Origin of the sequence: Rufibacter hautae, assembly GCF_008271695.1 — a bacterium.
Taxonomy (GTDB): Bacteria; Bacteroidota; Bacteroidia; order Cytophagales; family Hymenobacteraceae; genus Nibribacter; species Nibribacter hautae.
In genome coordinates, this window is the sequence record NZ_VKKY01000002.1 from 1,036,989 (window position 1) to 1,094,659 (window position 57,671).

At 50.1% G+C, this 57,671-nt stretch carries 55 protein-coding genes (1 of these 55 only partly in view); 33 read left to right on the plus strand and 22 right to left on the minus strand.

Annotation, left to right across the window (positions count from 1 at the left end; translation table 11 throughout):
- Positions 1-217: 217 nt before the first annotated feature.
- From FOA19_RS13145 to FOA19_RS13185, 9 genes are all read right to left on the minus strand, one after another.
- Positions 218-1,375, minus strand: coding sequence for a 3-hydroxyacyl-CoA dehydrogenase NAD-binding domain-containing protein (locus tag FOA19_RS13145; RefSeq protein ID WP_149091262.1), 1,158 nt, complete (start codon positions 1,373-1,375; stop codon positions 218-220).
- Entirely contained in the window at positions 1,372-2,157 is a 786-nt protein-coding gene (locus FOA19_RS13150) for an enoyl-CoA hydratase-related protein (protein ID WP_149091263.1), read from the minus strand. The genes FOA19_RS13145 and FOA19_RS13150 overlap by 4 nt, the downstream gene beginning before the upstream one ends.
- A 4-nt stretch (positions 2,158-2,161) precedes the next feature.
- Entirely contained in the window at positions 2,162-2,674 is a 513-nt protein-coding gene (paaD, locus tag FOA19_RS13155) for a 1,2-phenylacetyl-CoA epoxidase subunit PaaD (RefSeq protein ID WP_149091264.1), read from the minus strand.
- Between the two features lie 88 nt (positions 2,675-2,762).
- On the minus strand, positions 2,763-3,566 hold the full coding sequence (gene paaC / locus FOA19_RS13160) for a 1,2-phenylacetyl-CoA epoxidase subunit PaaC (RefSeq protein ID WP_149091265.1): 804 nt from the start codon (positions 3,564-3,566) through the stop codon (positions 2,763-2,765).
- A 5-nt stretch (positions 3,567-3,571) separates the two neighbouring features.
- Positions 3,572-3,862 carry a 1,2-phenylacetyl-CoA epoxidase subunit PaaB gene (paaB, locus tag FOA19_RS13165; protein ID WP_149091266.1) on the minus strand — a complete coding sequence of 97 codons (291 nt, stop codon included), beginning with the start codon at positions 3,860-3,862 and terminating at the stop codon, positions 3,572-3,574.
- Positions 3,863-3,917: 55 nt separating this feature from the next.
- Positions 3,918-4,877, minus strand: a complete 960-nt coding sequence (gene paaA / locus FOA19_RS13170) for a 1,2-phenylacetyl-CoA epoxidase subunit PaaA (RefSeq protein WP_149091267.1) — start codon at positions 4,875-4,877, stop codon at positions 3,918-3,920.
- A gap of 175 nt (positions 4,878-5,052) precedes the next feature.
- On the minus strand, positions 5,053-6,129 hold the full coding sequence (gene paaE / locus FOA19_RS13175) for a 1,2-phenylacetyl-CoA epoxidase subunit PaaE (RefSeq protein WP_149091268.1): 1,077 nt from the start codon (positions 6,127-6,129) through the stop codon (positions 5,053-5,055).
- Entirely contained in the window at positions 6,126-6,716 is a 591-nt protein-coding gene (locus FOA19_RS13180) for a TetR/AcrR family transcriptional regulator (RefSeq protein ID WP_149091269.1), read from the minus strand. Before FOA19_RS13180 ends, paaE begins: the two co-directional genes overlap by 4 nt.
- A gap of 262 nt (positions 6,717-6,978) precedes the next feature.
- Positions 6,979-7,491, minus strand: coding sequence for a hypothetical protein (locus FOA19_RS13185; RefSeq protein WP_149091270.1), 513 nt, complete (start codon positions 7,489-7,491; stop codon positions 6,979-6,981).
- Between the two features lie 875 nt (positions 7,492-8,366).
- Here FOA19_RS13185 and FOA19_RS13190 point away from each other — a divergent pair.
- The 20 genes from FOA19_RS13190 (at position 8,367) to FOA19_RS13285 (ending at position 27,771) form a co-directional block, all read left to right on the plus strand.
- On the plus strand, positions 8,367-11,096 hold the full coding sequence (locus tag FOA19_RS13190) for a S8 family serine peptidase (protein WP_149091271.1): 2,730 nt from the start codon (positions 8,367-8,369) through the stop codon (positions 11,094-11,096).
- Positions 11,097-11,287: 191 nt separating this feature from the next.
- Complete coding sequence (locus FOA19_RS13195; RefSeq protein ID WP_123125815.1) at positions 11,288-11,479, plus strand: cold-shock protein; 192 nt, start codon at positions 11,288-11,290, stop codon at positions 11,477-11,479.
- Positions 11,480-11,771: 292 nt separating this feature from the next.
- The gene (locus FOA19_RS13200; RefSeq protein WP_149091272.1) at positions 11,772-12,221 is read left to right on the plus strand and encodes a hypothetical protein; all 450 of its coding nucleotides are present in this window, start codon (positions 11,772-11,774) and stop codon (positions 12,219-12,221) included.
- A 313-nt stretch (positions 12,222-12,534) separates the two neighbouring features.
- Positions 12,535-12,759 carry a hypothetical protein gene (locus FOA19_RS23555; protein ID WP_149091273.1) on the plus strand — a complete coding sequence of 75 codons (225 nt, stop codon included), beginning with the start codon at positions 12,535-12,537 and terminating at the stop codon, positions 12,757-12,759.
- A 315-nt stretch (positions 12,760-13,074) separates the two neighbouring features.
- The gene (locus FOA19_RS13210; protein ID WP_149091274.1) at positions 13,075-13,539 is read left to right on the plus strand and encodes a hypothetical protein; all 465 of its coding nucleotides are present in this window, start codon (positions 13,075-13,077) and stop codon (positions 13,537-13,539) included.
- Between the two features lie 132 nt (positions 13,540-13,671).
- Entirely contained in the window at positions 13,672-14,964 is a 1,293-nt protein-coding gene (locus tag FOA19_RS13215; RefSeq protein ID WP_149091275.1) for an LVIVD repeat-containing protein, read from the plus strand.
- Positions 14,965-15,561, plus strand: a complete 597-nt coding sequence (locus FOA19_RS13220) for a hypothetical protein (protein WP_149091276.1) — start codon at positions 14,965-14,967, stop codon at positions 15,559-15,561.
- 361 nt (positions 15,562-15,922) lie between these two features.
- A complete protein-coding gene (locus FOA19_RS13225; protein ID WP_149091277.1) occupies positions 15,923-17,080 on the plus strand; it encodes an XdhC family protein in 1,158 nt (385 codons plus the stop codon).
- 5 nt (positions 17,081-17,085) lie between these two features.
- On the plus strand, positions 17,086-17,679 hold the full coding sequence (locus FOA19_RS13230; RefSeq protein ID WP_149091278.1) for a nucleotidyltransferase family protein: 594 nt from the start codon (positions 17,086-17,088) through the stop codon (positions 17,677-17,679).
- A gap of 311 nt (positions 17,680-17,990) precedes the next feature.
- Positions 17,991-18,518, plus strand: coding sequence for a (2Fe-2S)-binding protein (locus FOA19_RS13235; protein WP_149091279.1), 528 nt, complete (start codon positions 17,991-17,993; stop codon positions 18,516-18,518).
- Positions 18,515-19,507, plus strand: a complete 993-nt coding sequence (locus FOA19_RS13240; protein ID WP_149091280.1) for an FAD binding domain-containing protein — start codon at positions 18,515-18,517, stop codon at positions 19,505-19,507. Before FOA19_RS13235 ends, FOA19_RS13240 begins: the two co-directional genes overlap by 4 nt.
- A complete protein-coding gene (locus FOA19_RS13245) occupies positions 19,504-21,723 on the plus strand; it encodes a xanthine dehydrogenase family protein molybdopterin-binding subunit (protein WP_149091281.1) in 2,220 nt (739 codons plus the stop codon). Before FOA19_RS13240 ends, FOA19_RS13245 begins: the two co-directional genes overlap by 4 nt.
- A 144-nt stretch (positions 21,724-21,867) precedes the next feature.
- A complete protein-coding gene (moaD, locus tag FOA19_RS13250; protein ID WP_149091282.1) occupies positions 21,868-22,107 on the plus strand; it encodes a molybdopterin converting factor subunit 1 in 240 nt (79 codons plus the stop codon).
- A gap of 10 nt (positions 22,108-22,117) precedes the next feature.
- Positions 22,118-22,528: a molybdenum cofactor biosynthesis protein MoaE gene (locus FOA19_RS13255; protein ID WP_149091283.1), complete on the plus strand. Its 411-nt coding sequence runs from the start codon at positions 22,118-22,120 to the stop codon at positions 22,526-22,528.
- A 3-nt stretch (positions 22,529-22,531) separates the two neighbouring features.
- A complete protein-coding gene (gene moaA, locus FOA19_RS13260; RefSeq protein ID WP_149091284.1) occupies positions 22,532-23,524 on the plus strand; it encodes a GTP 3',8-cyclase MoaA in 993 nt (330 codons plus the stop codon).
- A gap of 232 nt (positions 23,525-23,756) precedes the next feature.
- Positions 23,757-24,236: a cyclic pyranopterin monophosphate synthase MoaC gene (gene moaC, locus FOA19_RS13265; RefSeq protein ID WP_149091285.1), complete on the plus strand. Its 480-nt coding sequence runs from the start codon at positions 23,757-23,759 to the stop codon at positions 24,234-24,236.
- 18 nt (positions 24,237-24,254) lie between these two features.
- On the plus strand, positions 24,255-25,340 hold the full coding sequence (locus tag FOA19_RS13270) for a HesA/MoeB/ThiF family protein (protein ID WP_149091286.1): 1,086 nt from the start codon (positions 24,255-24,257) through the stop codon (positions 25,338-25,340).
- Positions 25,337-26,104, plus strand: coding sequence for a sulfite exporter TauE/SafE family protein (locus FOA19_RS13275; RefSeq protein WP_149091287.1), 768 nt, complete (start codon positions 25,337-25,339; stop codon positions 26,102-26,104). Before FOA19_RS13270 ends, FOA19_RS13275 begins: the two co-directional genes overlap by 4 nt.
- 16 nt (positions 26,105-26,120) lie before the next feature.
- On the plus strand, positions 26,121-27,308 hold the full coding sequence (locus tag FOA19_RS13280) for a molybdopterin molybdotransferase MoeA (RefSeq protein WP_149091288.1): 1,188 nt from the start codon (positions 26,121-26,123) through the stop codon (positions 27,306-27,308).
- 142 nt (positions 27,309-27,450) lie between these two features.
- On the plus strand, positions 27,451-27,771 hold the full coding sequence (locus FOA19_RS13285) for a hypothetical protein (protein ID WP_149091289.1): 321 nt from the start codon (positions 27,451-27,453) through the stop codon (positions 27,769-27,771).
- A gap of 74 nt (positions 27,772-27,845) precedes the next feature.
- On the opposite strand, the gene FOA19_RS13290 is transcribed toward FOA19_RS13285, so the two are convergent.
- The 3 genes from FOA19_RS13290 to FOA19_RS13300 all read right to left on the minus strand — a co-directional run bounded on the left by FOA19_RS13290 (position 27,846) and on the right by FOA19_RS13300 (position 30,808).
- Positions 27,846-28,307 (minus strand): DUF4268 domain-containing protein, encoded by a 462-nt coding sequence (locus tag FOA19_RS13290; RefSeq protein ID WP_149091934.1) that lies wholly within the window; start codon positions 28,305-28,307, stop codon positions 27,846-27,848.
- Between the two features lie 432 nt (positions 28,308-28,739).
- The gene (locus FOA19_RS13295; RefSeq protein WP_149091290.1) at positions 28,740-29,726 is read right to left on the minus strand and encodes an aldo/keto reductase; all 987 of its coding nucleotides are present in this window, start codon (positions 29,724-29,726) and stop codon (positions 28,740-28,742) included.
- Between the two features lie 188 nt (positions 29,727-29,914).
- Positions 29,915-30,808: an aldo/keto reductase gene (locus tag FOA19_RS13300; protein ID WP_149091291.1), complete on the minus strand. Its 894-nt coding sequence runs from the start codon at positions 30,806-30,808 to the stop codon at positions 29,915-29,917.
- Positions 30,809-31,104: 296 nt separating this feature from the next.
- Between FOA19_RS13300 and FOA19_RS13305 the strand changes: the two genes are divergently transcribed.
- The 4 genes from FOA19_RS13305 to FOA19_RS13320 all read left to right on the plus strand — a co-directional run bounded on the left by FOA19_RS13305 (position 31,105) and on the right by FOA19_RS13320 (position 33,833).
- A complete protein-coding gene (locus tag FOA19_RS13305; RefSeq protein ID WP_149091292.1) occupies positions 31,105-31,467 on the plus strand; it encodes an immunity protein Imm33 domain-containing protein in 363 nt (120 codons plus the stop codon).
- Positions 31,468-31,552: 85 nt separating this feature from the next.
- Positions 31,553-32,308 (plus strand): hypothetical protein, encoded by a 756-nt coding sequence (locus tag FOA19_RS13310; protein WP_149091293.1) that lies wholly within the window; start codon positions 31,553-31,555, stop codon positions 32,306-32,308.
- A gap of 397 nt (positions 32,309-32,705) precedes the next feature.
- Entirely contained in the window at positions 32,706-33,413 is a 708-nt protein-coding gene (locus FOA19_RS13315) for an outer membrane beta-barrel protein (RefSeq protein WP_149091294.1), read from the plus strand.
- A gap of 90 nt (positions 33,414-33,503) precedes the next feature.
- Positions 33,504-33,833: an antibiotic biosynthesis monooxygenase family protein gene (locus tag FOA19_RS13320; protein ID WP_149091295.1), complete on the plus strand. Its 330-nt coding sequence runs from the start codon at positions 33,504-33,506 to the stop codon at positions 33,831-33,833.
- 88 nt (positions 33,834-33,921) lie between these two features.
- On the opposite strand, the gene FOA19_RS13325 is transcribed toward FOA19_RS13320, so the two are convergent.
- The gene (locus FOA19_RS13325; RefSeq protein WP_149091296.1) at positions 33,922-34,584 is read right to left on the minus strand and encodes a transmembrane-type terpene cyclase; all 663 of its coding nucleotides are present in this window, start codon (positions 34,582-34,584) and stop codon (positions 33,922-33,924) included.
- Between the two features lie 168 nt (positions 34,585-34,752).
- On the opposite strand from FOA19_RS13325, the gene FOA19_RS13330 reads away from it, so the two are divergent.
- Complete coding sequence (locus FOA19_RS13330; protein ID WP_223808887.1) at positions 34,753-35,283, plus strand: 2'-5' RNA ligase family protein; 531 nt, start codon at positions 34,753-34,755, stop codon at positions 35,281-35,283.
- Positions 35,284-35,423: 140 nt separating this feature from the next.
- On the opposite strand, the gene FOA19_RS13335 is transcribed toward FOA19_RS13330, so the two are convergent.
- From FOA19_RS13335 to FOA19_RS13345, 3 genes are all read right to left on the minus strand, one after another.
- Positions 35,424-38,756, minus strand: coding sequence for a UTP--glucose-1-phosphate uridylyltransferase (locus tag FOA19_RS13335; RefSeq protein WP_149091297.1), 3,333 nt, complete (start codon positions 38,754-38,756; stop codon positions 35,424-35,426).
- 38 nt (positions 38,757-38,794) lie between these two features.
- Positions 38,795-39,745: a UTP--glucose-1-phosphate uridylyltransferase gene (locus FOA19_RS13340; RefSeq protein ID WP_149091298.1), complete on the minus strand. Its 951-nt coding sequence runs from the start codon at positions 39,743-39,745 to the stop codon at positions 38,795-38,797.
- A 196-nt stretch (positions 39,746-39,941) separates the two neighbouring features.
- Positions 39,942-40,691, minus strand: coding sequence for a Mut7-C RNAse domain-containing protein (locus FOA19_RS13345; RefSeq protein WP_149091299.1), 750 nt, complete (start codon positions 40,689-40,691; stop codon positions 39,942-39,944).
- A 154-nt stretch (positions 40,692-40,845) separates the two neighbouring features.
- Here FOA19_RS13345 and FOA19_RS13350 point away from each other — a divergent pair, with 154 nt between their 5' ends.
- A complete protein-coding gene (locus FOA19_RS13350) occupies positions 40,846-42,180 on the plus strand; it encodes a cryptochrome/photolyase family protein (RefSeq protein ID WP_149091300.1) in 1,335 nt (444 codons plus the stop codon).
- A 164-nt stretch (positions 42,181-42,344) separates the two neighbouring features.
- Positions 42,345-43,220, plus strand: a complete 876-nt coding sequence (locus FOA19_RS13355) for an aldo/keto reductase (protein ID WP_149091301.1) — start codon at positions 42,345-42,347, stop codon at positions 43,218-43,220.
- A gap of 295 nt (positions 43,221-43,515) precedes the next feature.
- On the opposite strand, the gene msrA is transcribed toward FOA19_RS13355, so the two are convergent.
- A complete protein-coding gene (gene msrA, locus FOA19_RS13360) occupies positions 43,516-44,067 on the minus strand; it encodes a peptide-methionine (S)-S-oxide reductase MsrA (protein WP_149091302.1) in 552 nt (183 codons plus the stop codon).
- Positions 44,068-44,491: 424 nt separating this feature from the next.
- Here msrA and FOA19_RS13365 point away from each other — a divergent pair, with 424 nt between their 5' ends.
- Positions 44,492-44,950: a DUF1622 domain-containing protein gene (locus FOA19_RS13365; RefSeq protein ID WP_223808888.1), complete on the plus strand. Its 459-nt coding sequence runs from the start codon at positions 44,492-44,494 to the stop codon at positions 44,948-44,950.
- 114 nt (positions 44,951-45,064) lie between these two features.
- Here FOA19_RS13365 and FOA19_RS13370 read toward each other — a convergent pair whose 3' ends face one another.
- Positions 45,065-46,915, minus strand: coding sequence for a serine hydrolase domain-containing protein (locus tag FOA19_RS13370; protein ID WP_149091303.1), 1,851 nt, complete (start codon positions 46,913-46,915; stop codon positions 45,065-45,067).
- Positions 46,916-47,221: 306 nt separating this feature from the next.
- On the opposite strand from FOA19_RS13370, the gene FOA19_RS13375 reads away from it, so the two are divergent.
- Complete coding sequence (locus FOA19_RS13375; protein ID WP_149091304.1) at positions 47,222-47,701, plus strand: DUF4126 family protein; 480 nt, start codon at positions 47,222-47,224, stop codon at positions 47,699-47,701.
- A gap of 168 nt (positions 47,702-47,869) precedes the next feature.
- Here FOA19_RS13375 and FOA19_RS13380 read toward each other — a convergent pair whose 3' ends face one another.
- The 3 genes from FOA19_RS13380 to FOA19_RS13390 all read right to left on the minus strand — a co-directional run bounded on the left by FOA19_RS13380 (position 47,870) and on the right by FOA19_RS13390 (position 50,747).
- Positions 47,870-48,733, minus strand: a complete 864-nt coding sequence (locus tag FOA19_RS13380; protein WP_149091305.1) for an MBL fold metallo-hydrolase — start codon at positions 48,731-48,733, stop codon at positions 47,870-47,872.
- Between the two features lie 336 nt (positions 48,734-49,069).
- Positions 49,070-49,768 (minus strand): LuxR C-terminal-related transcriptional regulator, encoded by a 699-nt coding sequence (locus FOA19_RS13385; RefSeq protein ID WP_149091306.1) that lies wholly within the window; start codon positions 49,766-49,768, stop codon positions 49,070-49,072.
- 358 nt (positions 49,769-50,126) lie between these two features.
- Entirely contained in the window at positions 50,127-50,747 is a 621-nt protein-coding gene (locus FOA19_RS13390) for a pseudouridine synthase (RefSeq protein ID WP_149091307.1), read from the minus strand.
- Positions 50,748-51,019: 272 nt separating this feature from the next.
- Here FOA19_RS13390 and FOA19_RS13395 point away from each other — a divergent pair, with 272 nt between their 5' ends.
- Positions 51,020-51,832, plus strand: coding sequence for a DUF3667 domain-containing protein (locus FOA19_RS13395; protein ID WP_149091308.1), 813 nt, complete (start codon positions 51,020-51,022; stop codon positions 51,830-51,832).
- Here the strand turns inward: FOA19_RS13395 and thpR are convergent.
- On the minus strand, positions 51,804-52,370 hold the full coding sequence (thpR, locus tag FOA19_RS13400; RefSeq protein ID WP_149091937.1) for an RNA 2',3'-cyclic phosphodiesterase: 567 nt from the start codon (positions 52,368-52,370) through the stop codon (positions 51,804-51,806). The genes FOA19_RS13395 and thpR overlap by 29 nt on opposite strands.
- Before the next feature lie 543 nt (positions 52,371-52,913).
- Between thpR and FOA19_RS13405 the strand changes: the two genes are divergently transcribed.
- The 3 genes from FOA19_RS13405 to FOA19_RS13415 form a co-directional block, all read left to right on the plus strand.
- Complete coding sequence (locus tag FOA19_RS13405) at positions 52,914-55,010, plus strand: DUF4331 family protein (protein ID WP_149091309.1); 2,097 nt, start codon at positions 52,914-52,916, stop codon at positions 55,008-55,010.
- Positions 55,011-55,084: 74 nt separating this feature from the next.
- On the plus strand, positions 55,085-56,428 hold the full coding sequence (locus tag FOA19_RS13410; protein WP_149091310.1) for a tetratricopeptide repeat protein: 1,344 nt from the start codon (positions 55,085-55,087) through the stop codon (positions 56,426-56,428).
- Between the two features lie 11 nt (positions 56,429-56,439).
- Positions 56,440-57,671, plus strand: the 5' portion of a protein-coding gene (locus FOA19_RS13415; protein ID WP_149091311.1) for a TonB-dependent receptor. Its footprint extends 1,042 nt past the window's final position; the window shows 1,232 of its 2,274 coding nt (coding positions 1-1,232); its start codon is at positions 56,440-56,442; its stop codon lies beyond the right edge, outside the window.

The window sequence follows — 57,671 nt, forward strand, 5'->3', positions numbered from 1 at the left end:
AGAGTGGTCAGGTTCAAAGTTTCTTTTTGTTGGAGCTACTGTAGGGGCAATCCCTTGTGGTTGCCCCTACAGTAGTTACGAATAATAATGGCTTCTTCGACCTACCTGGTCATGCCCAACCTCCTTCAAAGGAGGACGGAATGCGTGTTGATCTTTGCCTCTGATTACTGTTACCCTACTACTCGTTTAAAGCCTTCTTTTATAACAACGTGTCTCCTCAGCCTAAGAACGTGCTGTTCTCGCGGACTACTTTTCTCAGGAGCGGGCTGGCGCGGTAGCGGTCTTCGTGGTATTCTTTGTAGAGGGCGTCCAGGTTGGCTAGAATGTGTTCCGGACCTAGTTCATCGGCCCATGCCAGCAAACCTTTGGGGTAGTTCACTCCTTTGGTCATGGCTAGTTCCAGGTCTTCTTTGGTAGCCACATGCATGGCAAGGGCATCCACGGCCTCGTTGATGAGCATGGCCAGGATACGGGTAAGGATTTGCTCGCCCAACTTTTCGTCTTTTGTTGGTTCCGGGAGTACGGCTCCTTCCTGGTAGTTGTAGAACCCTCTCCCCGATTTCCGGCCGAAATAGCCGGCCTCAAACAGGCGCTTTTGGGTAAAGGAGGGCTTATAGCGCGGATCATAGAAAAACGAGGCAAAAACGGATTCCGTGACGCGGTAATTGACATCGTGCCCAATGAAGTCCATGAGGGTGAACGGTCCCATCTTGAAACCGCCCAGCGCGGTCATGGCCCAGTCAATGGTAGCGATGTCGGCGCTGCCTTCCTCGTAGATGCGAATGGCCTCGCCGTAGAAGGGACGCGCCACCCGGTTCACGATGAAGCCGGGGGTGTCTTTAGCTATGACGGGCACTTTGCCCCAGGACTGTACCAGGTACTTTATCTCCTCTGCCAAGCCGTTGCGGGTCTGCACGGCGGGGATGATCTCCACCAAAGGCATCAACGGGGCTGGGTTGAAAAAGTGAATCCCGATCACGCGTTCTGGTTTTTCGCAGGCGGCGGCAATGGAGGCAATAGACAAAGAGGAAGTATTGGTAGCCAGGACACACTCATCGGTGACCATCAATTCCAACTCCTTGAACAGCTGTTGCTTCACCTGCAGATCCTCTACCACCGCTTCCAGTACCAAGTCGCAGTTCCCGAACTCCTGGTTGTTCTCAGTAAAGTTGAGCCGGTCCATAATCTCGGCCGCCTCATTTTCTGACAACCTGCCTTTTGAGGACATTTTCCGCAACGTGTCTTTGATAGATTGTGCCGCCCGCTGCAGTGCCTGGGCGTTTTTGTCCAGCAGGTGGACCTTGTGGCCTGCCGTGGCGATAACCTGCGCAATGCCAGAGCCCATGGCTCCGCTCCCGATGATGCCTACAATCATTGCCCTTTAAAGTTAGGTTGACGTTTCTGGATAAAGGCTTCTACCCCTTCCTTGAAATCTTCAGTCTGCCCAGCCTTTTGCTGGTAAACGGCTTCCTGCTCCAGCTGTTCTGAGAGGGAATTCTGGAACGTGCCGTTGAGCAATTGTTTGGTATAGGCTAAGCCTTTGGTGGGCATGGAGGCTAGTTTCTGGGCCAGCGCCAAGGCTTCTGCTGCAAATGAATCCTCCGGAAAGGTTTTGTAGATCATGCCCATTTGCATGGCTTCAGTAGCGGATACTTTGTCGCCGGTCATCATCAAAGCCGAGGCGCGCTGCAGCCCGATGAGGCGAGGCAGGAAATAGGTACCGGCGCTGTCTGGGATCAACCCTATTTTGCTGAACGCCTGAATAAAGGAAGCCGATTCTTTGGCCACTACAAGATCGCAGGCCAGGGCCAGGTTCGCGCCCGCTCCGGCGGCTACTCCGTTCACCGCGGCTATGACGGGTTTCTCCAGTTCACGCAGAAGGAGGATGATAGGGTTGTAATGCTGCACCACAATCTCAGAGACCTCCATGCTATTAGGGCCGGTGGCCTCCGCCAAATCCTGGCCGGCGCAGAAGGCTTTCCCTTCACCGGTCAGCAGCACCGCGCGCACTGCTTCGTCCTGAGCGCAGTGCCGCAGGTGATCCTGCAGAGCCAAAGCCATTTCACGGTTAAAGCTGTTGAAGACGTTGGGCCGGTTGAGCGTGAGCGTGGCTACGCCGTTTTCCAGAGAGTATTTGATGTAGTCGCTGTGGGTCATAGTTTTATTTGAGGCACTTGAAATAGTCAAAAGGCTCCAGGCAGTCGTTGCATTGGTAATGGGCCTTGCAGGAAGTGGAACCGAACTGGCTGACAAGTTTGGTGTTTTCTGATTTGCAGAGCGGGCACCGCACCGCCGTATCCCTCCCGAAGAGGGCGTGGATGTCGCCGGCGGGTTCTACCGGGGGTGCAATGCCGTAGGCCTCCAGTTTGTCTTTCCCCTCGGGGGTCAGCCAGTCGGTGGTCCAGGCTGGACTGAGCTGCAGATCCACAGCCACGTCTTTGAACCCTTCGGCCAAAAGCTTTATCCTGATATCGGCGGCGATGGTGTTCATGGCCGGGCACCCCGAATAGGTGGGCGTGATGGTCACCTGTACCTTCCCACCTTCCTGCACCTGCACTTTTTTGAGCACGCCAAGGTCCAGGATGCTCAGCACCGGAATCTCCGGGTCAGAAACTTCCTCTAAAAGCTTCCAGATGTGGTCTTCAGTGGTTAGGTTTTGGGTTACCAGTGCCATTTTAATTTTATAGATTCTGAAGGTAAGGCGCTTGTCTCCTGTTTTTGGCCTACTTAGTCAAAAGCAGCCTCTAAACAGGAATTGTTTTTTACCACTCCAACCCCGGATAAGCCCGCTGCAGGTATTGCAACTCGGTTAAGAGATAGCCCAAGTGCTCTGAGTGCCGGCCAGTTTTGCCGCCTTTCTGCATGAACACGTTTTGGGGCACCTCCAAAGTGGCCTCGGCGAACACCTTACCCACGTGCGCCTCCCATTGGCTCAGTAAACCGCTGTAATCCGGAATGAAGCCAGCCTGGGCCAGTGCTTTCTCAGTATCGGTCATGGTGTAGAGCTCGCCGGAGAACATCCAGAGGTTGTCCAGGGCTTTCTGGATGCGGCGGCGGCTTTCCTCAGTGCCGTCACCCAGCCGAATGATCCATTCTGCGCTCCACTTCACGTGGTAGCTGGCTTCTTTAAACGACTTTGCCGCGATGCCCGCCAGACCTTTGTCGGGGCTGTTTTGGAGCTCTTTCAGCAAAAAGAAGTGAAAACCGTCAAAGAGAAACTGCCGCATGACCGTGTCCCCGAAATCACCGTTAGGTTGTTCCACCAGCAGCGGGTTCTTGTACTCCACGGCATCCCGCAGGGACGCCAGGTCATCCTCGGTGCGCCCCTGGCCTTCCAACTCAGCGGCGTATTGGTAAAGGCTGCGGGACTCTCCAATCAAATCCAGCGCGATGTTAGCCATAGCCAGGTCCTGCTCCAGGATGGGACCGTGCCCGCACCACTCAGAAAGCCGGTGTCCTAGGATAAGGCTGGTATCGGCGAGTTGCAGGGTGTAGTCATACACGAGCGCCCGGATCTCAGGCGAATAACCTTGCAGATCAACCGTAGGTTTATGGTGTAGGTCCATGGCGCTTACATGTTTTTGATTTCGGCGGGAACCTCGTAGAAGGTAGGGTGCCGGTACACTTTGTCGTTGGCGGGGTCGAAGAAGGCTCCAGCCTCGTCTGGGTTGGAGGCGTGCACGTGCTTTGACTCCACTACCCAAATGCTCACCCCTTCCATGCGGCGGGTGTAGACGTCGCGGGCGTTCTGGATGGCCATCTCGGCATCGGCGGCGTGCAGGCTGCCTACGTGTTTATGGTCAAGGCCCTGTTTGCTTCTGATGAAGACTTCCCACAGGGGCCATTCTTTCTGCTGACTCATATCAATTGAGTGAATGTGTGGTTGAGTGAAGGAGTGATTGTAACACCCACTAATTTTATTTTGCCTGATTAGCGGCTTCCCGAGCGGCACGTTTCTGGGCGTGGGCCAAGGCGGCTTCGCGCACCCAGGCGCCTTCTTCGTAGGCTTTCACGCGGGTGTTGATGCGGTCTTTGTTGCAGGGCCCGTTGCCTTTCACCACGTTCCAGAACTCTTCCCAGTCCACGTCCCCGAAATCATAGCCGTTTTTTGCCTCGTTCCACTTCAGGTCTTTGTCGGGCACGGTGAGGCCCAGAAACTCGGCTTGCGGCACCATCATATCCACGAACCGCTGGCGCAGCTCATCGTTGGTGAACCGCTTGATTTTCCACCGCATGGACTGCTCGGTATTGGGCGACTCAGCATCCTTCGGACCGAACATCATGAGCGTTGGCCACCACCACCGGTTGAAGGCCTCCTGGGCCATTTTCTTCTGGGCGGGTGCCCCGTTGCACAAGGACATCATGATCTCAAACCCCTGGCGCTGGTGGAAGCTTTCCTCTTTGCACACCCGCACCATGGCCCGGGCGTAAGGTCCGTAGGAAGTCCTGATCAAAGGCACCTGGTTCATGATGGCCGCGCCATCCACGAGCCAGCCAATTGCCCCGATATCGGCCCAGGAAAGAGTTGGATAGTTGAAGATGCTGGAGTATTTGGCTTTGCCTGAGTGCAGGTCGGCGATCATCTGGTCACGGGAAGTGCCCAGCGTCTCAGCGGCGCTGTAGAGGTACAAGCCGTGGCCGGCCTCATCCTGCACCTTGGAGAGCAGAATGGCCTTCCGCTTGAGCGAGGGGGCGCGGGTGATCCAGTTGCCCTCGGGCAGCATGCCTACAATCTCGGAGTGGGCGTGCTGCGAAATCTGGCGCACCAGCGTTTTACGGTACTGCTCTGGCATCCAGTCTTTTGGCTCAATGCGGATCTCTTTCGCGATCTTCTCCTCAAACGCTTCTTCCAGTGATTTTTCTATGATCGTTTCCATACCCTTTTAACTGTTGTACTGATACTTACGTTTCTTTTGCGCCCTGCGGCGACCCCTTTGTTTTTAGCCTGTTTTCAAGAAAATGCGGCCTAAACATTTTGTAGGGGCCATCCCTTGTGGTTGCCCTAATTGCACCAAACAGCAAAGGGCAACCACAAGGGATGGCCCCTCCATTTTATTGATCAAAATCTACTACCACGCGCTCGGATAAAGGACGGGCCTGGCAGGTGAGGATGTAGCCAGCGGCTACTTCCTCGGGTTCCAGGGAATAGTTCACGTCCATCTCCACCTCTCCTTCCAGCACCTTGGCGCGGCAGGTGCTGCACACGCCGCCTTTGCAGGAGTACGGAACATCGGCACCGGTTTCGGCGGCGGCGTCCAGGATGGTATTGCCGTAGTATGACATCTCCAGGTTGAGGTAGTTCCCATCCAGACGCACCTGCACCCGGCTTTTCTTGTCTTCGTGGGCTTGGGCGTTTTCGGCCCGTTTTTGGGATTTCTGCCCCGATTCAGCGGCGGTAAAAAGTTCGAAGTGGATGCGCTCGCGGGCTACGCCAGCTTCTTCCAACGCTTCCTTCGCCCCGAAGATCATTTCCTCGGGTCCGCAGATAAAGCACTCGTCTATTTCCTCGGCCTTGATGATTTTCTGCAGGAACAACTCGGTTTTCCCCTTGTCAATACGCCCGAACAGAAGATCAGTGTCTCCGTGCTCACGGCTGAGGATGTGGTACACGCTGAGACGTTCCAGAAACTTGTTCTTAAGGCCTTCAATCTCTTCCTTGAACATGATGGAGTTGCGCCCGCGGTTACCGTACAGGAGCAACACCTGGCTTTTAGGCTCGGCGAGCAGGACCGTCTTGATGATGGAAAGGATGGGCGTGATGCCGCTGCCGGCCGCCACCATAAGGTAGCTTTTCTGCTGTTCTGGATGTACTTGGGTGTAGAATTTGCCCATGGGCGGCATCACCTCCAGTTCCTCGCCGGGTTGCAACGCCTCATTGGCAAAGGAAGAAAAACGGCCCTCCGGCACTTTCTTGATGGCTACCTTCCAGATGTTCTCAAGCGGGCTGGAGCAGATGGAATAGGATCTTCTCAGCTCCTCGCCGTTGTGGTGCCTCCTGAACGTGAGGTACTGCCCTTGGGTATAGCGGAAGGTGTCTTTGAGTTCTTCGGGCACATCCAGGGTCACGGTCACGCTGTCGTGCGTTTCACGGTCTACTTTCTTTATTCTGACTTTATGAAATCTGCTCATGCTTCCTTTTTGCCCAAACCGTTAAATAAGATCGTGAGGATGGTGTCTTCCAGTTCTTCCAAGGAGATGCCCCGGTTGGGCCGCCACCAAAGCTCTACCCAACGCACCGCCGATAAAAGCGTGAAAAGCGCCACCGATTGATTCACCTCTTCCAACTCCCCCGCCTGAATGCCCTGCTCAATCACCTTTGACAAGCCTTTCTCATATTGGCTTCTCAGGTCTTTGAACTCTGCCAAAGACTCCGTAGCCAGGTACTTCCAGTCGTTGTTCGCCACGGAGACCTCGGCGCCTTTGGTGGCCATTAGGTGAATGTGCAACCGCACCAAGGCCTTTAGTTTGTCTATAAAAGGGGTGTTGGCTTTTTCAATCTCGGCTAGTTGCGTGATGTAGATGGAGGCGATGTCAAAACAGATGGTCTTCAGGATCTCGTCTTTGGAGCTGATGTAATGGTACATGGTGGCGGCATCCATCCCTACCCGTTCTGCCAGGTCCCGCATGGAAGTCCCCCCGAAGCCTTTCTGCTTAAACAGCCGGGCTGCTTCTTCCATGATGCTCTCCCGCCGGATTTCCTTCTTTTTCTTTGTCATTTGACCTGATTGTCGATCAAAGTTTCATAAGCATCTCCCATCTCACCTACACTAGGCAAGCTATTTCCATTGCTGCTCTGGGAACAAGTATACCAAGATAAACGCAATTATTCAAATGTTCGTTTGAATTTTAAACAAAATAATCTTTCCTATTAAATAGATACGAAAAAGCCCATCAAACTCTGGTCTATCAGAGCCTGACGGGCTTTCAGCATCTTATTGAAGCCTTCCTACTTGCCTAAAGAGTAAGAAGGTTTACTAGTTAGTCATTCTTCACCAGGAACTCGTAGCGCTTGTTTTCTTTCTCGTCCAGTACGCACACGAAATCACCGGTTTTTAAGGGTTGCTCCAGCACCAGTTTGCCAGAGGTTTTATAACCTGAAACTCCTGCCACAATGGTTGGGGAAACTACGCCGTCAATTTTTGTTCTCATCTTTTCTTTACCGGCCGCATCCAACACTAAAATAGTGAACAGTTTAGGATCCACTGATGCAGGTGTGTAGCGGGAGATGTCTACCTGCAAAAAGCCCCCAACCGGAACTTTGGCCAGTTCTTCTTTCTTTACTGCCTCATTCCATTTCTTGGTACGGGCATCTTTCTGGATTCTGGCCTGCAACTCTTTCGGTGTTTCATACACTACTGCCGTGGTTTTGTTGGAGGTTACATCCAGAATGTTCACGTCTTTGGTAGGTACTGGCTGAGGGTGCTTTTTAACTTCTTGGGCTGCTACAAACAGGGGCAACATGAGCATAACAGAGAGTAATACTTTTTTCATAAAGGGTTAGGTAAGGTTGAAGGATCAAAATTATCAGCAACAATTCACTTTTACAAGAAAAATGCAATTTAAGAATAGTAGCAGAGTTAAGGTAAGACCAAGTTATCTAGGACACCAAATGTAAGCCCAAACAGGTTTGAACTTGATTTTGAAGGCTTACACTTGTCCCAAAGCGTAAGTTTTTCTGTATTATTCACCACCTTAAAATGATGCTTTGTGGTAATCATTTCCTGAAGGTAAATCCTTTTTTTGATTTTCCCACATTAGGTATTTGTAGGTAGTAAAATTACTTCCAATTATATAGACTATTTAAGCTTTTTACCTTATATAAGCTATTGCAATTTTTTAACTATTTGAAGGACAAGCAGGTTTAACAATGACAAGCTTGTTTTAGCTGCGTTTTATGAAAATGCATCATAAACTGAGCACCTTCCCTACCTCTAACCTTATTCTAAGATTACAGGATTACTGTTTTTGTGCGTGCCGGAAAGATGAAACCTCTGCTCCATTTCGGCATCAAAGAGGTATAAACTATAGGAAAAGCCTTCGTTCTAAAGTTTAAAAAATAGCACCGAAACCTTTTGCATAGTAAATACTCTAGATTAGTTATGTTAAACAAAGGAAAAATACAGGTTAAAAGCAGCCTTATTGTTTCCCAAACCTTTCATTCCTCTACTTGGTAGATAGGGATAATTACAGAACCGTTCCTTAGAATTCCCCCCTTTCGCTTACCTGCTTGTTGTCTTTGGCCATTTTGACTAAAGCGCAATTCCATTACTTATAAAACTGCGAGTAAGAATTCCTGCAGTTTTATGCCAAACCCAATCCTTTTCCTAACCTAACAAACATCTATGTTCAACCTCTATTCTCTAAAAATGAAGAAAGTACTAAGTGCCCTGGCACTCGCTTTCTTTGTAGGTGCCCAGGCAAATGGGCAGGCCATTGTTGACAAACAACTGGTCCAGGTTCTTCAATCTTCTACTACTCCCGTTCAAGTGGTAGTTACCTTCAATGGGTACGGTGCTCCCAGCAGCACGCATCTGCAGCTTTTGAAAAGCTTGGATCTTACTAAAGGCCTTACCTTCAAAAACCTTCCTATTGCAGGTCTATTAGCTACCCAGGCGCAAGTAGATGCCTTGTCCAAGAGCCCTTATGTGCGTTCTATTTACCTGAACAAGAAACTGTCTTACTTTAACAATGACGACACCAATTTAACCGGGGTGCAGCGCCTAAGGAAAGACCCCACCTTCATCTCCCGTAACAAGGGTGTTCCGATCTCTGGAAAGGGCGTAACCGTGATGATTAACGACAGTGGGGTTGACGGCACCCATGAGGATGTAAAATTGGGAACCCACCTGGTGCAGAACGTGCTGGGCTCTACTAACCTATCGTCTTTGTCTACCCTCCTGCCGGTGACTTACCTGGAGAATGTGCCTAACACAGACACCAACTCCGGCCACGGTACCCATTGTGCCGGATCGGTGGGAGGTAACGGTGCCAGATCAAATGGCCTTTACGCCGGAGCGGCTCCAGGCGCTACTCTGGTTGGCTACGGCTCAGGCGGGGCACTTTTCATTCTTGACGCCATCGGGGGGTATGACTACGCCTTGACACACCAATTTCAGTACGGCATCAGGGTCATCAGCAACTCCTGGGGCACCAGCGGCGATTTTGACCCACTGGATCCCGTAAACGTGGCTTCCAAGAAAGCCTATGATTTAGGCATCGTTTCAGTTTTTGCGGCTGGAAACGATGGCCCAAGCTCTGACACCCACAATCCCTACGCCATTGCTCCCTGGGTAATCTCGGTAGGTGCTGGTGATAAATACGGTAAACTGGCCGACTTCTCATCCCGCGGGGTGAAAGGCGAAAGCGGCACCTTCACGTATGATGACCAAACCTGGAAGTATGAAAACCGTCCTACCCTTGTAGGCCCAGGCGTGGACGTGGTTTCTACAAGAGCACTTGCTCCTGTGTCTTCGCTCTCGGCGCAGATGGATGCTGAATTGCTTGAACCGGCGCATATCCCTTTCTATACCCACATGAGCGGAACTTCCATGGCTACCCCGCACGTAGCAGGCGTGGTGGCTTTGTTATTGGAGGCGAACCCTTCCCTCACTCCTAGCCAGGTAAAAGAAATCCTGCAGAAGACTGCGACCAACATGCCCGGACATGAGTCCTGGGAAGTGGGCGCTGGTTATGTGAATGCCTATGCGGCCGTGGACCACATTTACAGAAACACCGCCTTCGGTGCTTTCTTGAATTATGCCCGCACTTTCAGAAGTTCCGTGAACACTGCTTCTGAGTCTCAGGCCTTCACCATCAACTTCAACCCGGTGGTAGCGGCTGGAAACCAAATCACGTTCAACGTGGCTTCGGGTACCAACAGCATTGAGGCAAAATTCAATGCCACTGGTCTTCTGGGCCAAACCGGTAATCCGGTAAACCTGATCCTGCTTTCCCCAAGTGGGGCAGAGTACCGTTCCGGCATTCCGCTTACTTTTGCCTTGTACTCTGACAGAGGCATGGCCGTAGCTAATCCTGAGCCAGGCACCTGGACGCTGAAGGCGGAAGGCTTGAATGGATTGGCTTTGCCCGAGACCATCAACGGAACCCTGAACACCTCTAAGATCACTGGTACCACCGGATTGGCTGACATCGCCGGTCACCCGGCGGAAGCTTCCATCAAAATGGCCGTTTCGGCACGCTTAATGGATGGTCTCTCAACCGGATTCAAGCCAAACGAAACCCTGAAACGCATTGATTTAGCAGATTACCTTGTGATGGGCCAAGGTGTTCGTCAGTTCATGCCTACCAGCGGTGCCCTTTCTTTCTCTGACCTCAGCGGTACCCAAGTTTTATTGGGAGAATCAGTAACCTCCAAAGGCGCAGCCTTGAGAGACAGAGCCCACCGCTTCAACGGCGTGATGCTTCCTTCCGCTACCGGTAAGTTCAACCCTACCGGAACGGTGCAACGGGCGCAACTGGCTTACAGCTTGGTTCAGTCTCTGGGCTTGCAAGAATCTGCTTTGCAGCGAAACGGTAAACCGGTGACCGTGAAAAATAACGGACAGTCTTACCCTATTGAAGACGCCGCTTCTATTCCGGCGGGTTTGGAAGGCTACGTGAGTGTTGCCCTTGATCTTAATTTGATCAACGCCTTCTACTCTGTGACCCAAGGTCCTTTTGATTTGTTCCCGAAGATGCATGCCACCTTCAAACCTTTGCAGGAAGTAACCAGAGCAGAGTTTGCCGTGATTGTTACCCGCACCCATGAAAGCTGGAACGCTCTGACGCAGCCTACTGCTACCGCCAGTTCAGCCGCTCTTGGTTTACCGGCCCAGGCCCAAGCCAAGAACTTCTCCTATCCTAACCCTTTCACCGGAAGCACTACCATCACTTACTCCCTGGAGGAAGCTGGCTTTGTCACCGTGGAGGTGTACACCCTGAAGGGCAGCAAAGTGCGCACCCTGGTGGCCGAGGAAAAAGGAGCCGGTACGTACTCAGTGCCTTTCCAAGCCAATAACTTGCCCGCCGGTACTTACCTGTACAAGGTTTCAACCAAAGGCAAAGAGATCAGCAACAGAATGGTTCTGACCAAATAAAGATTCTTCATTTTGGTTTTGAAAAGGAGGCTCTTACATAAGGGCCTCTTTTTTCATTTTAGGAGAGGGTGAATGTACCTAAGGGTAAATACGTCCGTATAAATCGAAAAAATTAATTTTTTTCTTTAACTAAGATACTATTGAACGATTTTTTTACTTACTTGGTACTACCTGTATAATCAAAAAACAATATGAACAACGGTAAAGTAAAATTCTTTAACACCGAAAAAGGCTTCGGATTTATTAAAGACAGCAATTCAAACCAAGAGTATTTCGTACACGTTTCTGGTCTGGTAGATGAAATCAGAGAAAATGACGAAGTTACTTTTGAACTCAAAGAAGGCAAAAAAGGGCTAAACGCGGTAAACGTTAGACTCGCTTAGTCTTTAGTCATAAAGACATTGGTAAAAAGCCTTGCCTTTTGGTAAGGCTTTTTTTATGCTTGCCCCTTTCGTTTTAAGGACCTTTTTAGTAAAAAAAGGTAAAAACAGGATCATCCTCTTTTATAAAAGCCTGACTCTTGTAGGACCATGCTTGCATGTTCTCCTCTATAAAGAGAAAGGTCCATTCTCCTAAAATTTTAAGCCTTCCCTTTCGGCAGAACGCTTGCTTTGCCCGTACTTTGTTTAGCCTTTTCCAAATGGAAGGCCTTTCACCTACATATAAAACAAAGCAGTGCAACATACCAGAGACAAAGAAGCCATCCTTCACCTGTACAACAAGATCCTTCCCCAAGTAGCCGAGCGCATTTTCCAGAACCTGACAGAGGTCACACCACTCTTTGACGACTTTAACCTAGAGCGAGTGGTAGACACCTGGACCAAAGACAAATCAGGATTCTCAGAAAAGGAAATCAGTATTGAGAATGGGAATGTGCAACAGGTTGGCCTCAGGTTAAGGCTCAATGGATTTCAGCCCGCCGGCGCCCAAACCTTTGACATGAGCAAAGAGTTGATGTTCAAGCTGGAATATTCCTCTTATGAGGTAGGGCCAGACAAAAATACAAAATGGGCAGAGAAAGCCTATCTGGAACCGTGGTCCAAACAGGAAACCGAGGAAATCGCCAATCGCTGGACAGAGGATCTGATTGAGGAAATTACCCAAAAGGTGCAAAACTTAGGATAACCTTCCAAAAGGCTCTATCTTCTATAAACAATCATAGAAATAGGTAAACCTTTAGTATTCTTGTCTAAGAACCTTAAATTCAAACACATATCTAGTATTTACTGTTTAGTTATTCACTTATAGCTGGTTTGAGAGATTTAAAATGGGTTTAGTTGTATCTAAGCCCTTCCTCTAGTCATCTTCGTTTTAAAAAATAATTTGGTTTTCAGGTAAAATAAATTGCCTCTTTGTGCAAGTGTATTAAAGTTAATTTAGTATTTTTCCATCGTTACCATATGTATAAACCGATTGACTAGGGTTTATTATCTATCTGATGGATCATATTTTTGGCAGCCCTTTAAAGTCTCACCAGTACTCTGTTCCCTCTGAGCAGATGTCAGTGGCGAACCTTGTCTTAGCCATGCGCCTGAAACGAATGGGGCATTCCTCTGATTACATCACCGACTTTGTGACCGGCTCCTGGAGCCCGATGCCTTTCTCCCCAGACATGCAGGCCCCTTGCCCCGAACTGACTCTGCCCGGCCGAAAGAAAGAGTAATCACTCCTAATTTTTACCAGTTTACTTCCGGGAATTTACCCATCAGGGAATTACCACTATTCTCTGTCCAAACCCATTTTGCTGATTGGGTTAGCTTTCCCTTTTTGGTTCATTTCTAAAAACCAGATCGAAAGCTATTCTCATTGATTTCAATGCTAATTCTTACTTGCTTTTCCGCTTTCATCACCTCACTATAAGAGATTAAAAGGCAGGCTCTTCCTCTTTTCTTTGTCGACTGTAGCACCCAAAAAGAAAACAACTTTTGTAGTAGACCTTTCTCATTTCTTCAGTAGATTTACTAAAAGCCACCTGCCTATGCTTCCACCTGATGACGATGAAGGCTTCGCTGTGCCTGAGCAACTTCCGCTGTACCTGAAAGGAAGGGAGATTTTCAGCCTTACCAAAAAAATTGCGGGTCTCATAGACGAGGAAGACGAGATTCTATCTTCCTTGAAAGAATACATGCTGCTGGATGCCTCCTTCCTGACGGTGAAAGTGGCCGGGGCCGAGGCCGCGGATCTCTATGACCTGCGCATGGAAAACGCCACCCTCATCAGGAAAGCTGCCAACGACCTTCTCTCCCACTGCAATAGCCTGGAAATGTTCGGGTTTAAAGACGTGCAGTACTTTCACCTGCTGCGTGAGGCTGTGGAGGAATACCGGTACCTTTTCGTGGATTGGGTGCAGGGCTTTGACCCGTGGAATTACGTCACAGATAAATGGGGATTGTTCAACCCTCCCGGGGTGCAAGCGCAGGACGCCGAGGATGATTCTTTATAAAGGATCTGAACACCAGATTAAATTTTCTCCCCTTGAAAATTCGCTGCAACCTTTAGGTCTATCAGAGGCTCTTCTTATTAGAAATCTTCCGTGACTTTCAGTAAGTTGGATGTTCCCTTAACCCCTTCATGTATGCAGCAAAAACTACTACTCACCAGGCAATGGACATTTCTTTTATTGGTGTTCCTCTCCAGTGTATTGCTGGGGGCCTGCACCGATGAATGTACGTCCACCATTACGTACACCGCGTATGAACCCGTGTACATGACCAAAACTGAACTACGGAGCTCTGTGCAGGTTGAACCCGCCCGTACCCTTCAGAAGCCCGGCAAAATTTACGCGTATGGTGATTACCTTTTCATCAACGAACAACTGGCCGGCATCCACATCATAGACAACAGCAACCCGGCGGCGCCCCAGCGCATCAGTTTTCTAGCCATCCCCGGCAACGTGGATATGGCGGTGAAAGGGAATACGCTGTACGCTGATAACTACATAGATTTAGTGGTGTTGGACATCACCAACCCAAAAGCAGTCACGCTTAAAAAGCGGGTCGAGGATGTTTTCTCCATCAACAACAGCTCTACGGCGGTTCAGGCGGAAACCTTCATTGCCACCTACAAAGAGAAAAAAGTAACTGAGCCACTCACGGGGTCAGACTGCGATTCTAATTTCCCGAGGGTGATGCTTTCGGATGGAATCGCGAACGGGTCTTTCCAATCCAATATGGCGATGCCTAGATCTGCCATCCCGAGCGGAAAAGGAGGCTCTATGGCCCGTTTCACCATCACCGGCGATCACCTCTACACCGTAGGAATGAGTTCGTTACAGCTTTTCGATATTGCCGAAGAGGCAAATCCCCGAAAGGGTGCATTGATTCAGTTAGGCTGGGGTATTGAGACTATTTTCCCTTACCAGGATAAACTCTTCATTGGGTCTACCACCGGCATGCACATCTATGACAACAGCAATCCGGCGAGCCCCGCCTGGATGTCCACGTATGCCCACGTTAGAAGCTGTGATCCGGTGGTGGTAGACGGGAACCTGGCCTGGGTTACGCTGCGATCGGGGAATGCCTGCGCCGGGTTTACGAACCAATTGGAAGTGATTGACATCAGCAATCCCAGAAGCCCGCAACTTTTGAAAACCTACCCTATGCAACATCCCCACGGCTTAGGCATTGACGGCTCCACCCTATTCCTTTGCGAGGGGGCGTTCGGGCTAAAGGTGTTTGACATCAAGAACCCCTTGCAGGTAGCAGATAAACAACTGATGCACCTCAAAGACCAGCATTCCTATGATGTCATTCCGCTAGGTACTATTCTATTGATGATTGGGGAGGACGGTTTATACCAGTATGATTACTCTAACCCGTCTGCCCTCAAATTAATCAGCAAAATCTCCGTTTCTCCCGCCAAATCATAGATGAAGACTCCTTTTACCATGCTCCTCTCCTTGTTGCTGATGGTTTCGCTTACTTCTTCGGCTCAAAATAATCAGGTAGCAAACAGTACCTTCAACGGAACAACCGCTTCCTCCTATGTGGGGATGGTGGAAGTTGGATACCTGTACCAAGACAATAAAAACAACGCACCCAACACCGCTGATTCATCGCCTACGCTAATCCTTTTCAATGGGTATCAATTTCATCGTCTGTTCAGTTTGGGGGCAACCGTTGGGTTGGACTTTTACAACCAGGTGCTGGTATCACCGGTTGCCCTGGGCATTAGAGGAACCCTGCTCACCACCCGCGTTAGTCCCACCTTCGGGGTAGACGCCGGGTATGGTACCACCTTTTTAAGCGATGAATCAGATAATATCAAAAACAAAGGTGGCTGGATGGTCAACCCCACCTTGGGCATGCGGGTACTGGCGGGGAACAACACTGCTTTCCTGTTCAACCTCGGGTATAAAATCCAAAGGGCCACCACCACAGAACCCGTACCTTGGGGTAACAACATGTTCATCACGGAAAAACATTCCTTTAAAAGGCTTTCTGCCCGTCTGGGATTCATGTTTTAAAAGATCAGTTTTAGCCAATCAATACCACTAATGCAGGCTAGGGTTTAGGACTTGTTTTTTGAAAACAGGCCGAAACCCTAGCCTGCTTCTTGTATCTCTTGCCTTCTTAATTCTGATGAATCACATATCAGGTTTCTTGATTTGGTAGGTTCCGAGCCTTTACTTTCACCTGGTTTAAGCCTTATTTTGCTAAAACGAAGTAAAAACTCAGGCTAAACCTATAATAGGAACAGCCGTCCTGCGTAAGTAAGATTTTGTCAGTTTTTAAGAAAGAAACTTGCAAGCAGGAAAAGAGTAGAAGCGATAACTTCGTTTTGCCATTGGCTATCAAGAACACCGTGGCGGCTTTTAAAAAACGTGAATGAAAGAAATACAGGACATAGTTCAGGCGTTTACCCGGCATACCGCAGAAGGAAAACAGACGGCGCTGGCCACAGTAGTGCACGTGGAAGGTAGCTCTTACAGAAGACCGGGTGCCCGGATGCTGGTTTCTGATGATGGACAATTAACCGGTGCCATCAGCGGCGGCTGCCTGGAAGGCGATGCCCTCCGCAAAGCTCGTTTAGCCATGAGTGAGGGAAGACCCGCCTTGGTAAAATATGATACCATGGACGACGATGACGCAAAACTGGGCGTAGGGTTAGGCTGCAACGGTATCATCCATATTCTTATTGAACCCATAGACCTCACCTCGTCGCAGCATCCGTTAAGTCTATTGCAGAAAGTGATAGGGCAGCGGCAGGTAGCAGTGGTGGTCACCTTGTTTTCATTGCAGGACCGCAAAGGTCCCCAGCCTGGCACCTGCTATGTAACCCAATTTGATGAGGAGGTAATTACCCCAGCATTATCAGAGGCCCTCCTCTCCGAAGTGCAGGCGGATGTTCGGGCCACCCGGTCAAGTCTTGTTTCCAGCACGAAATCCTATAAACATGGCCAAAACACGTTTACCGCTTTTCTGGAGGTCCTTCAGCCCGCTCCTGCTTTGGTTATTTGCGGGGCCGGAAATGACGTGATGCCCTTGGTGAACATGGCAAGCCTTTTAGGTTGGCCTACCACGGTGGTAGATGGTCGGGCCAATTACGCTACCCAGGACCGCTTCCCGCATGCCCGGCAGGTGCTGGTGGCAAAACCAGAGCAGGTATTGCCAAACCTCACCGTTGACCATACCACCATATTCCTGCTCTTCACACACAACTACAATTATGACTTGGCGATGCTGCGGTTACTGTTGCCTCTGCCCCTGCCGTATATTGGTGTTTTAGGGCCAAAAAAGAAAATGGCCCGCATGTTAGACGAGCTACAGGAAGAAGGCTTGCACCTGGAGGAAGCACAAGTGAACAAAGTATTTGGCCCAGTAGGACTAGACCTTGGTGCAGAAACATCAGAGGAAATCGCGCTTTCGGTTTTAGCAGAGATCAAAGCCGTTTTAGCGCGCAGAAATGCCAGGTTCCTGCGTGACAAACAAGAAAGCATTCATGCTACGGCGGGTGCATCCATACCTGAACCGACTATTTCTTAACCTTGATGACAGGAATAATTGTACTCGCTGCCGGTTCTTCCAGTAGGTTAGGGCAGCCCAAGCAACAACTCCTATACAAAGGGCAAACCTTGTTGCAACATTCCCTTCAGGCGGCCCTGGCATCTGGCGGATCACCGGTAATGGTGGTGTTAGGAGCCAACGCTGAAGCAATCCTTTCCAAAATAGAAGAAACAGAAACAATAGTACTTCATAACCCTCATTGGGAGGAAGGAATGGCCTCTTCCATTCGGGTGGGCATATCTAAGCTATTGGAAGTTGCTCCTGAATCTACGTCGGCCTTGTTCCTGCTCTGTGACCAGCCCTTTGTTTCTGCGGATTTGCTTAACCAGATGATCCAGCAGAAAGAGGAAACCCAGAAGGGGATTGTGGCTTGCGCTTATCAAAACACCTTGGGAGCGCCCGTTCTTTTTGATCAGCATTTCTTTCCCCGGCTCCAGCAACTGAAAGGCCAAGAAGGTGCAAAAAAGCTACTCGGCCAGTTTCCTGCTGAAGTTTCCCCTGTACCGTTCCCCGCGGGAGCTGTTGACATTGACACCTTAGCTGATTATGCCTCCCTGAAAGCTGGCGAGGTACAATAATCTTTCTCCTTCCTTTGCTTTCCTGAGGTTCTTAAGGTAGAACCTTTTAGGTCACGAGCTTCCAGGATCGGCCGTTTTGAACCTGTTTTTTCAAAATCTACACGAAAACAGCCGTTTTTAAATTGGGCTCTTTTCTCCTTTCTGCCCCTATTTCCCTTAACTGAACTCCATTTTAACCGTTAGAAAGACAATTGAAAATGGTTCGTCTTTTCTGTTCGGTTTCATGGGCCTACCAAACGCCTTCAAGAAATTAGAAAAAGCGTAACTGGCGTCTGTTAAAAGAAAGTTTCACCAGTTCATTCACCGCCCCCATGAACACACAAAATTCACTCGGGGCAGAAACGGCTGTACGGCCGCTGCTGCCAGAGACCAGAACCGTTACCCTCCGGGTGAACGGCACCACCCACCAACTCCAATTAGCTCCGTGGACCTCGGTACTGGATGCCTTGCGGGAGCACCTCCAGTTAACAGGCACCAAAAAAGGCTGCGACCATGGTCAATGTGGAGCCTGCACGGTGCTGCTCAATGGAAAGCGCATCAATTCCTGCCTTACCCTGGCAGTGATGCAGGAAAACAAAGAAATCACCACGGTAGAAGGCTTGGCACAGAATGGAGAATTACACCCGGTACAACAAGCTTTTATTGACCACGATGCGTTCCAGTGCGGTTACTGCACCCCAGGACAAATCTGCTCGGTCATTGGCCTGGTAAACGAAGGGAAAGCAAAGACGCTGGACGACATCAAGGACCTCATGAGCGGAAATGTGTGCCGGTGCGGAGCCTATGTGAACATTGTAAAAGTGGCGCAGGAGGCCCTGGAAAAAAACACCGGATTATGAGACCATTCACCTTTACCCAATCCCAAGATGTAGACACCGCCGTACAGGAAGTCTCCAAGGAGGGCGCCAAATTCATTGCCGGCGGCACCAATCTGCTGGATTTGATGAAAATAGACGTCATGAGCCCCTCTCATCTGGTGGACATCACGCAAATAGCCTTAGACACCATAGAGGAAACCGAAGCAGGAGGAATCAGGTTAGGAGCCTTGGCCAAAAACGCCGACACTGCTTACCATGAACTGGTGGAAACCCGTTACCCGTTGCTTTCCCACGCTATTCTTGCCGGAGCTACCGCTCAGTTGCGCAACATGGCCACAGACGGCGGCAACCTGCTGCAACGCACCCGCTGCTACTATTTCTATGATACCCACACGCCTTGCAACAAACGGGAACCAGGCTCAGGCTGCTCAGCCATACAGGGCTACAACCGTGATTTAGCCATTCTGGGCACCAGCGAACATTGCATTGCCACCCATCCTTCTGATATGTGTGTAGCCTTGGCGGCGTTGGAGGCTACTGTTCAGGTAACCGGGAAAAACGGGGCTCGGTCTATCCCCTTTGCTAACTTCCACCGCCTGCCCGGTGACACCCCGCACCTTGATTCCAACCTGCAACCTGATGAAATCATTACGGCCATTGAGTTGCCCGCCAACGGATTTGCCACACACTACACCTACTTGAAACTCCGGGACCGGGCATCGTACGCCTTTGCCTTGGTGTCAGTAGCCGCTGCGCTGGAATTGGAAGGTAATACAGTGAAAGAGGCGCGCATAGCGTTAGGCGGTGTGGCCCATAAGCCGTGGCGCGTACCCCAGGCGGAAGCATTGCTGCACGGACAACAGGCTACGAGGGAAAATTTTCAAAAGGTGGCCGAAGCCTATCTGGAAGGCGCCAAAGGATTTGGCCACAACGATTTTAAAATAGAATTAGCCAAAAGGGCCATTGTGCGGGCGTTAGAACAAGCTACCAAAAAGGAGGCAACAGCATGAAAGAGAACTATACGGGTACTCCCACCAACCGCGTAGACGGAAAAGCCAAAGTCACGGGAGAAGCAAAATACGCAGCTGAATTCGAAGCCCCTGGTTTGTTGCACGGCGTGGTAGTCAACAGCGCCATCGCCAAGGGAAAGATAAAGCGCATTGATACTTCTGCCGCACTGCAATTAGACGGAGTGCACCAGGTGTTCACCCATGAGAATCGGCCTGGATACTCCTGGTTTGACAAACACCATCAGGATGAGGATGCCCCACCCGGCTCCCCTTTCCGGCCCCTTGGCAGTGATGAGATAAAATTCAGCATGCAGCCCATTGCGTTGGTGGTGGCAGATACTTTTGAGTTGGCCCGGTATGCGGCGCTGCTGGTGCAGGTGGAGTATGAAACAGAGCCGCACGAGACAAACCTGGAGGCAAACCTGGACCAGGCCTACAAACCCAAGAAGTATAAATCCCCTCCTCCCTCAAGTCCCCGCGGTGACGCAGCCCAGGCATTTGAACGTTCAGCGGTGAAACTGGAGGAAGCGTACGCCCATCCGGCCCACCACCACAACCCCATGGAAATGCACGCTTCCATTGCCATCTGGCACGAAGGAGGCAAGCTCACCGTCTATGATAAAATACAGGGGGTTCAGAACAGCCAGAAATACATCTCCACCGCTTTTGGCATCCCCCAGGAAGACGTACAGGTAATTTCCCCGTATGTGGGTGGCGCCTTCGGCTCAGGGCTTCGGCCGCAGTACCAGTTGTTCTTGTCGGTTTTGGCAGCGCGGGAACTGAAGAGAGCGGTCAAAGTGGTGCTCACCCGCCAGCAGATGTTCTCCTTCGGGCACCGGCCCCACACCATCCAAAAGCTAGCCATCGGCGCTTCGGAAGAGGGCAAGCTGCAGGCCATCACCCACCATGCCTTCGCCGAAACCTCTCGGTTTGAGGACTACAACGAGGATGTGGTTATCTGGCCCGGCGTGCTGTACGACTGCCACAACGTGGAGGTAAGCCACCAACTGGTAGGCTTGGATGTGTACACCCCGCTGGACATGCGCGCCCCCGGGGGCACCACCGGGACTTTCGCCCTGGAATGCGCCATAGATGAAATGGCCTACAAGCTGAACATGGACCCGCTGGAATTCAGGTTGAAAAACTACTCAGAAAAGGACCTGAACGAAGACAAACCCCACTCCAGCAAGGAACTGAAAGAATGTTACCGCCAGGGTGCCGAGAAATTCGGCTGGGCCAACCGCATGATGGAGCCCCGCTCCATGAAAGAAGGGCACCAACTGATTGGTTGGGGAGTAGCGCACGGAGCCTGGGAAGCCCAACAGCAAGAAGCTTCGGCCAAAGCAGTGTTAAGCCCCGAAGGTAAGTTGAAGGTCTCCAGCGCCACCGCCGATATAGGGACCGGTACCTACACGGTGATGACCCAGATTGCCGCCGAAACCATGGGGCTTCCTTTGGAGGACGTGACGTTTGAACTCGGGGATTCTACCATGCCTAAATCCCCGCTGGAAGGCGGCTCCTGGACGGTGTCCTCCGTAGGCTCGGCTGTGAAGCTGGTGTGCGAGAAACTTCAGGAAGAGCTCTTGAAAATGGCTCAAAATATGAAAAACAGCCCATTTTCAGAAGCCAAACCAGAAGAGGTGTCTTTTGCCAACGGCCAGATGTTTCTAACCCACGCGCCGGCCACCTCCCTCCCCCTCACAGCCATCCTGGAACAACATGAAGGAGAACCAATAGAGGCCGAAGCTTCGCAAAAACCAGATAAGGAGCAGAAGAATTACTCCAGTTACTCCCACTCGGCTACGTTTGTGGAGGTACAGGTGGACGAAGAGTTAGGAACAGTGAAGGTAACCCGCATTGTCACCGCCGTGGCGGCCGGCCGCATCATCAATCCTAAAACCGGAAGAAGCCAGATATTGGGCGGGTCTGTTTGGGGCATCGGGGTGGCTTTGGAGGAGCATACCGTCTTGGATCATCAGTTAGGCAGGTTCATGACCCATGACCTTGACAAATACCACTTACCTGTCAATGCCGATGTCCATGAAACAGACGTTATCTTTGTGGAGGAAAAAGATGACATCGTGAACCCGCTGGGGGCGAAAGGCCTTGGCGAGGTAGGTATCGTGAGTGTGGCTCCGGCCATTTGCAACGCGGTTTTCCATGCCACCGGCAAAAGAATCCGGGAGCTACCAATTACCTTGGATAAGTTACTGTAAACGTTTTGCGCCTGTTTTTGACAAAATAGCCCTAAACAGGCGCAAACGTTTGTCCGCTTTTGGTTGTAGCCAAATTGTGGTGTACATTTAAAATTGGCGCCTCTACAGAAAGTAAGTGGTTGCCCTTGATGAAAGATTAAACTGATGGAAATACTCCTGTTTGGGATCACCCGGGAAATTGTAGGAGAATCCACCTTAACGGTAGAACCTGAGGAAACGCTACAGACTGTAGGCCAATTGAAAGCATGGCTGGGGCAGCGGTATCCTGCCCTGCAAAAACTGAGTTCGCTGGCCGTGGCCGTTGACAGTGAATACGCCGATGACGCGCAGCCTCTTTCGCCGGGGCAGGAAGTGGCGCTTATTCCCCCGGTGAGCGGCGGGTAAAAGATAAAGCATGTTAGTTAAACTAGTTACCGAGGTTGACCTAAACGAAGCCTTCCACTACTTACAGGATCCGGGCGCGGGCGGCATTGACCTATTTGTGGGTACCGTCCGGAACCACGCGCACGGCAAAGAGGTTGTAAAACTGGTATTCGAGGCCTATGCGCCTATGGCTTTGAAGGAAATGCAGAAGCTGGCCGTGGCCGCCCAGCAGCAGTGGCCCATTGAGAAATTAGTCATCTTACACGCAGTGGGCGAGAAACTGGTAGGTGAGCCGGTCGTCATCATCGGGGTGGCCTCCGCGCACCGCGAGGTGGCCTTCACCGCTTGCCGGTTCCTCATTGACGAACTGAAAAAGACCGTTCCCATCTGGAAGAAAGAGTATTACCAAGACAACAGTGTGTGGGTCAACGCCCACCCCTAAGCCATGAGCAAGCCCCCATTGATTGATAAATACGGAAGGCAGTTGACGTACCTGCGGCTCTCGGTCACCGACCGGTGCAACTTCAGGTGCTATTACTGCATGCCAGAGGAAGGAATGGATTTTGCCGCCCGACAGGAACTGCTGTCCTTTGACGAACTCTACAGCCTCTCGGCGCTTTTTTGCAGCCTGGGGGTAAATAAGATAAGGATCACCGGCGGCGAACCCTTTGTGCGCGCTGGCATTATCCCGTTTTTGCGGCGATTGAGCAAAATTCCTGGGCTGGAAGAGATCACGGTGACCAGCAACGGCTCGCTCACCAGCGCCCAAATCAAAGCCCTGCAGGAAATCGGCATCCGAAAAATCAACATCAGCCTGGACTCTCTGGACCGCGACCGCTTCTTCCAAATCACCCGCCGTGACCGTTTTGAGGATGTGTACGCCAGTATCTTCCAACTCCTGAATTCTGGGTTTGAGGTAAAGCTCAACTGCGTGGTGGCGGAGAACAAGAACATTCAGGACATCCTGCCCTTTGTGGAACTGACGAAGGACTACCCACTGGCGGTGCGTTTCCTGGAGGAGATGCCCTTCAACGGCAGCGACACCTTTCTCCTGCCGCAATGGAGTCACCGCGAGATTTACCAGCATATCCAGAGCCAATATTCTTTGTTGGAGAAACTGCAAAGCGAACCCACCTCCACCTCGGTCAACTACCGGGTTCCGGGCTACAAAGGCACCTTCGGGGTCATTCCCTCCTTCAGCCGGACCTTCTGCGGAACCTGTAACCGAATCAGGTTAGGCGCCACCGGGGAGTTACGCACCTGCCTGTACGGTCCTCCGGCCTTGAACTTGCGCGATCTAGTGCGGCAAGGCGCCAAAATTGAACAGTTGGAAAATGAACTCAGGATTGCCGTGAGCAACAGGGAGAAAGACGGCTTTGCCGCCGAGGCCAGTGTTCCTCAAACCACCCATGCCTCTATGTCGGTGTTGGGAGGTTAATTGTAGGCTGGCTTTGATAGAGGTTGAAATAGCAAAAGCATTTTAGGGCTGTTTTCGATAAAATGGACTTAAAACAAAGGCAAATTTCTAAAAGACCTCCTGAGGCTTTTGGCTGATCAGGGCAAGTTCATTCTTCCTAATTTTGCTTCCTTATTCGAGTACAACCATCTGATTCGTTTCTCAACCACTTTCCTGAAAACAGGCGATAAACGCTTATAACATAAGAAGTAAAATGAGTTCACTTTCACATATAGATGAACATGGCCAGCCCAGCATGGTGGATGTATCCGGCAAGTCGGTGACCACCAGAACTGCCATTGCGGAGGGGTTGGTGCATTTCCCCGAGGCAGTTTTCCACCAGTTGGCAGAGCAAAATTTTCTAACCAAAAAAGGTGCGGTAATCCAGACAGCTATCATTGCCGGAGTCATGGCCGCAAAGAAAACCTCCGACCTCATTCCGCTCTGCCATCCGCTGGCGCTGTCTACCTGCAAAGTGGACATTGAACCTGCTGATGGCTTTGCTCTTAGGGTGACTTGCCTGGTGCGGTGCGAAGGAAAAACCGGCGTGGAAATGGAAGCCTTGACCGGCGTTTCTGCTGCGGCTCTCACCGTATATGACATGTGTAAGGCGCTCACCCACGATCTGGTGATTTCTGATATCCGGCTGGTAAAGAAAACGGGCGGGAAATCAGATATTCATGCCTCCCGGTAATTACCACAAAACTGAACCATGGAAAACCGATACAGCCGGCAACTGCAACTCCCCGGATTTGGCCCCGAAGCACAGCAGAAACTGAACAAATCCAACGTGCTGGTGGTGGGTGCGGGCGGTCTGGGGGTGCCGGTGCTGCAATACTTGGCCGGAATGGGCATCGGGACGCTGGGCCTGGTAGACGGCGACCACATCAGCCTCACCAATCTGCACCGGCAGGTCTTGTACAGCACCTCTGAGGTAGGCCAGTTGAAAGTGGAAGTAGCGGTGCAAAAGCTGGCTCAGCTGAACCCAGAGATACAGCTGATTCCTTTTCCCACGCACCTCACGCCGGAGAATGCGCTGGAGATCATGAAAGAATATGACCTGATTATTGACGCTACCGATAACTTTGAGGCCCGTTACCTCATCAACGATGCCTGCGTGCTGTTGGGAAAACCCTTTGTATATGGAGCACTGCACCAGTTTGAGGGTCAGGTAAGCGTGTTCAACCTGGCGGACGGCCCTACCTATCGTTGCCTCTACCCTACGCCACCCTCAGCCCAGGAAATCCCCGACTGCAATACCGCTGGAGTACTGGGGGTAGTGCCGGGGCTCATAGGATTACAGCAGGCCTTAGAAGCGGTGAAGGTGCTTACCGGCATCGGGAAGTCACTCTCTGGGTACCTGCTCATGCTGGATTTCCTGAACCAAACCCAATACAAGATAAAGCTGAAAGCCAACCCTGAAAACCAGCGAATTACCAGTCTACAGCCTTCCTATACTGTAGCCAGCTGCGCCAGCGTGCCTGAGGTAACCGCTACTGAGCTATACGGGTGGCTGAACAGCGGAAAGAAAATGCTGCTGCTGGATGTGCGTGAACAGGACGAGTACGTGCAGGGGCACCTGCAGAAATCTTTGCTGACACCTTTATCGGTGTTCCGAAACCAGATAGACCAATTGCCGCAGCACCTGCCCATTATTACGATTTGCCAAAAGGGCGGCCGCAGCCGCAAAGCCGCCGAACTGCTCTTGGGGAAAGAACCAAACGCTGACGTCTACAGTTTGGCGGGCGGTATGGAGGCCTGGCAGGCGCAACTAACAAACAAACTAGTGGTGAAATGATAGCCCTTGATTACAACCTGATTTTACTCATCTTCAGTTTCTTTGTCATTGCCACGCTGTATTCATCGGTGGGTTTTGGCGGCGGCTCCAGTTACCTGGCGCTGCTGGCGCTTCTGTTGCCTAATTTCCTGGAGATAAAATCAACAGCCTTGCTCTGCAACCTGGTGGTGGTTACCGGCAGCACGAACCTCTTCATAAAGCAAGGGCTATTTGACTTAAAAAAATTCTTGCCTTTGGCGTTGTGCAGCGTGCCTGCTGCTTTTCTGGGGGCCACCTTCAGCCTTACGCAATCGGTTTTCTTTATCTGCCTGGGCGCGGTGCTGGCTTTCTCCGGGGCATTATTGATTTTGCAGTTCTTCACGCAACCGGTGGCCAAAGGAGTTGAATACGGCCAGCATTCCTGGCTTTTCAACCTGCTGTTAGGCGCCGGTTCAGGTTTCGTATCAGGACTAGTAGGCATTGGCGGCGGTATCCTGCTTTCGCCGGTGCTGCACCTGCTTCGCTGGGCCGATGCCCGGACCATTGCTGCCCTTGCCTCCTTTTTCATCCTGGTGAACTCCGTAGCCGGAGTCCTGGGCCAGGTGGCAAGTGGTAACTTCAGGGTAGATGGCGACTTTCTGTGGCCCCTGCTTTTAGCCGTATTTTTAGGCGGACAACTGGGCACAAGGTTAAGTTTGCAGAAGATCAAGCCCCAGGCGGTGAAGGGACTTACCGGCGCCTTTGTCCTGTTCATCGGGTTAAAGCTGGTTTTCAGTTATATTTAGGGCTTGACGTACCTCCATGATATCTGTAGAAGAAGCCTTACAACTGGTGCTGCAGCACAAAGCCACGCTGATTATTGAAGAAGTAGACTTATGGCAATCTGTGGGCCGGGTTTTAGCCCAGGAGGTAGTTGCCGACCGCGACTTCCCTCCTTTTGACCGCGTCACGATGGACGGAATCGCTATCAATGCCCAAACTTTCGCCGTTGGCACCAAGGCTTTCCCCATAGAGCAGATCCAGGCAGCCGGTGCCCCGCAGACTACCTTACAGAACCCAGATCATTGTATTGAGATCATGACCGGAGCCATGCTCCCGGCCAATACAGATGCGGTGGTACCCTATGAAGACTGCCTTCTGCAGGACCATACAGCCACGGTGCAAGCCCAACAAGTAGTTCAAGGACAGAACATTCACCGCCAGGGTTCTGATAAAAAAGCGGGCGAAGTGCTGCTTTCCGGCGGGGTACAGATTACCCCTGCCATTGTGGGAACGCTTGCCTCGGTGGGATTGGCCAAAGTGAAAGTCTATGCAATGCCCAAGGTAGCCATCTGCTCTACCGGTGATGAGTTAGTGGAGATCCAAGAGACGCCGCTGCCGCACCAGATCAGGCGCTCCAACGCGTATATGCTGGCAGCCGCGTTACAGCAGGAGAACATTCAAGCCTCCCTGCACCATCTGCCCGATGTTCCTGAAACCATGAAGGCTAGCTTAGAGCAGATCATCGCAGAGCACGAGGTATTGCTCTTGTCCGGGGCCGTTTCTAAAGGCAAATTCGATTTTTTGCCGCAGGTTTTAGAGGCTCTGGGGTTTACGGCTGTTTTCCATAGAATAGCCCAAAAACCCGGCAAGCCGATGCTGTTTGGTACGCTGCCCGTCAACAAGGTGGTGTTTGGGCTGCCCGGTAACCCGGTGTCCACGTTTGTGTGTTACCAGCTGTTTTTCAGGCCATGGCTGCGCGCTTCTCTGCACCTTACCCCAGTTACGGCTTTTGCCCAACTAGCCCTTCCTATTTCTTTTAGGCCAGCCCTCACGTACCACTTACCGGTTAAGCTGCGCAACCACGAAGGCCTTTTACAAGCCACCCCCATTTCCAACACCGGTTCCGGGGACCTGACAAGCATTCTGGAAGCCGATGGATTGTTAAGCTTGCCGCCGGAGCCACAGACTTTCCCAGCGGGAAGTGCCGTTCCACTTACGTTATTATAACCTTTTCATCAGGCTGTACAAAGCCACTTCGCTTTCATGTATTTCAAGCCTGATTTTAGGAATAGAGGCTAAAACCGAAAGTGAATTTCTCTTACTTTCAGCCTAAACACGTACAAGGAAGCTGAAACCAAAAATGTAAATCATGGAAAATAAAGCGTGGAACGCCGACCACTATAAGGAGTTGAATGGGTACTTCCGGGAAAAAATCCAGCATCAATTGACAACTGATCCGCATCTGCAGAAACAGGTGGCCGAAGGAAAGAGCCTGCAGTTATCTGAAATTGTGGAGAGTATGACGCTCAACGACCAGGTTCTGTGGAAAGAGTTTCTGCACCTGGATCAAATCAAAATGCACCAAGACTTGCAGAATCACTTCGAGGGAAAAGGCGCTCCCCTGCATGACAAATCTGGGTTCTACCGCCAACCTCACCAAGGAGATAGCGACGAGCAGCCGCTTTGGTAAAGAAAGCTGTTCAGGCACCTGATGATTTACAGGCTTTTCTGCCTGGCTGATGAATGCTACTAAATATTGGGCCTCTACTTCAACGACTCAAAACTGTACTGGGCATCGCTCCAGAACTCATCCAGGGCAATGATGCGAGGTTTGAAAAAGGAGATGAGCGTGGGCCAGTCCTCGCGGTTGAAGACGTTCACGGGTCCAATCTCTTTGTAGATCCTGCTGATGGTCTCGCCGTATTCATTGGTGGTGTGCAGGTCCCACTCCCACTCCTCCCCCAAGGTTTCATGCAGGTAGGATTTCAGCTCCAGAAACTGCTCAAAGAAAAGCTCCTGGATTTCTGGATCTGGGTGCGTCATCTCAATCCCAATGGAAGCCGATTTGTTTTCAGCCCGCATTCTGAAGTACACGTGTTTGAGGCCAGTCTTGTAGTTGGACCAGTTGATTTTCAGCCCCTCTGCCGAGGGATGCGGCGCGATGTACTGGCCAAACGTGGTCCAAAAACTTTGTCTTAGTTGGGAGGCTTGTTCTCTGGTGTACATATCTGGGTATTTCTTCTGTTGTAATGAAGGTGCCAAGCCGAAACAGAATAGGCAACGACACTACAAAGAGAACGTCAAAAATAAAACTCAGGATTAGATATAAGTACCTACATGGATTAAATACAACCGCTACTTTGCTTAGTCCAAAAAGGCTTGATACAAAGGCAGTTCCCCCTCACAAAAGGGTCAGAAATACTTACTTTTAGGTATTTCAAGTGGTTTATGAAAAACGGTACTTTGCTTGCAGATGGGGCTTGTTAATCAAACTTCATCACAGGGTTTTATATTTTGTCTGAGAAGGGGGCATCGGGGGACGCCCCCTTTTTATTTGCCCACACCCCAAGTTTCCTTCTCCCCGCACCTCACCTTCAAGCAAGTTCCGGCAGCAGGAAAGAAGAAAACTTTTTAAGGAATGGGCCTATTGCACCAGACTTACCACTGCTGGTGCACCGTTGGTTTGATGTACCGGTCATAGATGGAGCGCACGCCTTCCATTTGCTCCTGGGATAAAGCCGGCAAAGCAGCCGCCGCGAGGTTGGAGGTCACCTGTTCGGGTCGGGAGGCACCCGGGATCACGGTACTTACTTCTGTGAACATTAACACCCAACGAAGCGCCCATGCCGCCAGGGGCTCCTCTCCCGGAAACAGTTCTTTCAGCTCTTCCACGGCCTCTAGGCCCAAATCGAAATCAACCCCCGAGAAAGTCTCGCCTTTGTCAAACGCCTCGCCGTGGCGGTTGAATGCGCGGTGGTCCTGGGCATTGAACGTGGTTTGGTGCGACATCTTTCCGGTAAGTAATCCGCTGGCCAATGGCACCCGCACGATGAGGCCTATGTTGTTTTCTTTCGCGGCTGGGAACAGTTGCTCGGTGGGTTTCAGGCGGAACATGTTGAAGATAACCTGCACCGTGGTCACGTTGGGGAAACGCATGGCCATCAACGCCTCGTCCACCAACTCCACGCTCACGCCCAGGTTCCTGATTTTACCCTGCTCCTTGAGGCGGTCAAAGGTTTCGAAGATCTCGGGGCGGGTATACACCTGGGTGGGCGGACAATGCAGCTGAATCAAATCCAGGGTGTCTAGTTTCATGTTGCGGAGGCTGCCCTCCACGTAGTTCGTGATGGATTCTGGGGTGTAGCCCTCGCTTACGTGCGGTTGAATCTGGCGGCCGCATTTGGTGGCGATGAAAACTTCCTCAGAGCGGCTTTTTACTACCTTAGCCACGGCCGCCTCACTCAGGCCATCGCTGTACACATCAGCGGTGTCAATGAAATTCACGCCCGCATCAATGGCCGAGTGGATGATGGCTTCGGCGGTTTGCTCGTTAAAGGGCTCTCCCCAACGGCCTCCTACCTGCCAGGTTCCCAAAGACACTTCTGATACGTTGAATCCGGTTTTCCCTAATACTCTATAGTTCATGTGTTCTGTTTTATGGATGCAATAAAGGTATGTACTCCAGACGGACCTGAAAAGATTAGACCCACCTTTGGCTTTAGTAATGTCACAAAACAACCAGATTGTTTTAGGGCTTATTCTACGAAAAGGCCCTAGAAACAGAAACAATAAAGCCAGTCTCGTTTGATCTCTTTTTTTTGTTTGGAATTTGGTTACCGGTGCTGCTGGTATATTTCCGGGGGAACCTGGGTCTGCAGCGACTTTATGGTTTCAGGGGAAAGTTCAGGAACTCCAGCCGAAGCCAAAGCCTGGGTTAGCTGCGGCTCAGTTCTGATGCCTAACACCGCCGAGGTCACCGCCGGATGATTCAGGACATATTTCACCGAGGCCTCCATTGCCTGCTCCGCTCCTACAATGGCCTTCAGAGCCTCGGCAGCCTGCGTCACTTCCACGGTGGTATGGTTTAGGTACGGTTTAGGCGTTTTACCCAACAAAAGCCCTTGTGCCAAGCTGCCTCGGGCCAGAACCCCAATTTCGTGCTGATGCAAAAGGTCCAGCATCTGTTCTTCGGGCCGGCGGTCCAGCAGGCTGTACTGCATCATGACACTCACCAGTTTGGAGCGCTTCACATACTCCCTGATCACATTTGGCCTAATAGACGAGATGCCGTAGTACCTGATCTTGCCTTGTTCTTTCAGGAGTTCAAAGGCTTCGATGGTTTCCTCCATCGGGTCATCAATGGTGCCGCCGTGCAGTTGGTACAAATCAATGTAATCGGTCTGGAGACGCCGCAGGCTTTGTTCTACCGCCTCCAGAATGTACGCCTTGGTAGGGTTCCAATCCCAACCGCTCCCATCGGGACGCCACTGGTTTCCTACCTTGGTGGCAATCAGTACCTGGTCACGCTGTCCTTTGAAGGCCTTGCCGACCATTTCTTCATTGTGGCCTTTTTCATACAAGTCCGCAGTGTCAAAGAAGTTGATTCCATTTTCTCGCGCCAGGTGCAGAAGACGGAGATTCTCTTCTTCAGGTCCAGTCAAAGACATACACCCAAAACTCACTTCGCTTACTTGTAACTCTGAGGTGCCTAGTGCTTTATAGTTCATAGGTTCGTATTCTTCTAATAATGGGGCAAAACCCCTCAACCCAAAGTTAACAGGAATCATGTAGTAGGGCTGATTTCTTAAAAGTAACCCTAAAATGCTGCTACTAGGAAAATACATTAGGAACGAAGGGTCTTCTAAGAAGATGTAGTCATTTAGCTAAATGATCCTAAGTTTACTTTTTGATTGGTTCTTTCAATTCTTTATGATTTATACCTAGTTTGCTAAATGTAAATTTCTCCTCACTTTAAGACTCACTAGTTTTTCAATCCGCTTAATTGTAGGTTTTAAAATCAAAAATGAAAACTTGGATTCAAATAGAAGCTGAACAGAAAGAAATCTGCAAAAAGCTTGACTTGACATGGACACCGGTAGATGAACGCTTGATGATTGCCATCAATAAATCTATCTTTTCTAACGTTCAACCCATAAACGGACTAAGACATCCAAAGCAAGAATCAATCAGTGGATGGTATCTCTGGAGTGGCGGAGAAATACCTCAAGATGATAACAACTTTTTTCAACCCATTCATCCGATACATTTAATAGAAAGAAGGGAAATTATCCTCAAATATTTAGGTTTGCCAGTTGGCTGGAGATTCCAAATTGACGACAGGGGTTATGAGGATGTCTGGTTTGACGAGGAAATTATAATTGAATAAAAGAAACTTTAACTAAATAAAAGCCTTCTGACAGTGTCGTGCAATCCTCAATTTATGGCTCGTCATACCTAAAGCTATTCCGAAAGTGGTAATTAAAGATTTTTATAAAATATTCATCCATCCTATACTGTCTAAAATGAAATTAAAAAGCCTTATACCCTTGGTATTGCTGGCCTGCTTTCAATTTTCCTGTTTACAGGAAGAAGAGGACAAAGATAGGTTTACAGTAGAAGGGTTTATTAAAGATGATGTCAATCATCAGCCTGTCCCCGAGGTTGACATTCTGGTCATGGCCATGACGCCAGGAGGATTATTTGGTGGAAGTCAGGAAAGTGTAGGAACTGGAAAAACAGATGCCAGGGGATATTATAATATAAAGATAAAGGCTAATGAAGGGGCTGAACGATTAGATTTCCACGTCAATGGCGACTATTCATTTCAAGAGTATGCCTATATGACCCGTTCTCTTTACACGAAAGATCTAAATAGAAGCCGAAGTAACCACTATGACCTTCCAATAAGCCCAGCCACTCTTCTTAAGATCAAGTTCAAGAACACCCATCCTTACTCTGACGCTGTCCTATTCTACTTCGGTCACACCTCCACGGGCAATGGGGCACCTCTCCCTAAGGCGGAAACTGTGAATTGCGGTACAGTTCTGATGACCGAGGCTGGCACCTATATTGGCAAAGATGTTTGCGGGGTACACACGAGCTGGACCCTTGCTGATAGAAATACTACCATTTACTGGACTGTACGTAAAAATGGGGTCTATACCCAAAAAAGTGAAAAGGTGTTGGCGCAGCGTGGGAAAGCCTATGAGTTCACTATAGAGTATTGAGGAAAAGCCAATAGGACAAAGTCACCTAATTTGACCACCTCAACCTTGATGAAGCAGTTGAAAAGCCTAATTTGAATTAAAGACTGTATTTAAGATTCTCTTGTTTTAAAAGCTAAGCGCATGTTTTTTAAAAAAAATTTAAGTAGAATTTCAAGGTTCCCCAAAATTCCAACCATATTAAATATAATAAAGAGAAAAAATATCGCTAAAGCCATTTACTTTCACACAATAATTTAAATAATTTTACATTAAAACAAATATTGCTTTTATTCCTTTAGCTTTGTTTAAAAGAAATTAACAAACCTAAAAACTAACTTGACTTTTACATTTTAATATAGCGTTTATCTTAGTAGTTAATTGAATATCTAATTAAATTCTTAATCACTAAATATAAATAATGAAAAAGTTAACTTTTCTCATCTTTAGTATTTTCTACTACTCCATTATCGCGCAAGCCCAGACTACAGATACATTAAAGGCTGCCAACCCCAGATTCTACGTGGGTCTGGGACTAAACGGAAGATATTTTGAAGTAAGTTATAACCATCAGAATTACCTTCTAAAAAATTCAGGATACTTCCATGCCAAGCCTTACCTTCACTTTGGCTATAAATTAAATAAACGGATTAGGTTAGAAGCCGGGGTTGCGTATGTTAATGATAAAGATCATTATTACGTTACCTATGTGGAAGCACCTAAATCGTACATTAATTACCATGATTACAACCAAACAAAAGGCTTTGTAATACCCCTAAAGATAACCCACGATTTTTTTCACGTCTTCAAAGGGAAGGTGGCTGTTTATGGCACCGGCACCATCTTGCCTACCTACTCAAAAACCAGGGTTTGGAAGGTGGAAGAAAAAGCGGATGTATTCAATACCACCTTAGATATACAAGATTCTGCCCTCAGCACTTTCGCGTCTTTGGGAATCGGGGCAAGCGTTAGAATATGGAAAAAGTTTTCTGGGTACCATGAGGTGAACATATGGAACAGAAATCTTACCTCTGGCAGAAACATGGATCCCTTTTCAAATGTAAGAAGCCAAATACCTCTAAGTCATTTAAGCTTTGGCATTGGGCTAAATTACGATTTGAATTTGTAGGGCAATCCTAGCTCACAATATCAGAGACGCAATGGGTAGCTTCTAACCGTAAAAGATTTTACAGTTTTACCTTACTTCATAGTTTTTGGTATGCAAGAAAACTATTACACCCATGCGCTCTGGCATGTGAAAGAAGGAAAGGCAGAAGAATTTCTGGTGGCTTGGAAAAAGTTTGCCCATTCCTTATCTCAAGTGCCCAATTCTCCATCGGTAAGAGGAACCTTGATACAGAGTATCACTGATCCGCTGGTGTTCTATTCCTTTGGCCCTTGGGAGACCTTGGAAGACATCCATACCATGCGAAACAATGAAAAGGTGAAATTAGCCTTTACAGAAATAGTGGAACTTTGTCAAGATACCAAACCCGCTCATTATAAGACAGTGATGCAGTTAACTTTTCCTAGTTCAAGGAAGCAATAACCTCAAACTTCTTTCAGCTGATTTCGCCTTTACATCTCCTACAGAAAATCAAACTTAGATTAACTGATTAGGTCTTTCTAATGAGTGGTTAAAGCCTTTTCCAAGGTTGAATGCCTTCTGTTTTTAATACCCTGTAGAGCAGCAGTACGTACACCAAGTCCAGCACGAAAATGCCGAAGTAGAGCAGCATGAGCAGGTAAGAATTAGGGAAGTACAGGTAAAAAAGCACCGAGGGAAAAATGGTACCCACCATTTTACTCAGGCCAATGTACAGCGACTGTCCTGCTGAGCTGTTCCTTTTCAGCAACATCCGCACGAAAAGCACCGACATCATGAGGTTTTGCGCAAAGGCGGCGTAAATGCCGATATAGTCGTTGAACTCCCGGGCCATCATCGAGATCATCAATCCGCAGTAAACCAAGGTGAAGAGGAAAGTGGCGAAGAAAAGCTTATGGGGTAGATGATCGGGGAACTCGCCGCGGCCAAACCGCAGGTACTGCACCATAATGCCTATGTCAAACAACAACCACAGGTAATCAATGGACAACTGCGGCTGCGGATGTGGGTGAACAAAGGAAAAGATGAACTCCCAAGCCAAATTGGCGCATAAAGCCACCATGGGCATGCCATAAAACCTGTCTTTGAATCCCCTGCGTAGGATTAGAAGGTAAGCGATGGTCCAGAAGAGGCCACTGCCTACCATCAGAAAACTGCTTATCTCAGCATCAAGGTGAACCGGATCTTGCAACATATGCACTGCTAACCACAATTTCCCGTTTTTGGTTAGGGTGATTAGAGAATTTTTCTCCATTGGCCTCTTCTTCCAGTTTTCAGGCTTAAAGTGAACCATGGACCGCTAAAGCAGTAGAACCGTACAACCTAAGGCCATGAAAAACTGATCATCCTTTCTATAAAACCGATGGAGTTGAACCCGCTTATCCTAACGCTCACCCTTGACCCCGAGGCCGCTGAGTTCTTCACCCGCCTACGCAGTCAGCATTTCCCGCCCGAACGGAATTACTTGCAAGCTCACCTTACCCTGTTCCACCACTTGCCTCCCACGGAGAAATCCATCAAAGACGTTTTAGCAAGGGTTTCCGAAGAACAGGCGATAATCAACTTACAGGTGACAGACCTTATGAGCCTGGGAAGAGGGGTTGCCTACAGAATCAATAGTGGGGAATTGCAGACGATGCACAGGTTCTTACAAGAGCAATGGGCTTCGTTTCTTATACCGCAGGACAAACAGAAGCTTCGGCCGCACATCACCATCCAGAACAAAGTAAAACCCGAGGAAGCCAAAGCCTTGGAGCAAAACCTGAGACAGACTTTCCAACCCTTCCAAATAAGGGGAATAGGATTTACCCTTTGGGAATACCAAGGCGGCCCTTGGCAGCTACTTCAGCAATTCCCTTTTAAGCCCGTTTTTGATAAAACAGCTCAAGAATAGAAATAGAGGCACACCCTTTTAACTGGAATAAGGGTTGGTAAAAGTAAAAACGGTTTACCCTTTCCCTCCTGATCACCTTTATGGAGATGCAGGAAGGAAAAAGTAAACCGCCTTTATATGGAGGAAATGTGCCAGGTAGCTTAGTTGAAGTTGGCTAAAGAGACAATGTAATCTTTACTGCCATCCGTTACCCAGGCATCTAGCTGCGCGGGGTCTTTCATCTGCTGGCCCCTTTGCCGCGGAACGGCAATGTATCCGCATTTAATATCCGGCAGCGCCGACATATCACTCCAGAGTTTTTCTATTTGGGCTACCGGGTAAATGTCCTCCTGGCCGTGTCCCCAACGGTATTTCACGTCTTTGATGGTCACGTAGGTGGGCATGCGGTGGGCCACGCTTCGTACGGCTTTGGCCAGCAAGGCCTCCTCCCCTTTCAGATCGGCACGCGTGAGGCCGAACAAAGCCAGCAGCGGATCAATCTGAATCCAGGTGGTCATGGTATTGTAGTAGCTCAGGTTCAGCTCGTCTTCTTCTCGAGGCTGGGCCAATCCTTCTAGCAGCCGCACTTTCCCGTTCACGCGGGCCAATCCGCCACCCCGGTCCTCAATCCGGCGTGGCACCACCTCAAACGTGAGCACGTTCCCAGAATCCAGGTGATGTCCTAAAGCGGCCGGGTTAATATCGGCACCCAGCGTATCAATGTTGTGCAGCATGATGGTCTCCAGTTGCGGATGCTCCTCCAGAATCTGCGCCAACACGCCGTTCCGCAGCATGTTGGATACCTCGTACCAGTGACCCAGCGGCGAGAAGCGCTGCGAGGCGATGTTGTCTACGTAGTCAGAGCCTTCGCCCTTGGACTTCGCCCAGCCAATCATAGCCCGTCGGCCAGATTCCCGCACTTTCTGCTTGTTCTCGTCCAGGGTTTCCTGCGGCATTTCCTCCCACAGGAACCGCAAATCACGCTCCATAGGCACATACCGCTGCCCAATGGACCGACCCGTAGACAGGTACACCGGACCCTCGTACCCGTACTTCTGCGTCAGTTCCAGTTTCTTCCGGATAGGCTCATGGGTCAGGTAACTCGTGGCCACGATGTGCGGCAGCAAAGCCCCGTATTTAGCGGCGACCGCTTTGGTTTTGGCTAGGTGAATCTCCAGGAAACTACGGTGCACACCTTCCACCTCCACAAACGGGTTCAGGGCTTTGATTACCCCAGCTCCTTTGGTCCAACGGCTTCCAACCCCGGCGGCTAAACTCAGCACGGCTACCTTACCGGCTTTAATGGCTGCTTCTCCGGTCTGCGTGGCTTGACCCAGGCTTTCCAGTTTGGCGATGTCTGAGGGCTGCACGTCTTCAATGGTGGTCTCGTTAGGCAGACGGTTGCGTGACAAGCCAATGTAGCCTTTCTGCAACTGCTCCCTTATTTCCTCGTGCTGGATAAAGTCAAAACCGTTCTCCTTTTTGATGCGGTCGGCTTTCTCGTTTTCATTGCTGCGGCTCCCTTGGCTGGAGGGATCAGACACCTTGAACAGGTTGCTCACTATGGTGCGCAGCAGCGGATACGCCACGTTGTTTTGCCCGCACTGGGTGGTGAAGAAGTCTATCTCGGCGCGCCGAACATAGGATATGGACTGCGGATCTTTCTTCACCAGATCAGAGACGTGAATGGCATAATATTGCTCCGGCATCAAAGCATCGGTTCCCTGGTGCAGGTAAGACCACGATCCTTTCTCGTTGATGCGCCAGTTGTAGACCACCGGTTCCATGGCGAACGGCAACGAATCGGAAAGCTCCGCTTTGGTAGCGCGCAGAATCTCCAGCACGTTGCCTTTGTACTCCTCGTACTGCGCCGGGTTCACGAACATCCCCATCCCGCCGCCGGACATGCCGCCCAGCATCAGGAAACCCAGGTAATTCTCCCCGAACTGTTTCTTGGCCCTCCGGATGATTTCCTCTGTGAAATGCGTGGAAGCCCAAGGAATGATGGTTTTGATGGGCTTTTCAAAATTATGGGCCGTATTCGCCGCCAGCTTACGTATGTCTCCTTCTTTGAGGGCTGCCAGAATATTGTCAAACACTTGGTTTGTCTGTTGGCGGGCCTCCCACTCGTTCTCGCCGCGGAGCAGGTATTTCTCAGTCACCATTTCCAAAATAGGACCCACGTTGGAAGCCATGCCGCCGTGCATGAGCACTAGCGAGTTCATGAGTTTATGCGCCATCTCCGGGTGGATGTCTCCGTTCTGCAGCACGCGGTGCCGCGGCAACAAGGTACCCCGGCTAATGCCGGATTCTGGGTCGCCCTCCTGGGCAAATGTCCCCTGAATGGCTTTGATGCCTGGCCATACGCCGCCCGAGTCCTGCCAACCGCCGCCGGAACCACCAATCCACTCACCCAGAATAGCCCTTGAAGCCACCAGGCGTCTTTCGCTTTCCTCCAGGCCGCCCACCAAGTGACGGGTCTGACCGGTGGCCCGCATAAGCAAGCTGATGATGGAACCCAACAGGTTCGTAGACACGGCAAACCTTGACCCTTTGGGAATATCGTTCACCCGGGTCACCAGTTCAATTCCCATGCCGGGCGCCACGATGCGGGCCAGAATCTCTGGTAAAGACTGGTTTGTGCCCTCAAATGACGGTGGAATTAAGCCAGAGGCAATGACCCCGGCCTTCACCAAGCTCAGGTAATCGTTCCCGAAGTTGAAGAGGTCATCCAGTTCGGTGATGTCTTTGGAAGTATTTAGGTCAATACTGGTCAAGCGCAGCACCGGCTCGGGAATCACGCGCACGTAAGACTGCAAAGGCGGTCTTATGTCTTTGTCACGGCCGAACACGCCAAGGTCAATGGAGATGTTGAGCACGCGGGCCCCCTCGGGATAATCCATGCCCAAGAAGAAGATATCGGACCAGCCGCTGTGGGTCAGGTCCATCCGTACGGAGGTCTGTTCCTCCAGCACCGGGTAGAAAAGCGAACTTTCCTGCCGCTGCAGTAATTGCGGGTGGATTCTGATGGGATGCTCCTCCTGGTGCCCTACCCTGAACATCCATTGGTTTCCCTTGCTTGAACGGACGCTCTTGCGCACCTGGTCGGCCAGAATCTGGAACGACAGATGGTGGTAGCTATCGGCTAGGCCGCTGAACAAAGCCGCGTTGGCTCCGTGCGAATCAATTTCCTTGTAGAAGGTAGTGATGGCTTGCTCAAACCGCCGCGACAGAAGGTCTTCAAACCCAGCATACGGGATCTTGCCGGTGGCTGGGGTCTCGGCAGACTCCATGAGGAAAAACCGGAAACCGGCCGCCAGGAAAAGAATGGCGCGTACTTTATCGTATAAACTGGGGGTTGTTTTCCTGAAGTCATCCAGCTCCCGCAAGGCCTGGAAGAGCTCCCTGGCAGAAAGGCCCTGGCTCATCTTAAAAAAAGAGCGGTTCCGTTCCTCGGGGTTCGTGGAGGTAATGGTTTGTATAAATATGTTCATCTGGCTCTCTCTATGCAATCTGGAATGCTTTTGCTGGCTTAGTTGGTTTTCCGCTGATTGGCCTCGGCGAGGAGCTCCACCATGGAGGTTAGCGTCTCATCGTGGGCCTGGCCAGCCAAACCAAGGGCAATCTGGGCCTGCAGCAAACCTTGCTTTTTACTCAGGTCATAGCGGTTGCCTTTCACTTCTAACGCCAGGTATTTCTCAGTTGCCGCCAGTTCCTGCAAAGCAGGCGTGAGCTGCACGTTTTGGGCGCCGTTTTTCAGATTTGCCTCTAAAATACCGAAGACCGAAGGCGTTAACACGTGCATCCCAAAGAAGCAGAGGTAATAACCGGCCCTTAAGCCAGGGGTCTGTAGTTCCAGTTCGGCAGTGCTCAAAGAGGGCTTTTCAATGATCCGGTCTATCAAGTAAACCCCTTTCTGGTTGGGTTGGTGCTTGCCCGTTAAGGTGCCGTACCGGTGGATCTGGTGTTCAATGGTAGGGTTCACCGCCGATACCGCGCACCCTTCCTGCACGGCCAGGTTGATCAGCTGCGTAGTGCAACGTTGGCGTTGCAGGTCAGAAACATACAGGTGGTCTCCCAGTAAAAGCAAAAAGGGCTCTTCCTTCACAAAATCACGGGCGCAGTACACGGCGTGCCCAAAACCCAAAGGTTCTGTCTGTTCCACAAACTGAAGGCGGGTACGCAGGTTGTCTACTTTTTCGGCCTCTTCCTTGGCCCAATCGGTGCTGGAAAAAGATTCTATGAGGTTGTTGCGCAGAGAGGTGAAGGCCTCTTGGTAACGCGGTCCGTCGCCGGGCGCACAGATAACGCAGATTTCCTCAATGCCACTGGCAAACGCCTCCTCGGCGATGATCTGGATGACGGGTTTTGAAAGTCCGTCAATATCCACGACTGGCAACATGGCTTTTTGTACGGTATCAGCTACCGGGTATAGTCTTTCGCCGCGGGCGGCAGCTGTAATGACAGCTTTTCTTACTTTCATATGTAGAAGTGGTATCAGTGATTTGGGGAATCAGCAAAATATTCCAAGTACTAAGTAAGCACATAATGTTGGAATTGCATGAAAAGCGAATAAGGATCAAACGCTATTGTACCTTTTACTTTTGGAAGCTGTTGAAGGAATGGACTTTAGGATTTTCAGCTACTGTTCTGTTTTATCTGTGTTTTTGAGAAAAGCCCTAAGAAATACGAAGATGGAGGCGGTCCAGAAAACCTTGCATTTTGTCAAAGTGAGAGCCTTTCCAATATACCCTATGGCATTTAAGGCATTGGTAGAATTCATGGAAGTATATCCTGGTTTTAGGTGGCAACAGCGGCAGAACAGATTCCTTGGGCACTTCTGCAATTCTGCCATCACACGCCATGCAGCGGGTAAAAGGTTGTATCTGGGACTTCAAGCCATACCGGATGATGACTTCCCTTAACTGCTCTTCCCACTGCTGCGATCGTAGCCAATAGCCCCACACAACCACCTTCTGCTTGAGCAAACCTATGTCTCTGGTGAGGACGATACGCTTCTCCTGGCCGGAAATCTGAGCAATGGTCTGGTCGTCATAATGGTTCTCGTACAAGGTATCAAAACCCAGCAATCGCAGGTAGCGCGCCAACTTTCCCAGGTGAACATCCAGCACAAAGCGGGCCGGCTGTGGGCTCTTGATCTGCAAGGGTGGCAACCCCCCGCTTTCCCCTTCGGGTACCACTGGGAAGACCTCTGCTTTAGCTCCGTCAGGCGTGGAATTCAGCAAACCAGATTCCTGTCCGTTTAGAATTATATTCCCTATTTCGGGATGCGGGATGCCTAAAGCCTCTATCGTGTCCTTGAGAGCCGGTGCTCCCGAGAAAGAATACGGGATCCATTTTTGCCTTTGGTGCCTGGGTAAGAAGTCCTGTAAGCTGCCGTGAAATAGAAAGTGGGCGATGTTCTCCATCTTTAACCCCTACTCTTTCGCATCTTAAAGGTTCCTTGGACTAAGTACTGGATGGGAATGGTAGTGGCCTCTTTTTCCGTACCGTTCAAACAAAACCATCTTTTTTGAGGTTATAGCCTTTATCACTCATACTTCTATCACTAGTTTCAGTCTATTGCAAGTACCTATTGTTCTTTTCTGGTTTCGACGCGATTTGCGGCTATCAGATAATGCCGGCCTTTACCATGCACTCACTTCTGGGTTTCCAGTGCTGCCGGTTTTCATTTTTGACCAGGATATTCTGGATCAGTTTCCGGCTGGTACAGACCGACGGGTAGAATTCATTCACAATACCCTAAAGGCAATGTTTGGTGTATTGCAAGCCTTGGGTTCTTCCCTGGAGGTTAAACATGGCAAACCTCTTGAGATGCTGGGGATGCTTACGGCGCAATACGATGTAAAAGCGGTTTATGCCAACCATGACTACGAACCAGAAGCCATCAGGCGGGATGAGCAGGTGGCCCGCTTTCTTGAAAGTAAAGGAATTGCTTTCCATACCTATAAAGACCAGGTTGTTTTTGAAAAGCATGAAGTGGTGAAGGATGATGGCACGCCCTACCGTGTGTTTGGGGCCTACCGGAAAAGGTGGATGAAAAAGCTATCAGACTTCTACCTTTCCTCCTACCCTACAGAAAAGTACCAGCACAATTTCTTTCAGACATCACCCATTCCCATCATCAGGCTGGAAGAAATTGGTTTTACCCAAAGCGGGGAGCCCACTTTTCCTCCAACGGAACTGCCAAAAACCATCATCAGAACCTACGAACTTACCCGGGATCTACCTTCCTTGGCAGGAACGTCGCGGTTAGGGCTGCACCTGCGGTTTGGGACGGTTAGCGTGCGGGCTTTAACAAGGCAAGCTTTGCAACTGAATGCCGTTTGGCTGGGAGAGCTTATCTGGCGCGAGTTCTTCATGATGATTCTCTTTCACTTTCCGCATGTTTCCGGCAGACCCTATAACCTGGAGTATGAGCACATGGCCTGGCTGAACCAGGAAGACCAGTTTGAGCGCTGGTGCAACGGAACTACCGGCTACCCCATTGTGGATGCCGGTATGCGGGAACTCAACGCCACTGGGTTCATGCACAACCGGGTTCGGATGATTGTGGCCAGTTTCATGGTCAAGCACCTGCTCATTGACTACCGCTGGGGCGAGGCCTATTTCGCCGGAAAACTGCTGGATTATGACATGGCCGCCAACAACGGTAATTGGCAATGGTGTGCCGGCACCGGGTGCGATGCGGCTCCTTACTTCAGGGTCTTCAACCCCGAAACCCAGGCAAAGAAATTTGATAAGCACCAAGAGTACATAAGGAAATGGGTACCGGAGTTGGGCACCCCCGCCTACCCTGCTCCCATGGTGGACCATGCGTTTGCCCGCGACAGGGCCCTCAGGACCTACAAGGCTGCCTTGAACAAAGCAAGAGGCATAAGTAGCGGCTCTGAGTAAGTCAACTTTAATCAGGAACGCCTTTTAGGGCTGGTTTACAGAAAATAGCTTTAAAATGACGGGCAAATAGGCATACGGTTTACTAATTTACTAAAGGTAACAGCTCTCTTACAACTTCTTCGCCAGAAAAAGGTACATCCTTAGACCATAATATATGTACTACTATGGCTGATACACCAAAGACATTTAACCCAACTTATAGCTTAGGGGCTGATATAACCGTCAACCGCATGGGTTTCGGAGCGATGCGCATCACCGGCGAAGGCATCTGGGGACCACCCAAAGATCGGGACGAGGCCATCAGGGTTTTGCAGAGATCGGTAGAGCTGGGCATCAACTTCATTGACACCGCTGATTCCTACGGGCCCTTTATCTCAGAGGAACTCATTGCCGAGGCGTTGTATCCTTACCCCAAGGACTTGGTTATAGGAACCAAAGGCGGCTTGCTGCGCACCGGACCAAACCAGTGGCCCATCAACGCCAAACCAGATCATTTAAAAGAAGCACTGGAAGGAAGTCTGCAGCGCCTGAAACTTGACCGGATTGACCTTTACCAACTGCACCGGATAGACCCTGAGATTCCATTTGAGCGGACACTGGAGTTTCTGCAAGATGCCCAGGAACAAGCCCTGATCAAGCACATTGGGTTGTCTGAAGTGAATGTGGAGCAGATTCAGTTGGCGCAAAAATACGTGGAGGTAGTATCAGTGCAGAACATGTACAGCTTTGACAACCGCAAATGGGAAGCAGAGCTCATGTACTGTGAAGACAATGCCATGGCTTTTATCCCCTGGTATCCGTTGGGCGGCGGGAACATGAAAGCCCAGGAAACCTTAGACCAGGTGAGCCAAAAGTACAACGCCACGCCTCACCAGATTGCCCTAAGCTGGCTTCTCCACCGATCGCCAAACATTCTGCTTATTCCGGGTACCTCCAAAGTAAAACACCTGGAGGAAAACTTCCAGGCTGCCTCCATTTCCTTATCTGAGGAAGACTATGAGGCTTTAAATCAAATTGGCGCTGACACTTTCATCAGTTAGCACCCAATAAGAAAAGCATAAATTTGAAAGAAAAAGGCAAAGGTGAGAGGTTGATTTATATGCCAAAAAGGGCTTATCATTTTTAGGCTGTTTTAAGAAATTCAGGCAAAATATAGCAGGAAATGTCTTTGCTTAATTGATCAGGAAATAAGCGATTTTATAAGCAAAAAGAGAGGAACAGATTAGGCTATTTCTCTCTTTTTGATTTTACTTTTTACAGAACTTATTTAAGAAACTTCCTGCTATTTTATTTCCAATACCCTTTTAAAAAACCAATTGAACCAGATTTAGGGCCTTAGCTTTTCCCCCAGTTTCTCTCCAAAAACCCGGCTCTACCGGATCCCACGAAATATCTGCCGTAATGGCTGGGGTTCTTTTTGTAGTAATCCTGGTGGTATTCCTCGGCCCGGTAAAAGGGAGCGGCAGGCAAAATAGGCGTGACAATGGGGCTCTCAAAGGGACCGCTTTTCTGAATCTCTTTTTTAGAGGCTTCGGCTTGTTCTTTCTGCTGCTCCGAATGATAGAAGATGGCTGTTTTGTAGCTTGAACCCCTGTCCCCGAATTGTCCGCCCGCATCTGTAGGGTCAATGGACTCCCAGAAAATGTTCAGGATCTCTGGGTAGGAAATCACCTCTGGATCAAAGGTGACCTGCACTGCCTCGTAATGGCCCGTGGTCTCAGAACAAACCTGCTCGTACGTGGGATTGGGAACGTGCCCGCCCGTGTAACCTGAGACCACCTCTGTGACGCCCTCGTATTTGTGAAAGGGTTTCACCATGCACCAAAAGCAGCCGCCCGCAAACGTAGCGAGTTCATATTGTTTATCTTTTTGCGTAGTGTCTTCCATATAGGTTTTCTTTATTTAATGCTTTTACCTTCTCTAAACTCTTTCTATGTTCTTTTGTTGCAACCCTCTTCTACTCCTGAAATTTCATGAATCCTCAATAAAGAAAAAAGGCTAAGGTTTGAACAACTAAGTTGAAAGGCAATTTTTATCAAAATTTGTCTACTTAAATAATGTAACGCAAATAGAAATATCGGTTTAAAGGCTATCAAACGCCAAGAGAAGAAAGCCTTTAATTGAACCTCAAAGTTTATACAAGAGACCTTGTAAAGAGTGATTCAACTACAGTTTCTTAAAAACAGTTGTAAAACAGAAATAAATAAAAAAAATAATTAAATAGGTCGACATTTAATTAAGCAGTTTCGAGTTACAGCCTAATTATCTAATTACCGTTAAAGGGAAAACTGCTTTCCTAAAACATTAACCTATGGACTACTTTCTACAGAACACATCTGGCTCTGAGGTGACCAGACCAGCTTTCGGGGAAATTGAGGAAACCATTATCCAAGGGGTACAAGGCATGAAACTGTTTATAGAAACCTTGGGTGCCATTATCATCGGCATTGGAGTGCTCATCGCGCTTTTTTACCTGATAAAGGGCCTGATTCCGCCGCAGGTGGAAAGCTACAATAAAATCAGGTTGGTTCTGGCGCGTTACTTAGCCTTGGCGCTTGAATTCCAGTTGGGTGCCGATATCCTGTCCACGGCCATTGCCCCTTCCTGGGACCAGATCGGGAAGTTGGGGGCTATTGCGGTCATCAGAACTGCCCTCAATTTTTTCCTGGCGCAGGAAATGAAAGAGGAAAGGAGAGCCGAACAGGAACCGCCTCAGGACAGATCCTTGGTGCCAGATCCCAAAGAGAAGAAAAACCCTCCACTGGCATAAAGGAGGAAAATTTTAAGCCTATATACTCTTTAAATTCTGTTGTCCTTCTTGCGACACCAAGGATAAGAAGTAGCTTTTCACCTGATTCTACAAAATCAGCCGCTAAAAGCAAGGCTAATCCTTGGAGGCAGTCACTTTCTCTCTCCGCTGGATGGCGATGTAAATGGCATCCAAAATACGCTGCCGGGTTTTCAGGGAAATCAATTTATTGGAGACCTTGGGGTGCACGCGGTTGGAAAGAAAAACATATACCAGCTCGTTTTTAGGGTCTACCCAGACGCAGGTTCCGGTATATCCGGTGTGCCCGTAGGTCTCGGGTGTAGCCAGTTGTGAAGGGTACATTTTGGTGGAGTCCGGGTCCCAACGGTCAAAGCCCAGGCCTCTTCGGCTCGCCGAGGAGTGTTTGGCGGTGAACAATTGAACGGTCTCGTGTTTGAGGTAGTTTTTGCCCCCGTAAGAACCGCCGTTCAGCATCATCTGGTAAAGGATGGCAATGTCATTGGCAGTAGCGAAAAGGCCGGCGTGTCCAGCTACCCCGCCCATGCGGGCCGCGCCGCCGTCGTGCACGTAGCCGCGCAGCAAGGTCTTCCGGAAAGTGGCGTCAAATTCAGTGGGTACGATGCGGCTCTGCGGGAATCGGTTCAGGGGCAGGTAGCCTGCTGTCTGCATGCCCAGTGGGTCATAGAATTGCTTCGCCACAAAGGTGTCCAAAGAGATACCGGCTTGCCGCTCCACGGCCTCCTTCAGGTAAAACATACTCACATCGGCGTACACGTATTTGCCTTTTACGCCCATTTTGGCGTTGAGCATCCGTGGCCAAAGCACGGTGTCAAAGTAGTTTTTCCTGATATAGGCGCTATCTGAGGCTTTCACCGTGTATTGCTCTGTGGGCACGCGGCTCACATCCTGCGCCTGCAAAGGCAGGTACACCCCGGCCGGCAATCCCGACTGGTGCAACAACAGATCCTTGATGCTAATACCTGCTTTGTTTGTGTTCCTGGCCGAGGGCACGTAAAACCCGAAGCTAGAGTCCAAAGCGATTTTCTGCTGGTCATACAGGTTCATGACGGCCATGGTGGTGGCAGAGATCTTGGTCAGGGAGGCTACGTCAAAGATATCAGAGATTTGGGTGGCCTGGGTATTCTCGTAGGTGTGCGAGCCGTAGGCTTTCTGAAAAATAACCTTCCCGCCTTTGGCTACCAGCACCACTGCCCCCGGCGTGGCCTGCGCCCGGATGGCCTCGGCCATAATAACATCAATAGGTTCCTGCAACTCAGAGATTTTGATGCCAACTTCTTCGGGCACGCTGTACTTGAGCCGGATGGCCTGGGTTTTGAATCCATGCCCCTTCTTGTACTTGCCTGAGAAATCCCGCGGCAAGGTGCTGGAGGCCGGCACTCCGCCAAAAATAAGCTGGGCAACATAGCCTGCCGCCGCCGCGGATTCCTCTTTAGACCAGATGAGCGGCGCAGTAAGTGCATCAGCTGATTCCAGATTCTCTGGGTCCCCGAAAACCGCCACCACCAGTTTTTTCCGGCGCTGTAACTCCAGCAGAAAATTGAGGTTGCGCGGGTCTTCCAGCGCAGAGGCCTTTACCTGCACAATCACCGTCCCGTAGGTGGACAGATCACTTAAGAGCCGACCAAAGGAGGCTTCCTGCACATAAGCCGCCGCCGGAAAAGCAGTCACGGCCGTGTACTTGTTCAAAAGGCTGTCAAACTGCGCGGCATGGGTCACCTGGAGCGAGACACTGGCAATTTTCTGCTCCAGGTTTTTGATGGGCACCAACCCGCTTTGATTGTTAAGAAGGACCGTGTTTTTGGCTGCCTCCTTGTGCTGCTGCAGCCACGTCTGGCTTTTTTTATTTTCGATGCGTTGGGCCTTGGTGCCGCAGGAAAATCCTGTGACCAGGAATAGGGTGAGAAATACCTGAGTGACGAAGCGTTTAGGGAATCTGGACTGCATGCTATGAAAAATGGCCCGCGAGGCTAGAGAGGTTGAACCTTCCATTTCCTGTGGGTGCCTGTAAAACAGAAAGATAGGCAAAGCTACTAAAAAGGCCCGAGGGTTTGACCAGCGGGTGGACTTTACAGGATAACTATCCACCCAAAATTATATTTTGATCTAGGCCCAATAAAATTAAGCCTTGTTGTTTTAAAGCTATTTTTTAGAAAACTGCCCCAAAACCGCCTCCTTTCACTTAAGGGTTTTAGGTGAAGGTTACAATAAGCCCACATCTTCCGTATAGCCTAGAAAACCAACCACAAAACTATGGAACTCTCTCTTTCTTCTACCCATCAGAAAGCCTTTGCGATGGGCGCCGTTGCCGGCATGCGGGCCATGACGGCCCCCGCCATTCTTTCCAATCACTTCATAGATTCCCCCTCCCTTGGCTTGGCAGGGTCTAACTTCAACTACTTACAAAAATCAGGGGTGGCCACGGGCATGAAAATCCTGGCCTTTGCTGAAATGTTTGGCGATAAAATTCCCAAAGTGCCTAACCGGATTGCACCCATTGAGTTGCTGCCGAGGGTTTTCTCCGGGGCTTTAGTGGGCGCAACCATCGCCGAGGCGAACGGTGAAAGCAGAATAACCGGGGGATTGTTGGGAATTGTAGGTGCCGTGGCCTCATCTTACGCCTTCTACTATCTGCGCAAAAAGCTGGGCAAAGCCACCGGACTGCCAGATGCAGCCCTAGCCTTAGCCGAAGATGCTTTGGCGGTAAAGCTGGGCACTACCATCTTAAGATAGCCCTAAACTTCTAGATATCTCCATCTATTTCTGTCCTGTTGAAAGTGCATGAAAGCTCTTTATTCTATGAGGTTCAAGCGCGCTCAGCAGGACAGATATACAAAGATACATTTGCTCCCTGGAAGAAATTGCAACGTGTTTACAGATGAATGTAGAAGCTACTTGGCGTTAGCTGTTCTCGTCTGCCTCCTCTACAAATTTGCCGTGTTTTGGAATAGCGATGGTGTCAAAATCGCGGACAAGCTTGCGTAAACCCATGGTCAGTGCCTTGCCAGACATGTGTTTGCCGTGGCCGGGAACCAACAGGTTGGGCCTGAGCAGTTCCAGTTGCCTGGCAGATTCCCAGGCAGCCTGCCAATCGGTGGTGAAATAACGGGGTGGGCCCTGTACTTCCTCTGTTTGCAGCAGTACCTTATAGAAAGAATCCTGCTTTACAGTAATCACGGCATCGGCGGAGATCAAGGTACGGTCTGCCTCCCTGAAAAGCGCCACCTGGCCGGGGGAATGGCCGGGCGTCAAGATCCACTTCCAACCGGGCAGCTGCGGAACCTCGCCGTCATCAGGCAGCGGCCGTAGAATTGCCTCACTGATGCTGATAGGGTCATTCGGATAAATAGAAGCGATCTTGGCCAATATTCCACCTTCTACCGAGGAGTCAGGCTCAGGATAAGCTTTTCGGCCAGTCAGGTACGGAAACTCATAAGGGTGGGCATACACAAATACCTGCTGCCAATGCTCCAGCAGCCCTTTGAGGCTGCCCACATGGTCAAAATGGCCGTGGGTAAGGATAATGGCCGCCGGTGGGTTCCCCTGCCCGAAAACCGCTTCCGCCACTTCCAGAATCTCCTCTGTGCATTTAGGCATTCCCGCATCTATGAGTACCCAGTGCGAAGGGGTGCCTACCATCACAAAATTCACGATCTGGTTTGTACAATAATACACATCGGGGCAGACCTGCCAGATTTTCCCGGAGGAAACCGATGACATGGGTATGAACTTATAATCCTGGCCAACGCGTACATTCGCATCCATAGGAATCAGGTTTTGGGAAGGGGAATTCGCATGCACCTCAAGAACCAAGTACCTCTGCCTGTAAAATAATAGGAAGTACTTTCAGTGTCTGCCACAGACCAACATGCCTGCGAAAGCCAGAATGGTTTTCGCTTTGTTTTTCAGAAAACAGGGTCAAAACAGGAGAAGATATCCCTTGGTACCACCCTTCATTATGGTTTGGCCCGGAAAGCCATAAGGCTACTTTCCTGAGAACCAGATAGGTTTATTTTAACGAACTTAAGCCAAGGCCGTTCAGAAAGCCACCTTGTTAAAGGCTATATAACTGTAAAATCCGTATTTACCCTGAGGTTCATTTTACCCAAGTCCGGCCTCTTTGGCCAGGACTACTAGATCGGCCACGTTGGAGGTGCCTAACCGGGCCTGGATGTTGCGCCGGTGGGTATTCACGGTGTGCACGCTTAAGAAGAGCTGGTCGGCGATGCTTCTGGAACTTCTCCCCTTGCACACTAGACTAAGGATTTCAATTTCGCGCTTGCTCAGGCTCTTGATAAGGAGTTCGTTTTTGTGCTTCAGGTTTTCCTGCAAGGCGGCTATCAACTGGGTATCGGTGTTCATGCGCGGGCTCATGTCCACATCCACGCAGAGGATTTCACTGATTTGACCGTCTTGCTCATGGGAAAAGGCTTTCGCCCAGCCTATAAACCAATTGTATTCCTCCTTTTCTTTGTGCCTGGCCCTGAAGACACCCCCGAACTCGGCACCCGTGAACTCCTGGTAATGGGCGATGCTGTCTCCGGGAATGTTAAGGTCCTCGGGGTGGACAATCCGCTGCATGTACTCCAACCCGCCCATGCTCTTGATTTCCTCCAGCGTATAACCCAGGGTTTCCTCGTTGGTTTTGTTGCACCAAACTACCCCTTCCTGCAGGTCAGAGATATAGATATTGGCCGGGACCTCATGGATCACCCGTTCCAAAAAGGCAACTTTTTCCTCTAATTCCCGGACCTTCTGCTCCAATGCCTTCATTTTCTCTAATGAGGATTCCTTGATCATGGGGACTGATGTTAGGTTTTACTTTTGGCCTTAGAAGGTACTACAAAGTTTGGGTATATAAGAAAGAACGATGTTTTGTGCTTGAAGAAACAGCTAAAAACTTCCCCTTCCGGTACAACCAAACCCTTGTCTACCAGAAAATCACCACTTTAAAGTTAAAATCAAAATTAGTTTTCTTCTGCAGTAGGAGCAAACGCAGAAAGTACAAAAACCCCTAATTTTTGAAATAAGAAGGGAAAAAGGTGACGAAGGAAGGATGTTTTCGGTCAAAAAAACACAAAGTGACTTCTGAGAGGTTCTTTTTCCACCACAGTGACTCAAAAATCACAACCCCAACGGCTAAAATCTGACATTTAAATCAAAGGGATTCTTTTATACCTACCTCCACCTCTTGTTTAAGCTCGAATTGAGATACTTCCTGAACCTCTCCGGTCCCTAGGGAACCCAAGGTAATGGCCCCAATTCTTACCCTGATGAGGCGCAGCGTAGGAAAGCCCACCGCCGCAGTCATTTTCCTGACTTGCCGGTTTTTGCCTTCCGTAAGCGTGATGGATACCCAACTGGTGGGGCCATGCCGGTCATCGCGTACCCGGCGGGAGCGCTCCGGCACCTCGGGGGCAGGGTTTAGTAGGGAAGCCGAGCATGGCAGGGTAAAATACGGTTGCTTTTCATGCGAGATCTCAATGCCGCCCTGCTGCAAGCGAGTAATCGCTTCTTCCGTGATGAGACCGTCCACCTGGGCGTAGTATTCTTTTTCCACCTTCCGTCCGCGCACGTACTCACTCATTTTGCCGTCGGTGGTGAGCAGCAGGAGGCCTTCGCTGTCCTGGTCCAAACGCCCGATGGCCATGGTGCCCGCCGGAAAATCATACATGTGTCCCAACAGCTTCTTGTTCTTCGGACTCCCGATGAACTGGCTGAGGTACCCGAAAGGCTTGTGCAAAATGAAATGGCGGTGGAGGATTTCTGGCTCGGTCAAGGAAAAGAGAATTTTAGGGCTAATTTCCGGAAAACGGGCCAGAAATGGAAACCAGAAGCAAAGGTACTCTCCGCAACATTAAAAGGAGAGCTTTTTAGGGGTAGGTTCGGAAAAAGAGATAAAAATCAGAAAGCGCGTCTGGTGAGGAATTCGGGTTGAGGTAAGGAAAACGAGAACAAACCAAATCCTGAAGCTGGGTTCAATTTCAGGTTCACAGGCATAGCAGGTTTACCAGAACTTTTCTATCTTTCAATACTTTAGCCTTTGAGAAGATGCAAGCCACGCAAACCGCCACCCGCACTTGCCCCAACTGTTCTGCCCCTTATGAACAAACCCAAAGTTATTGCCCGTCCTGCGGACAAAGCACCCACTTGCACCGGCTTACGGTAGGACATATCCTGCACGAGTTCTTCCACGCGATCTTCCATACAGACACCAGCATCTTGGGGGTCATCAAACATCTGATGGTGAGGCCTGGGCATATTGCCAGAGCCTATGTAGACGGAAAACGGAAGAGCCTCTACAACCCCTTCAACTTTCTGGTGGTGTTGGTGGCCTTGTCCATCCTGATCATCAACCTTTCTGGCGTCGATGTATTCCAGGCCAAAAACGGCAACCCTGTGGCCAACCTCATGACCAAACATTTCAACCTGGTTATTTTCTTTACCGTGCCGCTCACTGCTTTGTACACCTCCCTCCTGTTCAGGAAACAAGGTGTCAACTTTGCCGAGGCTGCCGTGCTTGCCTGCTACACCGCCGGCGAACGCACGGTCTTCTTCCTGCTGCTGGTCATCCCGCTGATGAAGTTCTTCCCTGAACATCACCTAGCCATCATTTGGGCCTATCTAGGATTGTACGCCGTGTATTATGCGGTGGCTTGCCTGCAATTCACGGGGCAGAGATCGGTTCTTGGGTTTTTCAAAGGCCTCTTGCCCACCATCCTGCTCCAGGTTTCTTTGTACCTGCTAATTTTTCTTGGGCATTCACTTATACCACATCCTGAAATAAACCCTTATAAGCCTGTTTTCTGGAAACAAGCCCTAAAAGCCCTCCTTGCTATCCTAGGGAAAGTGTTTGCGCGTTAAGCGGATATTCTTCTACCACCGTGTAAATAGGATGCGGCGAGGCCAGCTGCGATTGCCAAAGGGCAAAGGATGCCACTGGGTACAAAATCTCCTCTGGCGGGGAAACAAGGGGTAGGTCTCTGGGCGCAGCGCCTTCTTTCTTAAAGCGGCAAAGCGTCACGTGCGGAATAAACTTCTCCTGTTTGGGGGGTGCGGGCGCCAGTGCTTGCGTTAAATCTTGGCTAAGGGCTGAAAATGCCTCGTTTTGGCTTAAACGTGCCCAAACCAGGCGTGGGGACCGGAGCTTGGGTCCGGGCTCCAATTGCTCCAGGGAAAGGGTAAAAGGGGCGTGCCGTTGTGCTACCTGCGCCAGCGTTTGCCTGATGTAGGTGTCTTCCGTATAGGGCACGTTCCCGATGAAATACAGCGTTAGGTGCAGATTCTCTTCCGGTACCGCCCTGATGTTGGGGTCATGATAGGCTTCACGTGCTTGAACCAGGTAAGATTGTACCTTGGTCGGCAACTTGGCAGCCACAAATAATCTGATGTTGTCTTTCATGGTCATAGGCGCAAGAACTGAAAACTAGACCCACCCCTTTACGTTTGGCAAGGCAACTCCAGCCAGAAAATATTTTCAAAAAAGAATCTGTTGATAGACAAGTATTTAGCTGCTTTAGCCAGGAGTAACAAGATAATGCTTTAGGAATAAGCCTATTTTCTGCTGCTTGTCAACCTGCTTTATAAATCCTTCTGCAATGTGGTAAATTCTATACCTTAAGCCCTTTTTCTCTTCCTGTTTTGCAGTTCATCCTCTTTCAATCAGCCTAAAGTAGCTCATTATACCAAACTACATCTTGTTTCTGTTCTATCACAAACTTATTCTGTACTTAATCTTGCTTAATATAAATTTTCATCAAGCACTTAGCTTAGGATCAGTGGATTAGGCCTATAATTAAAGTTTCAACTGGAATATTCCTGAAATTAACAATTATTTTAATTATATATTTTAAACTTAAAATCCAATCTTATATAGCTTGACGTAGATTTCGGGGTAAGGCTTACTGAGTAGTAAGTGATCTATATCACCTAACATTTCAAGCTTATGAAAATTTTTACCGGATTAACACCTAAAATATGGGTAACCGGACTGGCCATTGCTGGTCTGTTTACGGTAGGGGTAACCAGTAATTACCTGGAATCCTCCAGCCACCGGGAGGCACCTATCATTGCCAACGACCCTCTCGCCGATAACACCGACGTGTACGCCTTCCGGAGCCCAACCAACCCGGAGAACATGGTCATCATCGCGAACTATATCCCTTTCCAGCTGCCGCATGGTGGCCCCAACTATTATAACTTCGGGGAGGATATTGCCTATGACATTCACATTAAAAACAACGCCAGAACCACCAAAGACGACATCATCTACCGGTTTGAGTTCAAGAAACAGAACCAGGATCCTACCACCTTCTTTAAAATAAGGCTGGGCAAGGAAAACGAGAAAGCCACCTACACGGTGAAGAAAAGTATGGACGGCGGCTCTACCTGGGAAACCGTGCTAGGAATGGGCAAAGTGGCACCGTACAACGTAGGGCCCCGCTCCATTGAAGGCGCCGTGGGCCTCAACTCCAATTATGACGCCCTCATGAAAGCGTCCATCATGAAATTGTCTGATGATTCCAAAGTGTTCTGCGGACCTATTGATGATCCGTTTTTTGTGGATGCGGGCGGCATATTTGATTTAGGCAACATCAGGGCCCAGGCGGCGCCAGATGGGTTGGCCAAACTGAACGTGCACACCATCGCTATGGAAATCCCTTCTTACCGCTTGTCAGATTACAAGAGAAGCGTGAACCGGGCTTTCAACGTTCTGGATTCCAGGTTTGTGATTGGGGTTTGGGCTTCGGCCAGCCGCAAACAGATGACGGTTAGAAACACCAATGGAACCGTGACCAGCTCCGGAGATTACGTACAGGTTTCTCGCTTGGGTATGCCATTGACCAACGAGGTAATCATTCCTATCGGACGTAAAGACGAGTGGAACGCCACGCCATCTACCATGGAGAACGGCAAGTATGATGAGTACTTCGTGAACCCAGAACTGGCCTTGTACATGGATGATTCTCAATTCGGGGGTGCCGTACCGGGCTTTGCTCCGCTCAGAATCCAATCTAAGTCATTAGGTACTTATGACTTCCGGAACGGAAAACCTGGTTTGTACCCACTTGTGGGAAACAGCGCGCTAAACGGAACTGCGTTAGACCCCAAATTATACGGCAATTATCTGCTTCGGCCTAACGCGCCACGCTCCGTGGACTTGCTGCCTATCTTCATGACCGGCGTACCTAACCTGGCCCCATATCAACTGGCAACCGGCAAAAACGGCAACCCACTGGCCAAAGGAAAACCATTCATCAACAACTTCCTGCCTACCTTTGGTGATATGCTGCGGGTGAACATGGCCGTTCCTGCCACCCCGCGTAACTCTCCAGATTTCAGCAGCCTGGGCTTGGTGCAAGCCGCAGTGCTGGGCTTAACGGATGCAAGGTTCAACACCAATACCAAACTTGAGTTCATCCCTAACATGGACGGTTTCCCTAATGGCCGCCGTTTAGAGGATGACGTGACCCGCATTGAATTGCAGGCAGTGGGCGGTATAGTGCTGGCAGCTATTGGTTTGTGGTACGATGATTACATCCCGGGTAGCAGTTCTAGTCCGGTGACCACAGACCTTCTTGACGTGTATACCTTCACCACTGGCGTAGAGCAAAACGACAAACCGTTCCAGGCCATGTTCCCATATGTTGCCAAACCATGGGATGGCTTCTCTGAGGGTCATATCGCTATCAACTGTGACCTGAACGGCAATGCCAGACCTGCTTCCCTGAACATCCAGAATACGAATGGCTTGGGATTGGCTGCGCCAGAAGTACTGCTGCAACGGGTAGAGAGCTATCCTAACCCTGCCCGTGACGTTACCACCTTCCGGTACAAAATAGGCCAACCTAGCGCTGTGAGTCTCCAGATTTACAATGAGGCTGGTGTGCTGGTGTCTGCTCCGTTGAAAAACGTGCAGAAAGCCTCTGGCGTGCATGAAACCGTGGTAGACGTGAAAAACCTGAAAAGCGGTCTGTATTTCGCCCGCATCCAAACCGGCGAAAACACCTTTGAGACCATCAAGTTCATTGTGACAAAGTAACCTGTTGATCTAAGGCCGGTGCTGTAGGGCACCGGCCTTTATTTCTGTTTTCCCATCATTTTACTGAAACCGGCATGAAAAAAATCTACCTTTTTACCGCCATTCTGGCTACCGCATTAGTGGTGACGTTCGGGTTCTTCCAGTATAACAAGTACCAGCAGGAACCGGCAATTCCGCAGTTGAAAGAACGGCACGGGCCTATCTCTACCTCCAGCGAATGGCTCAACACCAAAGCCGCCATTGCCGGACTGCAGCGGAAATTGCGCGAGAAACCCAGGGACTACCGCAGCAAACTGCTCCTGGCGTTGGCCTACATGCAAGAGGCCCGGGTGACCGGTGACCACCCCTACTACTTTCCGGCAGCCTTGGAGTTGGTAGACGATATCCTGGACGCGGAACCCTCCGATGAGGTGTTGGTGTACGAGACCACCGTGGCCAAAGCCTCCATTCAGCTATCGCTCCATCAGTTTGAGAAAGCCCTGGAGACCGGCAAACAGGCAGTGGCCATGAACCCGCGGGGTGCGGCGGTGTACGGGGTGCTCTGTGACGCTAACGTGGAGTTGGGCAACTACGAAGAAGCCATCCGGATGGCCGACCAGATGACGTCCCTCCGCCCTGACCTAAAATCCTATTCCCGCATTTCTTACCTACGCGAAATCCACGGGGATTTGCCGGGCGCTATTGAAGCCATGCAAGCCGCCGTGAAAGCTGGATTCCCGGGCCTGGAGCAAACTGCCTGGAGCCAGGTAACCCTGGGCACCCTGTATGAGAAAACCGGCGACCTTGCCCAAGCCGAGTACTATTACCAACGCGCTTTGGCTGAATACAACCAGTATGCCTTCGCGCTGGGTGGTTTAGGCCGCATTGCGGTGAAAAGAGGCCAAAAACAGGAAGCCATGAAATTATTCACCCAGGCCGCCAACACTCTGCCGGAGTTCTCCTTCCAGGAGGAATTGATACGTCTTTACCAAAAACAGGGCGAAAACGCCAAAGCCAAAGCCACTTTGCGGGAGATGCTGGCGGGCATGGAAGAAGACCAGGAGGCCGGGCATAACATGGACCTGGAACTGGCCAATATTTATATGGAGCTGCAGAAAGATTACTCCAAAGCCCTGAAATATGCACTCAAAGAATACGAAAGAAGACCCAACAACATTGACGTCAATAAAACGCTGGCCAACATCTACTACCACCAACAGAACTACGCCAAAGCTGCCGCGCACATCCAGAAGGCTAACCGTACCCAAAGCCAGAACGCTGACTTACTTTGCCTCCATGGTCTGATTGACTACCGTCTGGGCAAAATGGCCGCCGGGCAAAGCCTCATCAAAAAATCATTCACCATTAATCCGTTCCAGAATACGGCGCTCAGCACCGAAGGGAAAAGCCTGTTGGTTTCTTCATTGTCTAAATTATAAGAACTTCGGGCATGAAAAAACTTTGGTTGCTCCTGCTGCTCTGCTTTCATTTGGTAGAGGTGGCGCATGGCCACGAGGCTTCCATCAAAGGGGTGGTGTACAACAAAGGCACCAATACTCCCCTTGAAGGTGCCGTGGTGTCTATCCCCCTGCTGGAAAAAATCTCCGTGACGGATCGGTTCGGGAAATATGCCTTCCATAACCTGCAGGCCGGCGAGTACGAGTTGCGCATCTCCTACCTGGGCTTTGAGCAGGAAACCAAAACGGTGGCCGTGCACACCAACGCCCCTGCCCTCCTGACTTCCCACCTGGAAACCAGCAACCTGGAGCTGCAGGAAGTATCTGTGGCGGCCAAGCGGGAAAACCCGCTTCACCTGATCAGCGCCGTGGATGCCCAGTTGCGGCCCATCCAAAATGCTCAGGAGATGCTGCGCATGGTACCAGGTTTGGTGATTGCCCAGCACGCGGGCGGCGGCAAAGCCGAACAGATCTTTCTACGCGGTTTTGACATTGACCACGGAACCGACATCAGCTTGACCGCCGACGGAATGCCCGTGAACATGGTCTCGCACGCGCACGGCCAGGGCTACTCAGACTTGCATTTCCTTATCCCGGAAACCATTGAAACCGTTGATTTCGGGAAAGGGCCTTATTATGCTGAGAAAGGCAACTTCGCCACTGCTGGCTACGCCGATTTCAGGACCAAAAGTGTGCTGGACCAAAGCATGCTCAAAGTGGAGGCCGGTCGGTTTGATACCTACCGCGCCGTGGGCATGGTGAACCTGCTGGGTCAGAGAGCCCGGGCCAACCAGCAGAACGCCTACCTGGCCTCAGAGTACTTGTTCAATAACGGCTACTTTGAATCGCCGCAGGGATTGATCCGGTTCAACGTGCTGGGCCGCTACCAGGGCATTTTCAACAACAACACCATCTTTACGGCTTCATTGTCCGCGTTCAAAAGCAACTGGGATGCCTCGGGGCAGATACCAGAGCGAGCTGTGGCCGATGGCCGCATCGGGCGGTTTGGCGCCATTGACGATACGGAGGGCGGCTACACCTCTCGCTACAATGCCAACTTCACGCTGGACAAAACCTTAAGCAACGGTGCCCTTTTGAAGAACCAGGCCTACGCCGTGAAGTACGGGTTTGAGCTGTACTCCAATTTTACCTTTTTCCTCAACGACCCTGAAAACGGCGACCAGATCAGGCAGAAAGAAAACCGGATGATCTACGGGTACCAAAG

Coding starts and splice junctions, on each gene's coding strand:
- FOA19_RS13145 (WP_149091262.1), bottom strand. CDS start 1,375: ATGATTGTAGGCATCATCGGGAGCGGAGCCATGGGCTCTGGCATTGCG.
- FOA19_RS13150 (WP_149091263.1), bottom strand. CDS start 2,157: ATGACCCACAGCGACTACATCAAATACTCTCTGGAAAACGGCGTAGCC.
- paaD (WP_149091264.1), bottom strand. CDS start 2,674: ATGGCACTGGTAACCCAAAACCTAACCACTGAAGACCACATCTGGAAG.
- paaC (WP_149091265.1), bottom strand. CDS start 3,566: ATGGACCTACACCATAAACCTACGGTTGATCTGCAAGGTTATTCGCCT.
- paaB (WP_149091266.1), bottom strand. CDS start 3,862: ATGAGTCAGCAGAAAGAATGGCCCCTGTGGGAAGTCTTCATCAGAAGC.
- paaA (WP_149091267.1), bottom strand. CDS start 4,877: ATGGAAACGATCATAGAAAAATCACTGGAAGAAGCGTTTGAGGAGAAG.
- paaE (WP_149091268.1), bottom strand. CDS start 6,129: ATGAGCAGATTTCATAAAGTCAGAATAAAGAAAGTAGACCGTGAAACG.
- FOA19_RS13180 (WP_149091269.1), bottom strand. CDS start 6,716: ATGACAAAGAAAAAGAAGGAAATCCGGCGGGAGAGCATCATGGAAGAA.
- FOA19_RS13185 (WP_149091270.1), bottom strand. CDS start 7,491: ATGAAAAAAGTATTACTCTCTGTTATGCTCATGTTGCCCCTGTTTGTA.
- FOA19_RS13190 (WP_149091271.1), top strand. CDS start 8,367: ATGAAGAAAGTACTAAGTGCCCTGGCACTCGCTTTCTTTGTAGGTGCC.
- FOA19_RS13195 (WP_123125815.1), top strand. CDS start 11,288: ATGAACAACGGTAAAGTAAAATTCTTTAACACCGAAAAAGGCTTCGGA.
- FOA19_RS23555 (WP_149091273.1), top strand. CDS start 12,535: ATGGATCATATTTTTGGCAGCCCTTTAAAGTCTCACCAGTACTCTGTT.
- FOA19_RS13210 (WP_149091274.1), top strand. CDS start 13,075: ATGCTTCCACCTGATGACGATGAAGGCTTCGCTGTGCCTGAGCAACTT.
- FOA19_RS13215 (WP_149091275.1), top strand. CDS start 13,672: ATGCAGCAAAAACTACTACTCACCAGGCAATGGACATTTCTTTTATTG.
- FOA19_RS13220 (WP_149091276.1), top strand. CDS start 14,965: ATGAAGACTCCTTTTACCATGCTCCTCTCCTTGTTGCTGATGGTTTCG.
- FOA19_RS13225 (WP_149091277.1), top strand. CDS start 15,923: ATGAAAGAAATACAGGACATAGTTCAGGCGTTTACCCGGCATACCGCA.
- FOA19_RS13230 (WP_149091278.1), top strand. CDS start 17,086: ATGACAGGAATAATTGTACTCGCTGCCGGTTCTTCCAGTAGGTTAGGG.
- FOA19_RS13235 (WP_149091279.1), top strand. CDS start 17,991: ATGAACACACAAAATTCACTCGGGGCAGAAACGGCTGTACGGCCGCTG.
- FOA19_RS13240 (WP_149091280.1), top strand. CDS start 18,515: ATGAGACCATTCACCTTTACCCAATCCCAAGATGTAGACACCGCCGTA.
- FOA19_RS13245 (WP_149091281.1), top strand. CDS start 19,504: ATGAAAGAGAACTATACGGGTACTCCCACCAACCGCGTAGACGGAAAA.
- moaD (WP_149091282.1), top strand. CDS start 21,868: ATGGAAATACTCCTGTTTGGGATCACCCGGGAAATTGTAGGAGAATCC.
- FOA19_RS13255 (WP_149091283.1), top strand. CDS start 22,118: ATGTTAGTTAAACTAGTTACCGAGGTTGACCTAAACGAAGCCTTCCAC.
- moaA (WP_149091284.1), top strand. CDS start 22,532: ATGAGCAAGCCCCCATTGATTGATAAATACGGAAGGCAGTTGACGTAC.
- moaC (WP_149091285.1), top strand. CDS start 23,757: ATGAGTTCACTTTCACATATAGATGAACATGGCCAGCCCAGCATGGTG.
- FOA19_RS13270 (WP_149091286.1), top strand. CDS start 24,255: ATGGAAAACCGATACAGCCGGCAACTGCAACTCCCCGGATTTGGCCCC.
- FOA19_RS13275 (WP_149091287.1), top strand. CDS start 25,337: ATGATAGCCCTTGATTACAACCTGATTTTACTCATCTTCAGTTTCTTT.
- FOA19_RS13280 (WP_149091288.1), top strand. CDS start 26,121: ATGATATCTGTAGAAGAAGCCTTACAACTGGTGCTGCAGCACAAAGCC.
- FOA19_RS13285 (WP_149091289.1), top strand. CDS start 27,451: ATGGAAAATAAAGCGTGGAACGCCGACCACTATAAGGAGTTGAATGGG.
- FOA19_RS13290 (WP_149091934.1), bottom strand. CDS start 28,307: ATGTACACCAGAGAACAAGCCTCCCAACTAAGACAAAGTTTTTGGACC.
- FOA19_RS13295 (WP_149091290.1), bottom strand. CDS start 29,726: ATGAACTATAGAGTATTAGGGAAAACCGGATTCAACGTATCAGAAGTG.
- FOA19_RS13300 (WP_149091291.1), bottom strand. CDS start 30,808: ATGAACTATAAAGCACTAGGCACCTCAGAGTTACAAGTAAGCGAAGTG.
- FOA19_RS13305 (WP_149091292.1), top strand. CDS start 31,105: ATGAAAACTTGGATTCAAATAGAAGCTGAACAGAAAGAAATCTGCAAA.
- FOA19_RS13315 (WP_149091294.1), top strand. CDS start 32,706: ATGAAAAAGTTAACTTTTCTCATCTTTAGTATTTTCTACTACTCCATT.
- FOA19_RS13320 (WP_149091295.1), top strand. CDS start 33,504: ATGCAAGAAAACTATTACACCCATGCGCTCTGGCATGTGAAAGAAGGA.
- FOA19_RS13325 (WP_149091296.1), bottom strand. CDS start 34,584: ATGTTGCAAGATCCGGTTCACCTTGATGCTGAGATAAGCAGTTTTCTG.
- FOA19_RS13330 (WP_223808887.1), top strand. CDS start 34,753: ATGGAGTTGAACCCGCTTATCCTAACGCTCACCCTTGACCCCGAGGCC.
- FOA19_RS13335 (WP_149091297.1), bottom strand. CDS start 38,756: ATGAACATATTTATACAAACCATTACCTCCACGAACCCCGAGGAACGG.
- FOA19_RS13340 (WP_149091298.1), bottom strand. CDS start 39,745: ATGAAAGTAAGAAAAGCTGTCATTACAGCTGCCGCCCGCGGCGAAAGA.
- FOA19_RS13345 (WP_149091299.1), bottom strand. CDS start 40,691: ATGGAGAACATCGCCCACTTTCTATTTCACGGCAGCTTACAGGACTTC.
- FOA19_RS13355 (WP_149091301.1), top strand. CDS start 42,345: ATGGCTGATACACCAAAGACATTTAACCCAACTTATAGCTTAGGGGCT.
- msrA (WP_149091302.1), bottom strand. CDS start 44,067: ATGGAAGACACTACGCAAAAAGATAAACAATATGAACTCGCTACGTTT.
- FOA19_RS13365 (WP_223808888.1), top strand. CDS start 44,492: ATGGACTACTTTCTACAGAACACATCTGGCTCTGAGGTGACCAGACCA.
- FOA19_RS13370 (WP_149091303.1), bottom strand. CDS start 46,915: ATGCAGTCCAGATTCCCTAAACGCTTCGTCACTCAGGTATTTCTCACC.
- FOA19_RS13375 (WP_149091304.1), top strand. CDS start 47,222: ATGGAACTCTCTCTTTCTTCTACCCATCAGAAAGCCTTTGCGATGGGC.
- FOA19_RS13380 (WP_149091305.1), bottom strand. CDS start 48,733: ATGGATGCGAATGTACGCGTTGGCCAGGATTATAAGTTCATACCCATG.
- FOA19_RS13385 (WP_149091306.1), bottom strand. CDS start 49,768: ATGATCAAGGAATCCTCATTAGAGAAAATGAAGGCATTGGAGCAGAAG.
- FOA19_RS13395 (WP_149091308.1), top strand. CDS start 51,020: ATGCAAGCCACGCAAACCGCCACCCGCACTTGCCCCAACTGTTCTGCC.
- thpR (WP_149091937.1), bottom strand. CDS start 52,370: ATGAAAGACAACATCAGATTATTTGTGGCTGCCAAGTTGCCGACCAAG.
- FOA19_RS13405 (WP_149091309.1), top strand. CDS start 52,914: ATGAAAATTTTTACCGGATTAACACCTAAAATATGGGTAACCGGACTG.
- FOA19_RS13410 (WP_149091310.1), top strand. CDS start 55,085: ATGAAAAAAATCTACCTTTTTACCGCCATTCTGGCTACCGCATTAGTG.